At 71.4% G+C, this 54887-nt stretch carries 57 protein-coding genes, 2 tRNA genes, 2 pseudogenes and 1 riboswitch (1 of these 62 cut by a window edge); of the genes and pseudogenes, 17 read left to right on the forward strand and 44 right to left on the reverse strand.

Features of this window, described 5'->3' with window-relative positions; genetic code table 11:
* Both ACGFYQ_RS26090 and ACGFYQ_RS26095 read right to left on the reverse strand, forming a co-directional pair.
* Window positions 1-859, reverse strand: a pseudogene (locus tag ACGFYQ_RS26090) (hypothetical protein); the annotation flags it as partial.
* Between the two features lie 11 nt (window positions 860-870).
* Entirely contained in the window at window positions 871-2187 is a 1317-nt protein-coding gene (locus tag ACGFYQ_RS26095; RefSeq protein WP_393748096.1) for a peptidoglycan-binding protein, read from the reverse strand.
* Between the two features lie 216 nt (window positions 2188-2403).
* Between ACGFYQ_RS26095 and ACGFYQ_RS26100 the strand changes: the two genes are divergently transcribed.
* Window positions 2404-2477 (forward strand) — tRNA-Lys (locus ACGFYQ_RS26100).
* 110 nt (window positions 2478-2587) lie between these two features.
* Here the strand turns inward: ACGFYQ_RS26100 and ACGFYQ_RS26105 are convergent.
* The 3 genes and pseudogenes from ACGFYQ_RS26105 to ACGFYQ_RS26115 all read right to left on the reverse strand — a co-directional run.
* Complete coding sequence (locus ACGFYQ_RS26105) at window positions 2588-3247, reverse strand: class F sortase (protein WP_393747816.1); 660 nt, start codon at window positions 3245-3247, stop codon at window positions 2588-2590.
* Window positions 3248-3303: 56 nt separating this feature from the next.
* Window positions 3304-3912 (reverse strand): hypothetical protein, encoded by a 609-nt coding sequence (locus ACGFYQ_RS26110; RefSeq protein WP_393747818.1) that lies wholly within the window; start codon window positions 3910-3912, stop codon window positions 3304-3306.
* A gap of 115 nt (window positions 3913-4027) precedes the next feature.
* Window positions 4028-4117 (reverse strand): annotated as a pseudogene (locus tag ACGFYQ_RS26115) (HAD hydrolase-like protein); the annotation flags it as partial.
* A gap of 202 nt (window positions 4118-4319) precedes the next feature.
* Between ACGFYQ_RS26115 and ACGFYQ_RS26120 the strand changes: the two are divergent.
* On the forward strand, window positions 4320-5099 hold the full coding sequence (locus tag ACGFYQ_RS26120) for an HAD-IIA family hydrolase (protein ID WP_393747820.1): 780 nt from the start codon (window positions 4320-4322) through the stop codon (window positions 5097-5099).
* 551 nt (window positions 5100-5650) lie between these two features.
* Here the strand turns inward: ACGFYQ_RS26120 and ACGFYQ_RS26125 are convergent.
* From ACGFYQ_RS26125 to ACGFYQ_RS26170, 10 genes are all read right to left on the reverse strand, one after another.
* Entirely contained in the window at window positions 5651-7180 is a 1530-nt protein-coding gene (locus ACGFYQ_RS26125) for an alkaline phosphatase family protein (protein WP_393747822.1), read from the reverse strand.
* A gap of 163 nt (window positions 7181-7343) precedes the next feature.
* Window positions 7344-8420 carry a 2-aminoethylphosphonate ABC transporter substrate-binding protein gene (locus tag ACGFYQ_RS26130; protein ID WP_393747824.1) on the reverse strand — a complete coding sequence of 359 codons (1077 nt, stop codon included), beginning with the start codon at window positions 8418-8420 and terminating at the stop codon, window positions 7344-7346.
* Window positions 8421-8488: 68 nt separating this feature from the next.
* Window positions 8489-9286 (reverse strand): ABC transporter permease, encoded by a 798-nt coding sequence (locus ACGFYQ_RS26135; RefSeq protein WP_393747826.1) that lies wholly within the window; start codon window positions 9284-9286, stop codon window positions 8489-8491.
* On the reverse strand, window positions 9273-10052 hold the full coding sequence (locus ACGFYQ_RS26140) for a 2-aminoethylphosphonate ABC transporter permease subunit (RefSeq protein ID WP_393747828.1): 780 nt from the start codon (window positions 10050-10052) through the stop codon (window positions 9273-9275). The genes ACGFYQ_RS26135 and ACGFYQ_RS26140 overlap by 14 nt, the downstream gene beginning before the upstream one ends.
* Before the next feature lie 472 nt (window positions 10053-10524).
* Complete coding sequence (locus ACGFYQ_RS26145) at window positions 10525-11574, reverse strand: ABC transporter ATP-binding protein (RefSeq protein ID WP_393747830.1); 1050 nt, start codon at window positions 11572-11574, stop codon at window positions 10525-10527.
* A complete protein-coding gene (locus ACGFYQ_RS26150) occupies window positions 11571-12233 on the reverse strand; it encodes an HAD family hydrolase (protein ID WP_393748098.1) in 663 nt (220 codons plus the stop codon). Before ACGFYQ_RS26150 ends, ACGFYQ_RS26145 begins: the two co-directional genes overlap by 4 nt.
* Before the next feature lie 134 nt (window positions 12234-12367).
* The gene (locus ACGFYQ_RS26155) at window positions 12368-13489 is read right to left on the reverse strand and encodes a TIGR03364 family FAD-dependent oxidoreductase (protein WP_393747832.1); all 1122 of its coding nucleotides are present in this window, start codon (window positions 13487-13489) and stop codon (window positions 12368-12370) included.
* Window positions 13490-13637: 148 nt separating this feature from the next.
* Window positions 13638-14402 (reverse strand): GntR family transcriptional regulator, encoded by a 765-nt coding sequence (locus ACGFYQ_RS26160; RefSeq protein ID WP_393747834.1) that lies wholly within the window; start codon window positions 14400-14402, stop codon window positions 13638-13640.
* 33 nt (window positions 14403-14435) lie between these two features.
* Window positions 14436-15182, reverse strand: a complete 747-nt coding sequence (locus tag ACGFYQ_RS26165; RefSeq protein WP_393747836.1) for a hypothetical protein — start codon at window positions 15180-15182, stop codon at window positions 14436-14438.
* A 378-nt stretch (window positions 15183-15560) separates the two neighbouring features.
* Window positions 15561-16679: an ROK family protein gene (locus ACGFYQ_RS26170; protein WP_393747838.1), complete on the reverse strand. Its 1119-nt coding sequence runs from the start codon at window positions 16677-16679 to the stop codon at window positions 15561-15563.
* Window positions 16680-16735: 56 nt separating this feature from the next.
* Here ACGFYQ_RS26170 and ACGFYQ_RS26175 point away from each other — a divergent pair, with 56 nt between their 5' ends.
* Complete coding sequence (locus ACGFYQ_RS26175) at window positions 16736-17830, forward strand: Gfo/Idh/MocA family oxidoreductase (protein WP_393747840.1); 1095 nt, start codon at window positions 16736-16738, stop codon at window positions 17828-17830.
* 104 nt (window positions 17831-17934) lie between these two features.
* Complete coding sequence (locus tag ACGFYQ_RS26180; protein WP_393747842.1) at window positions 17935-19128, forward strand: ALF repeat-containing protein; 1194 nt, start codon at window positions 17935-17937, stop codon at window positions 19126-19128.
* 79 nt (window positions 19129-19207) lie between these two features.
* Here ACGFYQ_RS26180 and ACGFYQ_RS26185 read toward each other — a convergent pair whose 3' ends face one another.
* The 4 genes from ACGFYQ_RS26185 to ACGFYQ_RS26200 form a co-directional block, all read right to left on the reverse strand.
* A complete protein-coding gene (locus ACGFYQ_RS26185) occupies window positions 19208-20065 on the reverse strand; it encodes a fumarylacetoacetate hydrolase family protein (RefSeq protein WP_393747844.1) in 858 nt (285 codons plus the stop codon).
* A gap of 122 nt (window positions 20066-20187) precedes the next feature.
* On the reverse strand, window positions 20188-20868 hold the full coding sequence (locus tag ACGFYQ_RS26190; RefSeq protein ID WP_393747846.1) for a YidC/Oxa1 family membrane protein insertase: 681 nt from the start codon (window positions 20866-20868) through the stop codon (window positions 20188-20190).
* 114 nt (window positions 20869-20982) lie between these two features.
* A complete protein-coding gene (locus ACGFYQ_RS26195; protein ID WP_393747848.1) occupies window positions 20983-21408 on the reverse strand; it encodes a DUF6412 domain-containing protein in 426 nt (141 codons plus the stop codon).
* A 101-nt stretch (window positions 21409-21509) separates the two neighbouring features.
* Entirely contained in the window at window positions 21510-22301 is a 792-nt protein-coding gene (locus ACGFYQ_RS26200; RefSeq protein ID WP_393747850.1) for a class E sortase, read from the reverse strand.
* A 68-nt stretch (window positions 22302-22369) separates the two neighbouring features.
* On the opposite strand from ACGFYQ_RS26200, the gene ACGFYQ_RS26205 reads away from it, so the two are divergent.
* A complete protein-coding gene (locus ACGFYQ_RS26205; protein WP_393747852.1) occupies window positions 22370-23377 on the forward strand; it encodes an SEC-C metal-binding domain-containing protein in 1008 nt (335 codons plus the stop codon).
* 50 nt (window positions 23378-23427) lie between these two features.
* Here the strand turns inward: ACGFYQ_RS26205 and ACGFYQ_RS26210 are convergent, their stop codons facing one another.
* From ACGFYQ_RS26210 to ACGFYQ_RS26220, 3 genes are all read right to left on the reverse strand, one after another.
* Window positions 23428-24438: a YDG/SRA domain-containing protein gene (locus ACGFYQ_RS26210; RefSeq protein WP_393747854.1), complete on the reverse strand. Its 1011-nt coding sequence runs from the start codon at window positions 24436-24438 to the stop codon at window positions 23428-23430.
* 23 nt (window positions 24439-24461) lie between these two features.
* Complete coding sequence (locus tag ACGFYQ_RS26215; RefSeq protein WP_393747856.1) at window positions 24462-25478, reverse strand: hypothetical protein; 1017 nt, start codon at window positions 25476-25478, stop codon at window positions 24462-24464.
* A gap of 718 nt (window positions 25479-26196) precedes the next feature.
* Entirely contained in the window at window positions 26197-26733 is a 537-nt protein-coding gene (locus ACGFYQ_RS26220; protein WP_393747858.1) for a GNAT family N-acetyltransferase, read from the reverse strand.
* A 183-nt stretch (window positions 26734-26916) separates the two neighbouring features.
* On the opposite strand from ACGFYQ_RS26220, the gene ACGFYQ_RS26225 reads away from it, so the two are divergent.
* On the forward strand, window positions 26917-27096 hold the full coding sequence (locus ACGFYQ_RS26225; protein ID WP_393747860.1) for a hypothetical protein: 180 nt from the start codon (window positions 26917-26919) through the stop codon (window positions 27094-27096).
* A 49-nt stretch (window positions 27097-27145) separates the two neighbouring features.
* On the forward strand, window positions 27146-27445 hold the full coding sequence (locus ACGFYQ_RS26230) for a hypothetical protein (protein ID WP_393747862.1): 300 nt from the start codon (window positions 27146-27148) through the stop codon (window positions 27443-27445).
* Window positions 27446-27588: 143 nt separating this feature from the next.
* On the opposite strand, the gene ACGFYQ_RS26235 is transcribed toward ACGFYQ_RS26230, so the two are convergent.
* From ACGFYQ_RS26235 to ACGFYQ_RS26255, 5 genes are all read right to left on the reverse strand, one after another.
* Window positions 27589-28845 carry a DUF445 domain-containing protein gene (locus ACGFYQ_RS26235; protein ID WP_393747864.1) on the reverse strand — a complete coding sequence of 419 codons (1257 nt, stop codon included), beginning with the start codon at window positions 28843-28845 and terminating at the stop codon, window positions 27589-27591.
* Window positions 28846-29703: 858 nt separating this feature from the next.
* Entirely contained in the window at window positions 29704-30345 is a 642-nt protein-coding gene (locus ACGFYQ_RS26240; protein WP_393747866.1) for a DUF1707 domain-containing protein, read from the reverse strand.
* A 108-nt stretch (window positions 30346-30453) separates the two neighbouring features.
* Entirely contained in the window at window positions 30454-31428 is a 975-nt protein-coding gene (locus tag ACGFYQ_RS26245) for an ATP-binding cassette domain-containing protein (RefSeq protein WP_393747868.1), read from the reverse strand.
* A 2-nt stretch (window positions 31429-31430) separates the two neighbouring features.
* Window positions 31431-32201, reverse strand: coding sequence for an ABC transporter permease (locus tag ACGFYQ_RS26250; RefSeq protein WP_393748100.1), 771 nt, complete (start codon window positions 32199-32201; stop codon window positions 31431-31433).
* Window positions 32202-32292: 91 nt separating this feature from the next.
* Window positions 32293-33096 carry an ABC transporter permease gene (locus tag ACGFYQ_RS26255; protein ID WP_393747870.1) on the reverse strand — a complete coding sequence of 268 codons (804 nt, stop codon included), beginning with the start codon at window positions 33094-33096 and terminating at the stop codon, window positions 32293-32295.
* A gap of 258 nt (window positions 33097-33354) precedes the next feature.
* On the opposite strand from ACGFYQ_RS26255, the gene ACGFYQ_RS26260 reads away from it, so the two are divergent.
* Window positions 33355-35823 carry a transglycosylase domain-containing protein gene (locus ACGFYQ_RS26260; protein WP_393747872.1) on the forward strand — a complete coding sequence of 823 codons (2469 nt, stop codon included), beginning with the start codon at window positions 33355-33357 and terminating at the stop codon, window positions 35821-35823.
* 60 nt (window positions 35824-35883) lie between these two features.
* Here ACGFYQ_RS26260 and ACGFYQ_RS26265 read toward each other — a convergent pair whose 3' ends face one another.
* From ACGFYQ_RS26265 to ACGFYQ_RS26275, 3 genes are all read right to left on the reverse strand, one after another.
* Window positions 35884-36204: a DMT family transporter gene (locus tag ACGFYQ_RS26265; RefSeq protein WP_393747874.1), complete on the reverse strand. Its 321-nt coding sequence runs from the start codon at window positions 36202-36204 to the stop codon at window positions 35884-35886.
* Window positions 36205-36235: 31 nt separating this feature from the next.
* A riboswitch (guanidine-III (ykkC-III) riboswitch) is annotated at window positions 36236-36305 on the reverse strand.
* A gap of 62 nt (window positions 36306-36367) precedes the next feature.
* On the reverse strand, window positions 36368-36709 hold the full coding sequence (locus ACGFYQ_RS26270) for a co-chaperone GroES (protein ID WP_359942254.1): 342 nt from the start codon (window positions 36707-36709) through the stop codon (window positions 36368-36370).
* Window positions 36710-36755: 46 nt separating this feature from the next.
* Complete coding sequence (locus ACGFYQ_RS26275; protein ID WP_393747876.1) at window positions 36756-37073, reverse strand: DUF3618 domain-containing protein; 318 nt, start codon at window positions 37071-37073, stop codon at window positions 36756-36758.
* Between the two features lie 109 nt (window positions 37074-37182).
* On the opposite strand from ACGFYQ_RS26275, the gene bcp reads away from it, so the two are divergent.
* The 3 genes from bcp to ACGFYQ_RS26290 all read left to right on the forward strand — a co-directional run bounded on the left by bcp (window position 37183) and on the right by ACGFYQ_RS26290 (window position 38940).
* Window positions 37183-37650, forward strand: coding sequence for a thioredoxin-dependent thiol peroxidase (gene bcp, locus ACGFYQ_RS26280; RefSeq protein ID WP_393747878.1), 468 nt, complete (start codon window positions 37183-37185; stop codon window positions 37648-37650).
* A 146-nt stretch (window positions 37651-37796) separates the two neighbouring features.
* Window positions 37797-38816, forward strand: coding sequence for an HNH endonuclease signature motif containing protein (locus ACGFYQ_RS26285; RefSeq protein WP_393747880.1), 1020 nt, complete (start codon window positions 37797-37799; stop codon window positions 38814-38816).
* A gap of 40 nt (window positions 38817-38856) precedes the next feature.
* Window positions 38857-38940: transfer RNA gene (locus tag ACGFYQ_RS26290), tRNA-Leu, on the forward strand.
* 59 nt (window positions 38941-38999) lie between these two features.
* Here the strand turns inward: ACGFYQ_RS26290 and rdgB are convergent.
* From rdgB to ACGFYQ_RS26310, 4 genes are all read right to left on the reverse strand, one after another.
* On the reverse strand, window positions 39000-39614 hold the full coding sequence (gene rdgB / locus ACGFYQ_RS26295) for an RdgB/HAM1 family non-canonical purine NTP pyrophosphatase (protein ID WP_393747882.1): 615 nt from the start codon (window positions 39612-39614) through the stop codon (window positions 39000-39002).
* A gap of 31 nt (window positions 39615-39645) precedes the next feature.
* Complete coding sequence (locus tag ACGFYQ_RS26300) at window positions 39646-40041, reverse strand: hypothetical protein (RefSeq protein ID WP_393747884.1); 396 nt, start codon at window positions 40039-40041, stop codon at window positions 39646-39648.
* A gap of 101 nt (window positions 40042-40142) precedes the next feature.
* A complete protein-coding gene (gene rph / locus ACGFYQ_RS26305; protein ID WP_030717976.1) occupies window positions 40143-40868 on the reverse strand; it encodes a ribonuclease PH in 726 nt (241 codons plus the stop codon).
* Window positions 40869-41008: 140 nt separating this feature from the next.
* Complete coding sequence (locus ACGFYQ_RS26310; protein WP_362392053.1) at window positions 41009-41344, reverse strand: PTS glucose/sucrose transporter subunit IIB; 336 nt, start codon at window positions 41342-41344, stop codon at window positions 41009-41011.
* A gap of 127 nt (window positions 41345-41471) precedes the next feature.
* Here ACGFYQ_RS26310 and ACGFYQ_RS26315 point away from each other — a divergent pair, with 127 nt between their 5' ends.
* Both ACGFYQ_RS26315 and ACGFYQ_RS26320 read left to right on the forward strand, forming a co-directional pair.
* Window positions 41472-42782 (forward strand): PTS transporter subunit EIIC, encoded by a 1311-nt coding sequence (locus ACGFYQ_RS26315; RefSeq protein ID WP_393747887.1) that lies wholly within the window; start codon window positions 41472-41474, stop codon window positions 42780-42782.
* 322 nt (window positions 42783-43104) lie between these two features.
* On the forward strand, window positions 43105-44331 hold the full coding sequence (locus tag ACGFYQ_RS26320) for a PTS transporter subunit EIIC (protein ID WP_393748102.1): 1227 nt from the start codon (window positions 43105-43107) through the stop codon (window positions 44329-44331).
* Window positions 44332-44399: 68 nt separating this feature from the next.
* On the opposite strand, the gene ACGFYQ_RS26325 is transcribed toward ACGFYQ_RS26320, so the two are convergent.
* Complete coding sequence (locus ACGFYQ_RS26325) at window positions 44400-45152, reverse strand: MBL fold metallo-hydrolase (protein WP_393747889.1); 753 nt, start codon at window positions 45150-45152, stop codon at window positions 44400-44402.
* A gap of 205 nt (window positions 45153-45357) precedes the next feature.
* Here ACGFYQ_RS26325 and ACGFYQ_RS26330 point away from each other — a divergent pair, with 205 nt between their 5' ends.
* Together ACGFYQ_RS26330 and ACGFYQ_RS26335 are read left to right on the forward strand one after the other, a co-directional pair.
* Window positions 45358-45777: a hypothetical protein gene (locus tag ACGFYQ_RS26330; protein WP_393747891.1), complete on the forward strand. Its 420-nt coding sequence runs from the start codon at window positions 45358-45360 to the stop codon at window positions 45775-45777.
* The gene (locus tag ACGFYQ_RS26335) at window positions 45774-46121 is read left to right on the forward strand and encodes a DUF488 domain-containing protein (RefSeq protein WP_393747893.1); all 348 of its coding nucleotides are present in this window, start codon (window positions 45774-45776) and stop codon (window positions 46119-46121) included. The genes ACGFYQ_RS26330 and ACGFYQ_RS26335 overlap by 4 nt, the downstream gene beginning before the upstream one ends.
* 351 nt (window positions 46122-46472) lie before the next feature.
* Here the strand turns inward: ACGFYQ_RS26335 and ACGFYQ_RS26340 are convergent, their stop codons facing one another.
* The 7 genes from ACGFYQ_RS26340 to clpS form a co-directional block, all read right to left on the reverse strand.
* Window positions 46473-47423, reverse strand: a complete 951-nt coding sequence (locus tag ACGFYQ_RS26340; RefSeq protein WP_393747895.1) for a PLP-dependent cysteine synthase family protein — start codon at window positions 47421-47423, stop codon at window positions 46473-46475.
* A complete protein-coding gene (locus ACGFYQ_RS26345) occupies window positions 47423-47710 on the reverse strand; it encodes a MoaD/ThiS family protein (protein WP_376680119.1) in 288 nt (95 codons plus the stop codon). Before ACGFYQ_RS26345 ends, ACGFYQ_RS26340 begins: the two co-directional genes overlap by 1 nt.
* Window positions 47711-47801: 91 nt before the next feature.
* Window positions 47802-47909 (reverse strand): putative leader peptide, encoded by a 108-nt coding sequence (locus tag ACGFYQ_RS26350; RefSeq protein ID WP_312847437.1) that lies wholly within the window; start codon window positions 47907-47909, stop codon window positions 47802-47804.
* 77 nt (window positions 47910-47986) lie between these two features.
* Window positions 47987-48409: a Mov34/MPN/PAD-1 family protein gene (locus tag ACGFYQ_RS26355; protein ID WP_393747898.1), complete on the reverse strand. Its 423-nt coding sequence runs from the start codon at window positions 48407-48409 to the stop codon at window positions 47987-47989.
* An 89-nt stretch (window positions 48410-48498) separates the two neighbouring features.
* Complete coding sequence (locus ACGFYQ_RS26360; RefSeq protein WP_393747900.1) at window positions 48499-49941, reverse strand: amino acid permease; 1443 nt, start codon at window positions 49939-49941, stop codon at window positions 48499-48501.
* Window positions 49942-50260: 319 nt separating this feature from the next.
* Window positions 50261-50872: a DUF2017 domain-containing protein gene (locus tag ACGFYQ_RS26365; RefSeq protein ID WP_393747902.1), complete on the reverse strand. Its 612-nt coding sequence runs from the start codon at window positions 50870-50872 to the stop codon at window positions 50261-50263.
* Window positions 50872-51186 (reverse strand): ATP-dependent Clp protease adapter ClpS, encoded by a 315-nt coding sequence (gene clpS / locus ACGFYQ_RS26370; protein ID WP_362392073.1) that lies wholly within the window; start codon window positions 51184-51186, stop codon window positions 50872-50874. The genes ACGFYQ_RS26365 and clpS overlap by 1 nt, the downstream gene beginning before the upstream one ends.
* Before the next feature lie 80 nt (window positions 51187-51266).
* On the opposite strand from clpS, the gene ACGFYQ_RS26375 reads away from it, so the two are divergent.
* Together ACGFYQ_RS26375 and ACGFYQ_RS26380 are read left to right on the forward strand one after the other, a co-directional pair.
* Window positions 51267-52595, forward strand: coding sequence for a nicotinate phosphoribosyltransferase (locus ACGFYQ_RS26375; protein ID WP_393747905.1), 1329 nt, complete (start codon window positions 51267-51269; stop codon window positions 52593-52595).
* A gap of 263 nt (window positions 52596-52858) precedes the next feature.
* Entirely contained in the window at window positions 52859-53464 is a 606-nt protein-coding gene (locus tag ACGFYQ_RS26380; RefSeq protein ID WP_393747907.1) for an isochorismatase family protein, read from the forward strand.
* Here the strand turns inward: ACGFYQ_RS26380 and ACGFYQ_RS26385 are convergent.
* Together ACGFYQ_RS26385 and ACGFYQ_RS26390 are read right to left on the reverse strand one after the other, a co-directional pair.
* Window positions 53461-53763 (reverse strand): hypothetical protein, encoded by a 303-nt coding sequence (locus ACGFYQ_RS26385; RefSeq protein ID WP_030825287.1) that lies wholly within the window; start codon window positions 53761-53763, stop codon window positions 53461-53463. The genes ACGFYQ_RS26380 and ACGFYQ_RS26385 overlap by 4 nt on opposite strands.
* 112 nt (window positions 53764-53875) lie before the next feature.
* Window positions 53876-54887, reverse strand: partial view of an immune inhibitor A domain-containing protein gene (locus ACGFYQ_RS26390; RefSeq protein ID WP_393748105.1) — the 3' portion only. The gene runs 1343 nt beyond the window's last position; the window shows 1012 of its 2355 coding nt (coding positions 1344-2355); its start codon lies off the right edge, out of view; it ends in the stop codon at window positions 53876-53878.

A 54887-nucleotide genomic window follows, 5' to 3' on the forward strand; every position in this document is an offset into this window, starting at 1 on the left:
AGCGCGGGTCCGCGGAGGCCCGGGCAGCCTCCGCCCTCGGAGGCTCGGGCTCAGGCACGGCTACGCCGACGGCCTCCGGCTCGGCGAGCTGCGGCGCCCACTCCCGGCCGGGACCCTGCGGACGCGCCGCAGCGGCCTGGGCAGCCCTCGCCTCCGGCGCCCGCTCCGGGCCGGGACCCTGCGGACGCGCCGCAGCGGACTCGGCTTCGGCGAGCCGCAAGCGCGGGTCCGCGGAGGCCCGGGCAGCCTCCGCCCTCGGAGGCTCGGGCTCAGGCACGGCTACGCCGACGGCCTCCGGCTCGGCGAGCTGCGGCACCCACTCCCGGCCGGGACCCTGCGGACGCGCCGCAGCGGCCTGGGCAGCCCTCGCCTCCGGCGCCCGCTCCGGGCCGGGGCCCTGCGGACGCGCCGCGGCGGACTCGGCTTCGGCGATTCGCAGGCGCAGGGTCGCCACCCCGGCGTGGGCCGCCCCGTGCTGCGGGTGCGGGATGTCCAGGCCCGCGTGTGCCGGTTCGGGCTCGGCCTGGGCCCGGGCCGCCGGTACGTCGAGCGCCTGCGGCAGCGGCGGTACGGCCGCCTCCACCGTGCGGACCGCCGGCACGAAGGCCCAGCCCGTCGAGGTCTCGGCCGCGGCCACCGGTTCCGGCTGCGCCGCGACGCCGGCGCCCACCAGCACCGGCGGTGCACTCGGCTCGACCGCGTCACGGGGCGCGGCGACGCCCCACGCCGGGGCCGGGGCCCGCTGCTCGGGCTCGTACGCCGGTCCCGTCGGCGCCGCGGGGGCGGCCGGGGCGGCCTGGGCGGCCACCGATGGTACTCGGAGGGTGCCCGTGGTCGAAGTGGTGCGCGTGGGGTACATGCTTGCCTCCGTCATGCGAACAGCCGGCGCCAGGTTTCCGGGTCCGGGTAACCGTTGGCCGAGGCGCCGCGCCAGCCCTGCGCGCGCTGGAAGGCCTCGACGTTGCGGCGGTCCGCCTCGCCCCAGCGGGGCCCCGGACCGGATGGGTAGTACTTGCCGAAGCCCTTCTTGACCAGTTGGCGGCCAAGGGCCGCGATGGCCGCGTGCGACTTCCCCGGACGGAACACCGAGGCCCCCGGGTAGGCCCGTACGCCGCCCGGTCCGGGCGCGGCGTCCACCGTCGGCGGGATGTCCTTGCCCTGGCGCTCGACCAGCAGGCGCCAGGTGTCCGCACCCGGGACGCCGTCCGCGTCGGCACCCGTCCAGCCCTGGGCGCGCTGGAAGGCCTGCGTGGCCAGCCGGTCGGCGTCCGACCAGGTGCGGCCGGCCCCCTTCGGGTAGAAGCGGTACGCGCCGCGCTCGATCAGCATCCGGCCCAGCTGGGCCACGTGGTCGTTCGTCGCGCCCGGGCCGAACTTCGCCGCGCCCGGGAACACCGTCGAGTCCCCGGGCTTCGGGCCCGGCACCGGATCCTCCGGCAGGATCCCGCCCGTGACCCCGGTGAACCGGTAGGGCAGGTACTTCGTCGCGTTGGCCCAGTAGCCGTAGGGCGTGGCCAGCTTCCGCGTCGTGGGCCGCGTCTGCTCGTAGGCGATGTAGCTCGTGCGCGTGTCGTCGACCCAGCCGCCGAAGATGACCACGTGCGAGCCGTTGTTGGGGTCCGCCGGGTTGTGGAAGAGCAGCATGTCTCCCGGCAGGAGGTCGTCCTTGGCGATCTTGGTGGCGAACTTGTCGAGGCTGCCGGTCCACTCGTTCGTACCGAGGTTCCAGACCATGGAGACGAAGCCCGAGCAGTCCTGCCGGTAGCCGTCCGTCCAGTACTCGGACATGCTGTACGGAACCTTCGCGTCCAGCCACAGCTTCGCCCGGTTGATGATCGTCGTCCGGTCGATCCGCTTCACACCGGCGGGTGCCCCGGGCTTGCCGACCGGCCCGCCCTTCGGCCCGTGCAGTGGGGTCCGGCCGCCCTGCGGGGAGCCGGGGTCGTCCAGGGCCACGGGCCCGGGGGCCGGGGTGGCCACCGCGACCGCGGCTCCGCCGCCACCGCCCAGGACCACTCCGGCGGCGGTGGCGAGGACCAGCGCCCGGCGGGCCCCGCGGGCGGCGGGGTGGCCCCCGTCCCGCAGCGGTATGGCCCGCGCGCGGGCGAGGGTACGGCGGCGCTGGGCGCAGCCCCGGCACGCGCAGTCACCCGCGGGCTCGTACTCCTGGAAAACGGGCATCGGCATCGGCACATGCGTCGGAGGCTGCATCGTCATGCGGTTCCGTCCACTCCCCTGCTCGTCCACTGGTCAGCCGGAACCGCATCTGGCGGGGCATCAGATTCGGCACGGCGCAGACATATCGTGCACGATAAACCCGCCAAACATGGGTTAATCGGACAAGGTGGGCGTGGCTGGTCACGCGCACCCGCAGAGGTGGGGTAGAGTTTTCCCTGTCAGCAAGCGCCGCTAGCTCAGTTGGTTAGAGCAGCTGACTCTTAATCAGCGGGTCCGGGGTTCGAGTCCCTGGCGGCGCACAGACGGAAGAAGCCCCTCGCAGCGAAAGCTGCGAGGGGCTTCTTCGTTTCCCGCTTCGTTCCCGCTTCGCTCCGGCTGTGTTTTCGCCCGTACGGAGGCGCCCCGCCGGCTACGCCGCCGTGCCCGGCCGGACTCCCGCGCCCGTCAGGTAGGCGGAGACCACCACGTTCGCCGTGTACTCCTTGACCGCCTTGTCGTAGGAGCCCCCGCAGGTCACCAGCCGCAGCTCCGCCCGGCCCTTGACCCGCTGGCCGTACGCCTTGTGCGGGTCGAAGCCCGCGCGCTCGTAGACCCGTACGTCCTCGATGGTGAACTCGGCGACCGAACCGTCCGCCCGCACCACCCGCACCTTGTCACCCGGCTGCGCGGAGCTCAGGCCGTAGAACACCGCCGGCTTGGACTTCGTGTCCACGTGCCCGACCATCAGCGCGGCCCCGGCGGCGCCCGGCCGGACTCCGTTGCCCCACCAGCCCACCGTGCCCGGGCTGTCGTACGGGGGCGGCTCGATCGCCCCGTCCGCGTCCAGGCCCCTGGATATCACCGGGGCCTGGATGCCTATGGAGGGCACGTCGACGCGCTGGGGCAGGACGGCGGTCAGGGGTGCGTGCGCGGCGGGCAGCCCGGGGCCGACCGCCCCGCCGGCCTGGCCGGTGAGCGGGGCCGGGACCCCGGTGATCTGGCGGCCCCACAGCCACAGGCCCAACACCAGCACCGACCAGGCGGCGAAGGTCAGCAGCCGGCCGCCGCCGGAAGCCTTGCCCTCACTCATCCGGGGCTCGCCCGGTCGCCGCTCGCCGGGTCACCGCCCGCCCGGTCGCCACTCGCTCAGTCGCCACTGCGGCGGCGGCGCAGGGTCAGCGCCCGGCCCGCGACGGCCAGGGTGGCGGCGGCGGCCAGGATGGCGCCGATCAGCGTGTGCGGCAGGCTCGGCCCGTCGTCCCCGTGGTCCTTCTTCGCCGCCGCGGCCAGCCGGGACGACTCCGCGATTTCGGCGGACATGCCGCCGCCGCCCGCGTGGACCGGCCAGACCGGCGAGGCGTGGTGGGACGGCTGGTGGCGGTGCGAAATCTCGATGGAGCCGGTCACCTTGTCGTGGCCGTCGCAGGTCACGCGGACGGAGTGCGAGCCGGGCGAGGCGTGGGAGCTGATCATCGCCTCGCCGTAGAGCGGGCTGCGGCCGCCGTCGCGGCCGTACAGCTCGACGTCCGACGTGAAGACGGCCGACTTGGCCGAGCCCTTGGTGCCGTCACAGCCGTTGACGCGCAGCTTGACCTGCGCGCCCGGGGCGGCCGGGTTCGGATCGACCGAGACGCTGCCGCCGCGGTCGCCGCGGTCCTCCTCGCCCGCGAGGGCGGTGGGCGCGGCCACCGCGGAGAACGCCGTCAGGGCGACGGCCACCCCGGCGACACGGAGAGCGATCTGGACACTGCGCATGGTGAACCTCCTCAACAACGAGATTCACGCGCGGCCCGGCGCTCCGCATCCGGAGCGGCGCCGTACGTGTCAGTCGTACGCGTTGAGGACCTGTCCGGCCTGACCGGCCGGGCAGGTCGCCGATCATCGCGCTGCTCTCCGAGTGCGCGCCGATGGCATTGAGGCCGGTGCGCATCATCAGCGGGTTGGGCTTGCCGGCGAAGTAGCCGTGCTCAAGATGACGTGGGCGCTGGTTGCCCGAGCACGGAAGTGAGCCACACCGCTATGCCCTACCAACGAGTACCCCTGTCCACCTATCGGACGCGCCTATCAATCATCAAGAGGTGGATAGTCCCCAAGTCCGACTGCCTGTTCAGCGTGAAATGATCGACTCACGAGTTACCCCTTAACGGCAGGAGTCCGTACCCATGGCAGAGCGCAAGCCCATCGAATCGTGGCTCACCGACATGGACGGCGTGCTCATGCACGAGGGCGTGCCCATCCCCGGTGCCGACGCCTTCATCAAGCGGCTGCGCGAGTCGGGTAAGCCCTTCCTGGTGCTGACCAACAACTCGATCTACACCGCGCGGGACCTGCACGCCCGGCTGACGCGCATCGGCCTGGAAGTGCCGGAAGAGAACATCTGGACTTCGGCCCTGGCCACGGCTCAGTTCCTGCACGATCAGGCTCCGGGCGGCACCGCCTACGTCATCGGCGAGGCCGGTCTGACCACCGCGCTGCACGACATCGGCTACATCCTCACCGACCACGAGCCCGACTTCGTGATCTTGGGTGAAACGCGAACCTACTCCTTCGAGGCGATGACGAAGGCTGTCCGCCTGATCAACGCGGGCGCCCGTTTTATCGCCACGAACCCCGACGAGACCGGCCCGTCCGCCGAGGGGGCGCTTCCGGCCACCGGCGCGGTGGCCGCGCTCATTACGAAGGCGACGGGGAAGGACCCGTACTTCGTCGGCAAGCCCAACCCGCTGATGATGCGCACCGGCCTGAATGCCATCGGGGCACACTCGGAGACCTCGGCCATGATCGGCGACCGTATGGACACGGACGTTCTTGCCGGGCTGGAAGCCGGCATGGAGACCTTCCTCGTCCTCACGGGGCTGACAGGCCGGGGCGACATCGACCGCTACCCGTACCGGCCGACCACGGTCGTTGACTCGATCGCGGATCTCGTCGACCGCATCTGATCTTCCCTGTAGATAACAGAGAAGGCCCTCCCAGTACCGTGAGAGGGCCTTCCCTGTTGGTGACCGGCTGGTCTCCATCGCCTTACGAAGGGCGATAAATCGCAGGTCAGGGCAGTATCTCTTGGTCGTCCGGGTCCACCCACCCCCGGACCGGGGGCCTCACGCCGGCAACGGCGCGAGTAAACGCCTGCGGAGCGCACGTAAGACCCGGCAGCAGCCAGGCAGCGCGCACAACCCCGACATTCGTTGGGAGGAACCAGGAAACACCGTGGTCCACGGCCGCTCACGCGAGCCCGGGACGGACGGAGAATCCCCGCGCTTCAGCGCGGGGAGGCGAGGTCAATGGACTGTTCTCCGCTCTTGGCGGCCTGTGACCCCTGAGGCGCAAATAGATCGATTCCAAGGTCACCACGGGCGCCGACGCCTTAGATTTGCCCGTACCGCGGCGGGCGGCGAAGCGGCCCTGGGTCGCTGACCCGTGAACGCTGGTCCCTATCGGGGCCGGGCCGGGGACGCTCCGTGCGTCCACAGCCCGGACCCGGGGGCCTGGATCAGCCCAGGCGCACGTTGTCGACGGTCCAGTACCAGTTGTTGCTGCCGCTGTAGCGGAAGCGGATCTGGACGTCGGTCGCACCGGCCGGGACCTGGAGGTTCAGGGCCTCGGACCTGGCCACCGCGTCGGCGGTGTAGCTCTTGACGACGGTGGGCGCACCGCCGTTGTAGGAGACGAGGACCTGGGCGGTCTGCCCGGCCTCATGGCGGTAGTGGGTCTGGAAGGTCAGGGTCCGCGTGGTGCCTCCCACGACAGGCCACTTGGGGGTGATCAGGGTGGAGTCGAAGGTGCCGGTGTGGCTCTTGTCGTCCCACTCGTCGGAGTCGGCGACGGCGAAGACGTCACGGGAGCGGACGTTCAGCTCGCGCCACTGGTCGCGCTGGGCCTGGCTCCAGAACTCGTCGGTGGCGAAGGCCCAGCCGGCCCATTCGGTGACACCGCCCGTGCCCATCTTGGAGTTGTCGACGGACCAGCCGGCGGGCGGGGTGTGGGTGAAGCCCTTGACCCCGGCCGGGACGGCCGTCTCGTCCACGCGCGCCTGGAGGTTGGGGCGCAGGGTGTCGAACGGGTCGTCGTCGGGGGTGCTCAGCGGGACGCCGTCGATGCCGGGGGCGCTGACGCCGAGGTGCGCGAGCGCGGTCGCGGCCACGTCGACGAGCTTCACGTCGTCGCGTACCGAACCGGCCCCGATGCCCGCGCCCTTGGCGATGACGAAGGTGCCGCGCTCCTGGATGGTGGAGCCGCCGTGGCCGCCGGCGTCGGTGTGGCCGTGGTCGGTGGTGACCAGGATCTTCCAGCTCTCCTGGGCGTACGTCGGACGGTCCCGTACGGCGCCCAGCAGCTGGCCGATGAGCGTGTCGACGCGGGCGATGGTGTTCAGGTACTCCTGGCTCGCGGCGCCCGAGGTGTGGCCGGCGTGGTCGATCTCGCCGAGGTAGACGAAGGCGGCGTCCGGGTTCTGGCTCCGCAGTTCGGCGGCGGCCGCGGCGGCGATCTTCGGGTCCTCGCTGCCGTATCCGTCGCGGTCGCCCTTGAGGGAGAGCCGCTTGTCGACCTTGGCGGAGAAGATCGGGCCGTTCTGGTCGGTGGAGGTGATGGGCTCCCAGTCGGCGGCCGCGTAGGTGTTGAGCGTCGGCCGGGCGTTCTCGACGCGGGTCAGGAAGTCCGGGTGGGCCGCGTAGTTCTTGCCGGTGAAGGAGTTGTCCTTCACGCCGTGCTTGTCGGGCCAGACGCCGGTGGCGATGGTGGACCAGCCGGGGCCCGACGAGGTGGCGGCCATCGGGTTCGCGTACAGGGTGCTGCGGGCGGTCAGGCCGTCGGCCATCAGACCCTTCAGGTTCGGGGCGTTGGCGGCCTTGACGCGGTCGAGGACCGCGCCGTCGATGCCGATGACCAGGACCTTGTCGGTGTTGGCGGCGGCGGTGGCGGCGGCGCCGGCCGGGGTGGCGGCCAGGGCGGATGCGGAGATCAGGGCGGCGGCCGAGGCGGTCACGGCGATCACACGGCGTCCGGGCAGGACAGTGGACACGTACTCCTCCTGGGAGCAAGTGAGCGGCGGAAGGTGCGGGGGCATGAGCCGGGGGCACCCCCGGACGGAGTCTGGGGGAGGTCCGGACCGAAGGTGCGTCTTCGGTCCAGACCCGTTATGCACTCGTCACTGTCCCGGTCGTGGGTGACCGGGGGGTGACCGATCAGCTTCCGGTTGCCGACTTCCACGCGTCGACGTAGACGGAGAGGTTCTTGTCGATGTCGGCCCAGTCCGGCTCGAAGATCTCGACGCCCGTCAAGATCTTGGTGAGTTCGACGGCGTTGGCGTCGGTGGGCTTGACGTCGGTGCGCGCCGGGAAGCCGCCGCCGACCCCGCTGACCAGCTGCTGGGCCTCCTCGCTGAGGAGGTGGTCGAGGAGCTTCTTGCCGTTCTCGGTGTGCGGGGCCTTGTCGACGAGGCCGGCCGCGTACGGGAGGGCGAAGGTGGTGGGCTTGCCGCCGTCCTTGGCCGGGAACCAGATGCCCAGGTTCGGCATGGACTTGGACTGGGCGAAGTTCATCTGGACGTCGCCGTTGGCGACGAGCAGCTCGCCCTTGTCGGTCTTCGGCGCCAGCTTGCTGGTGGAGGAGGACGGGCCGACGTTGTTGGCCTGGAGCTTCTTCAGGTACTCCATCGCCGGCTCCTTGCCGCCGAAGTCGTGCATCGACTTGATGAGGACGGCGGTGCCGTCGCCCGCGACGCCGGGCGTCGAGTACTGCAGCTTGCCCTTGTACTTGGCGTCCAGCAGCTCCTCCCAGGTCTTGGGGGCCTCGGCGAGCTCCTTCTTGTTGTAGACGAAGCCGAAGTAGTTGTTGACGACCGAGGTCCACTTGCCGTCGGCCGCCTTGTTGGCGCCGTTGACCTTGTCGGAGCCCTGCGGCTTGTAGGCCTGGAGGAGACCCTTGCCGTCGGCCTGCTGGATGAAGGGCGGGAGGGTGATCAGTACGTCGGCCTGGGTGTTGGTCTTCTCGCGGACGGCGCGCTGCACCATCTCGCCCGATCCGCCCTCCACGTACTTGACCTCGATGCCGGTCTTCTTGGTGAAGTCGGCGAAGACCTTGTCGTACCAGCCGTCGCCCTTGTCGCTCTTGAGGCCGTCGGCGCTGTAGACGGTGACGACCTTCTCGCCGCCGTCCTTGGAGTCGGTGGCGGAGGAGCCGCCGCAGGCGGTGAGCGAGACGGCGAGGGCGAGGCTGCCGGTGACGGCGGCGGCGGTGCGGAGCGCGAGCTTGCCGGGCATGGAACTTCCTTACGGGGAAAGGGAGTCAGCAGGGGATCAGCGGGGGTTCAGCGATGTACCGGCGGGGTTCAGCGGTACGAGGCTTTGGTGCGGACGCGGGAGACGGCCAGCAGGACCAGCAGGGTGGTGGCCATCAGGACCACGGCGACGGCGGACCCGCTGAAGAGCGAACCGCGGTCGGTGGCGGTGAAGATCCGGACCGGGAGGGGCATCCAGTCCGGCGGGTAGAGCATCATCGTGGCGCTCAGCTCGCCCATGGACAGGGCGAAGCAGAGCCCGGCCGCCGCGGTGAGGGACGGCAGCAGGAGGGGGAGCTTGACCCGCCACAGCACGTACGCGGGGCGGGCGCCGAGGGAGGCCGCCGCCTGTTCGTACGCGGGGTCGAGACGAACGATGGCGGCCGCGACCGACTGGTAGGCGAACGCCGTGACAAGAATCGTGTGCGCCAGGATGACGATGGAGCTGGTGCCGTTGAGGAGCAGCGGCGGTCGGCTGAAGGCGACGAGCACGGCGAGGCCGACGACCACGGACGGCACGGCGACGGGCAGCATGAACAGCGCGTCCAGGGTCCGCTTTCCGCGCTTCCGCAAGCCGGCCGCGGCCAGCGCGGCCCAGGTGCCCACGGTGAGCGCGAGCAGGCTGGCGACCAGGGCGGTGACCAGGCTGGTGGTCAGGGCCTGGAGGGATTCGCCCCGCACGGCGGAGGCGTAGTTCCCGGTCGTCGGACCGGAGGGGAAGGCGCCGGACCAGTGGGTGGAGAAGGAGGCCGCGACCACCACGAGCAGGGGCAGCGCGAACAGGGGCAGGAAGAGGAGACCGAATAGGCTCCAGGCGGCCCAGCGGCCGGTCTTGCTATGCACCAGCACGCTTGCCCACCACCCGGTAGAGGCCGAACAGGCCGACGGAGATCGCGATGTTGACGACGGCGACCACGCAGGCGGCCGCGTAGTCGGCTTCGAGGATCGCCTTGCCGTAGATGAGCATCGGGAGCGTCGTGACGTCCTTGGCTCCGGTGAACAGGACGATCCCGAACTCGTTGAGGCACATGACGAGGACGAGGCTGCCGCCGGCGGCGAGGGCCGGCAGCGCCTCGGGGAGGATCACCTGCCGGACGATCCGGGCGGGCCGGGCGCCGAGGCCGGCGGCGACCTCCAGCTGGGCGGTGTCCAGCTGGGAGAAGGCGGCGAGCAGGGGGCGCATCACGAAGGGGGTGAAGTACGTGATCTCCGCGAGGAGGACGCCCCAGGGGGTCGTGAGGAAGTGGAAGGGCCCGTCGGCGGCGCCGGTCAGGCCGGTCCAGGCGCCGTTTGCCATGCCGACGGTGCCGTAGATGAAGAGCAGGGCGAGGGTGATGAGGAAGGAGGGGAAGGAGAGGAACACGTCGATGAACTTCGCGACGCCGCGGGACCCGGGGAAGGGCACGAAGGCGATGACCAGCGCGAGCACGAAGCCGAGGACCAGGCAGCCGACGGTGGCGCCGACGGCCAGCCAGACGGTGGTGCCGAGCGCTTCGCGGAAGGCGTGCGACGCGAAGACCCGCGCGTAGGCGTCGAAGGCCCCGCCGCCGTTCTCGGGGGTGAGGGACTGCTGGACGACCAGCGCGAGCGGATAGAGGAAGACGAGCCCGAGCACGAGCAGCGGCGGCAGGGCCCATACGCTGCGCGGCAGCCGGATCCCCTGCGGGGCGGCTCGGCGACGGGGGGTGCCGGTCCCCTGCGGGGCGGCTCGGCCGGTCCCCTGCGGGATGCCGCCTCCCTGGCGCCCCCCGGACCCCGCCTGGTGGGGCTCCGCCGCGGACCCCGGGTGCGGGGCGGCGGCGGGTGCACCATCCGGCCCCGCCGGCGATTGAGGCGCGGCGTCCGGGGCAGAGCCCCGAGCCTCCCCCGACGGGGCTGGCGCGGCAGCGGGAGCGCCTTCCAGCCCCGCCGGCGATTGAGGCGCGGCGTCCGGGGCGGAGCCCCGAGCCTCCCCCGACGGGGCTGGCGCGGCAGCGGGAGCGCCTTCCAGCCCCGCCGGCGTTTGAGGCGCGGGGTCCGGGGCGGAGCCCCGAGCCTCCCCGGAGGGGGTCCCCTGAGCAGGGACGGACATGGCTCGGCGCGTGGCGTCAGGCATCCGAGACCCCCGCGGCCAGCAGAACGGCGTCGCGCGGTTCGAAGTGGAGGGTCACACGGTCGCCGAGGGCCGGAGTCTCCCTCAGCTCCGGGAGGTCCGCCTTGACGCGGTGGCCGCCGATGTCCACGTACAGCCGGTGCGTGGAGCCCCGCCACTGGACCTCGGCGATCCGGCCGTTCAGCGCGTTGGGGCCGTCCCCGAGGCCGAGCAGGTGCGGCCGTACGCACAGCGTGGCGGTGGAGCCCGGCGCCGCGCGGCCGCGGTCGAGGGCCAGCGGTCGGCCCTCGAAGACCGCCCCGGCCTCGGCGACGGTCACCGGCAGCAGGTTCGCGTTGCCGACGAACGACGCGGTGAACTCGGTGCGCGGGGCCCGGTACAGCTCCTGCGGGGTGCCGCAGTCCTGGAGCCGGGCCTTGTCCATGACGGCGATCCGGTCGGCCAGGGTGAGCGCCTCGACCTGGTCGTGGGTGACGTACAGGATGGAGACGTCGGGCAGTTCGCGGTGCAGCCGGGCCAGTTCGGCGAGCATCCCGGAGCGCAGCTGCGCGTCGAGCGCCGACAGCGGCTCGTCCAGCAGCAGCACCCCGGGGCGGATGGCGAGGGCGCGGGCGATGGCCACGCGCTGCTGCTGGCCGCCCGACAGCTCGCGCGGGTAGCGCTTCGCGTAGGCCGCCATGCCGGTCAGCTCCAGGGCCTCGGCGACGCGGCCGGGGATCTCGGCCTTGGGCGCCTTCTGGGCCTTGAGGCCGAACGCGACATTGGCCTCGACCCGCATGTGCGGGAAGAGCGCGTACTGCTGGACGACCATGCCGATGCCGCGCTTGTGCGGCGGGAGCGCGGTGACGTCCCGGCCCCCGATCAGCACCCGGCCCGCGACGGGCCGTACGAAACCGGCGACCGCGCGCAGCGCCGTGGTCTTGCCCGAGCCGGAGGGGCCGAGCAGGGCCATCACCTCGCCGGGCTCGACGGTCAGGTCGAGGGAGTCCAGGACGGTGGTGCCGCCGTAGGCGACGGAGACCGAGTCGAAGCGGATGCCGCTCACGTGCCGGACTCCCGGGCCAGGAGCGCGGGGAGTTCGGCGACGGAGCCGAGGACGTGGGTCGCGCCGTGCTCCGCCAGCGCCGCGCGGTCGTGGGCGCCGGTGAGGACGCCCGCCACGATCCCGGCTCCGGCGCGGACGCCGCTGAGCATGTCGTACGCCGTGTCGCCCGCGACGACGATCCCGCGTACGTCGGCCACGGCGCCGGTGCGCAGGAACGCGGCCAGCACCATGTCCGGGTAGGGCCGGCCGCGGCCGCCCGCGTCGGCGGGGCAGAGGGTGAGGTCGGCGAGGTCCTGCCAGCCCAGGGCGTCGAGGATGGCGTCCTGGGTGACGCGGGCGAAGCCGGTGGTCAGGACGACGGTGTGGCCGTCGGCGCGGAGCTTCTCGATGGTGTCGCGGGCGGCGGGGACCGGGGCGATGAGGCCGCCGTCGACGAGGTCCCCGTACGCCTGCTCGAAGGCGGAGTTGGCACGCTGGGCGAGCTCCTCCGTGCCGAAGAGGTGGCGGAAGACGGAGATCTTCGACTCGCCCATGGTGTCGCGGACGTACTGGAGCTTGGCGGTCTGGTCGGCGCTGCCGGGCTCGACGCCGAGGTGCTCGGCGGCGCGCTCGAAGGCGCGCTCGACGAGGCCGCCGTCGGCGACTGTGGTGCCGGCCATGTCGAGGACGATCAGGTTCTTGCCGCTGCTCCCGGTCGCGCCGGTGTGGGTGTCGGTGTCGGTGTTGGTGGTGGCGTCGGTATCGGTGTTGGCGTCGATATCGGTGGTGGCGTCGGTGTCTCGGGTCATCTGACTTACCAGCCCAGTTCGTTCGCGGTGGTCTCGGCCACGGCGGGCGAGCAGGTCATGCCGCGGCCGCCGATTCCGGTCACCAGCCAGACGCCGTCGGCCACCTGCTGGCGGTGGACGACGCGGCTGGTGTCGGTGCACTGCGCGTACACGCCCGCCCAGCGGTGCCGGATCTTCGGCAGCGGGCGGCCCAGGAAGGACTCCACGACCCCGGTGAGGTGCTCGTAGGGCTCTTCGAGGGTGTCGAACGCGAAGGGGTGCTCGTACTCGTGGGTGTCGCCGATGGTCAGTCCGCCGTCCTGGCGCTGGACCATCAGCAGCTGCATCTTGTGGGCGGCGGCGACCGGTGACTGGGCCTGCCCGGCGTTGAGTTCGTCGAGGGCGGCGGACTTGTAGGCGGGGTAGTAGCGGAAGCTGTCGGTGTCCGCGACGGAGGTGGTCAGCGGCTCGCCGAGCGGTGCGGTCTGCATCATCTGCAGCCGGACGCGGCGCACGGGCAGTTCCGGGGCCAGCTCGCGGACCAGGCCGGACAGCCAGGCCCCGGTGGCCAGGACCACCGCGTCACCGAGGTGGACGTCGCCGTGGTCGTCGCGGACGGCGCCGGGGCCGACCACCTCGCGGACCTCGCGGCCGGGGAGGAAGGTGTAGCGGCCGGTCGCCCGGAGCGCCTCGCGCAGGTGGAGCTGGGCGGTGCGCGGTTCGACGGCCGCGTCCCGCTCGCACCACAGGGCCGCCTCGAAGGCACCGCGCAGGGCCGGGTTGATCTTCCGCGCCTGCTCGGCGGTGACCAGTTCGTAGCCACGCGCGGCGGCGTCGGGACGGGCCACGGCCGCCTCGGCGACCGCGTACTCAAGGGGGTTGCGGACGGGGGTGAGGGAGCCGATGGCGCGGAATCCCAGGCCGGGCACCTCCGCGCCGATGCGCTCCCAGAGCTCGCGGGCCCGCAGGGCGGTGTCGAGCTCCTCGCCCCCGGCCCGTCCGCTGACCCAGATCTGGCCGAAATTGCGCAGTGACGCGCCGCGGGCCTCCGCCTCTCGCTCGATCTGGACGACCTCGTGGCCGCGTTGGACTGCTTGCCAGGCGTGCATGGTGCCGACCACGCCGCCTCCGACGACTATGACTCTCACGCCGTCAACGGTGGGTGCGCCCCGTGACCCGGGAGGATCGGCCCGGCAACGCCCCGGTGAACAGCCCTCGACGCTTGGACTAGACCCGTTACCTTCCTGTGATGCGAATACGTCCCTTTATGCCGGGTACAGGTGGGTTGGCTCCGGGCTATTCGGGCCGCAGGCGGGTCGTGAAGCTGAACCGGTCGCCACGGTAGAGCGAACGCACCCGCTCCAGCGGCCGGCCGTCCTGGTCCCGCGAGAAGCGGTGGATGAGGAGCATGGGGAGGGCGGGCGGAGTGCCGATCAGCAGCGCTTCGCGGGGCGTCGCGAGGACCGTCTCCAGCTTCTCGTCGGCGTCGCCGAAGGAGATGCCGAGGCTGTCGCGGAGATACCCGTAGAAGGAGGAGTCGGGCTGGAAATCGCTGTCCAGGCGGGGGGCGCGGGCCACCCGGATGTAGGTGCTCTCCAGGCCGACGCGCTCGTCGTCGGCCAGCAGGACGCGCTCCAGGTGCCAGATGGGCTCGCCGGGTTCGGCGCCGATGCCGGGGGCGACGTCGGGCGGGCAGGGGAACTGCTCCAGTCCGATGAGGTTTCGGCCGGGCCTGCGCCCCTGGCGCCGTACGCCTTCCGTATAGCTGGCGAGGGACAGCGGCTGCTCCAGCTTCGGGCCGGCGACGACGGTCCCGCGGCCGGAGCGACGCAGCCGACCTTCCAGCAGCAGCTCGCGCAGGGCTTGGCGGACGGTCTCGCGGGACACCTCGTACCGCTCGGCGAGATCGCGCTCGGTGGGCAGCGATCCGCCCTCGCCGAGCTCGTCGAGGAGCTCGGCGATCCGGGCCTTGACGACGTAGTACTTGGGGATGCGGCCGTGCTCGGGAATGCCGGAGCGGACGGGCGAGCCGGGGCGGTGGGGCTGGGTCTGTTCTTCCACGCTGGGACTCTATGCGGGGCGGATGTACGGAGATCAGCGCGAGGGTGTCCGCAGCCGCCGGGCACCGATCAGGAGTCCGCCGCCGACGATGAGGGCGGCGCCGGCCCCGGCCCCGTACACCCAGTCGCGGGGGCCGGTGTGCGCGAGGGAGCCCGCTTCGACCGGGTCCTCCGGGCCCTCGACGGAGAACCGGTAGCCGCCGGCCTCGCCGATCCAGTCGCCATCGTCGCCCTTGCGCTGGACGAGCGCGGCGTCGGCGACGACCTCGCCGGTGGGGGCGTCGGGCGCGAAGGCGAGGGCGACCTTGACGGTCAGCGATCCGCCGGCGGCGACGGTGAAGCCGGGGAAGGCGTCGCCGCCGTCGAAGACGGCGATGATCTCGTCGCGGTCGGACCGCTCCAGACTGACGGGGAGGGTGCCGCCCGGGGCGTCGAACTCCATCCGCAGGTGGGCGGGGCGCAGGGCGCGGGCCTTGTCGGTGAAGACGACGACGGGGTGGATGGCCTTGCACTCGGAGTTCGTGGTGTTGGTCAGGTCCAGGTACCAGGTCTGCGGCCCGCCGCCGGTGCGGTACACGGCCGGGCCGCCGCGGATCCGGGCCCCGATCGGGAAGGCGGTGCTCTTCCCGTCTCCGCAGGTGGCCTTCGCACGGGAGGGCAGGGCGGGGGCGGGGCGCGCCCCGCCGCCGGTGCCGACGTCCGCTCCGGCGGTGGGTGCGGCGGTGGCGACCAGGGCGGCGGAGAGTACGGCGGTGAGGGCAAGGGCTTTGCGCAGTCGCATGGAAGACCTTCGCTGCTCGCCGGACGGGACGATGGTCGGACGAGGTGACAATCACCCCGGCCTGCCCGCACCGTCCCACGCACGCGCGACCCCTGGCCGCGCACCACGCCTGAGTCGCTCCGGTTTACGCCCGAACGGCGCACTAGGTCAAGCCGGGCCCTGACCGCCGGCCCCCTGCCGTGGCCAATACAGCCCCGCCGGGCACGAACCGGCCCCGCCGGCGTTTGAGGCGCGGGGTCTGGGGCGGAGCCCCAGGTCCCTCAGCCGCACCGACCCAACCAGCCCCGCCACACCCAGCCCCACCGGACACGAACCAGCCCCGCCGACGCTTGAGGCGCGGGGTCCGGGGCGGGGCTCCGGCAACGGCGCCGCCCCCGTTCACCCCGCCCACCCGAAGAACGGGGCAAGGACGAGCTCCGCCGCCCCCTCGGCCACACCCGCCTCGGCAAGGCCCACCACCGGCGGCTCCGAAGTCAACGCCCGAGCCACGAGCACCGCCCGGACCCCGTCCACGAAAACCTCCGGCGCGGCGGCCACCACCCGGCCACCCAGCAGCACCCGGTCCACATCCAGCAGCGCAACCAGATTCGCCGCCCCCTCGCCCAGAATCCGCGCCGCCCCGGCCAGATCCCCGCGATCCACCGCGCCCAGGCACAGCACCTCCGCACACCCCCGCGCCCCGCACCGGCACGCCGGCCCGTCCAGCTGAAGCACCTGATGCCCGAACTCCCCCGCCCCGGACCGCGCCCCCCGGTAGACCTCGCCCCCCAGCCGCAGCCCCGCACCGAGCCCGGTGCCGACGTGCAGGTACACCGAGGCCCGGGCGGCCTCGCCACCGACTCCCCCACCCGCACCCGCAGCCCCGGCGGCCCCGGCCGCCCCGGCATTCGTGTCCTTGTCCAGCACCACCGGCACCCCCAGCCGCCCCACCAGCACCTCCCGCAACGGGAAGCCCTCCCATTCCGGGAACCCCGTCACCCGCCCCATCACCCCGGCCCGGTGATCCAGCGGCCCCGGCGCGGCCACCCCGACGCCCAGGAGCGGCGGCCCGGCCGGGTCGCGGACCCGCGCGAGCGCCCGTACGACCGCCTCCACCACCACGTCCGGACCGGCCCCGAAGTCCAGCGGTCCACGGCTCTCGGCGACGACCGAGCCCGCCAGGTCCACCCGTACCGCCCGGAGCTCGTCGCGGTCCACGTGCACCCCGACGGCGTGCCGCGCCTGGGGCACCAGCCGGAGCAGGGTGCGCGGCTTGCCGCCGGTGGACGCGGCGCGCCCGGCCTCCGCGACCAGCCCCTCCCCGCCCAGCCGCGCCATGATCTTGCTGACGGCCTGCGGGGTGAGCCCCGTACGGGTGGCGAGTTCGGTGCGACCCAGGCCCGCCGGTCCGGCGCCGCGCAGCAGATCCAGCAGCAGCGCCTCGTTGTACCCGCGCAACGCCGGCAGGTTCACACCGCCGCGACCGCCGTCCCCATTGCCCCTGGTGCCCCTGTTCACCCGCCCATTGTCCACGTTCCTTGCACTTCGACAACACTGTTGCCAAAGTGGTGTCCATGAACGCCACCGCCCCCGCCACCCCGCTCCGCGTCGGCCTCGTCGGCTACGGACTCGCCGGTTCCGTCTTCCACGCCCCCCTCGTGGCGGCCACCGAGGGCCTCGTCCTCGACACGGTCGTCACCTCCGACCCGGGCCGGCAGGCCCAGGCCCGCGCCGAGTTCCCCGACGTCAGGATCGCCGCCTCCCCCGATGAGCTGTGGACGCGCGCGGGCGGCGCGGACGCCCTCGGCCTCGTGGTGATCGCCTCCCCCAACAAGACCCACGTCCCGCTCGCGACGGCCGCCCTCACCGCCGGGATCCCGGTCGTCGTGGACAAGCCGCTCGCCGCGACGGCCGCCGAGGCGCGCGAGCTCGCCGAACTCGCCGAGCGGACGGGGACGTTCCTGTCCGTCTTCCAGAACCGCCGCTGGGACAACGACTTCCTCACCCTGCGCCGCCTCCTCGCGGACGGCGAACTCGGCGAGATCCAGCGCTTCGAGTCCCGCTTCGAGCGCTGGCGCCCGCAGCTCAAGGGCGGCTGGCGCGAGTCGGGCGCCCCGGAGGAGATCGGCGGGCTGCTGTACGACCTGGGCAGCCACGTCGTCGACCAGGCGCTGGTGCTGTTCGGCCCGGCGGTACGGGTCTACGCCGAGGCGGATGTGCGCCGACCGGGTGCCGAGACCGACGACGACACCTTCATCGCGATCACGCACGCGAACGGGGTCCGCTCCCACCTCTACGTCAGCGCCACCACCGCCCAGCTCGGGCCGCGCTTCCGGGTCCTGGGTTCCCGGGCCGGGTACGTGAAGTACGGCCTCGACCCGCAGGAGGGCGCCCTGCGCGAGGGGCTGCGGCCGGGCGGGGACATGCCGTGGGGCGAGGAGCCCCCTCACCTGTGGGGGCGGCTCGGGGCCGGCGAGTCCCCGCTGACCGGCGGCGGGGTCCCGGCTCCGACGGCTCCGGGCGACTACCCGGCGTACTACGCGGCGGTGGCCGCCGCACTGCGCGAGGGCGGGCCCAACCCGGTCACGGCGTACGAGGCCGCGCGGTGCCTCGACGTACTGGAGGCGGCCCGCAGGTCGTCCCGGGACGGGGTGGTCGTCGAGCTGTGAGCCTGCGAGCCGCTTCATCCCGAAAATCGGCACTTCGGGCCCGCTAAACGATCTATCCTGCACAGGTTGTCGATCATCACACATGTGAAGAATGGACTCAGCCTGTGAAGCTGCCCCGGATCGCGTCGGTCGTGGCGGCCGCCGCGATAGCCCCGGCCGTCCTGCTCGCCTCCCCCGCCTTCGCGGCTGACGCCGCGTCGCCGTCCGGGCCGTCGGCGCCGAGTGCGCCGACCGCGCCCGACAAGGCCCCCGGGGACGAGAAGGGTCCCGCGGACGAGAAGCCTGCGGAGGACCCCCAGGCCGCGAAGGACCGGGCCGCGATCCAGGCGATCCTGGCCGACCCCGCGCGCGGACCGGGCGTGCGCGAGGCTGCCGAGAAGGCGCTCAAGGGAACGGCCGAGGCGATGCGGCACTTCCTGGAGGTCGTCCTGGCCGAGCAGCAGTTCGACGACGACTTGGTGAAGGTCAGCCGGATCCACGGCGCCGGCGGCGTCGCCGTGAAGCGGGAGGCCGAGAAGGCCCTGCGGGCCGGAACCCAGGCCGCGCTCACCGCGTTCCTCAAGGAGGGCCAGCACAAGGCCCGGTACGAGGACGACCAGGTGGAGCTCTTCCGCATGCTGAACGGCGCGGGCAAGGGCATCCACGACGCCGTCGTGAAGCTGCTGCGCGAGGGGACTCCGGAGCAGGTGCGCCAGTTCATCGAGACCGGCCAGCACCAGGTCCGGGCGAGCGACGACCGCGTCGAGATCGCGCGCATGCTGAACGGCGCCGGCCCGGGCCTGACGGCCGCCATCAACGCGCTCCTCAACGGCCACCCGTCCAACGCGGAACTGCGGGAGTTCGTGAAGACCACGCAGCACACGCTGCGCGACGAGGACAACAGCGTCCTGATCTGGTCGATGCTGAACAACGCCGGTCCGGAGCTGAAGAAGGCGGCGATCGCCGCGATCAAGGGCACTCCCGAGGACCGCGCCGCGTTCCTGAAGACCGGCCAGCACGAGGCGCGCGCCAAGGACAAGGCCGCCGAGGACGCGGCGCACAAGACGGGTAAGGACGGGTCCACCGGTACGGGTACGGGCACCGGGACGGGCACCGGGTCCGGGACGGGGACCACGCAGGCCGTGTCGCAGACCACCGGCAACACGAACGTGACCCCGGCGGGCGGATCCACCTCGCTCGCGAACACCGGCGCCGGTTCCGAGAACGCCTGGATCGCGGGCGGCAGCGCCGCCGCACTCGCCGCGGGCGCTGGCCTGGTGCTCACCAACCGCCGTCGCCGCACCTCGTCCGAGGGCTGACCAGGACCTGGACCGGGAGCGCGTACGCGAGGGGCGGGGCTGCCACCGGCGGCCCCGCCCCTCGCGCATGCTCCGGCTGCTAGGCGCTCTTGAACTCCTGGCGCTGGCGGCCCAGGCCCTCGATCTCCAGCTCCACGACGTCACCGGCCCGCAGGTACGGCTTCGGCTCCGGCTGGCCCATGGCCACGCCGGCCGGTGTACCGGTGACGATGACATCGCCCGGGTACAGGGTCATGAACTGGCTCAGGTACCGCACGACCTCGCCGACCGGGAAGATCTGGTCCGCGGTGTTGCCGTCCTGCTTGAGCTCGCCGTTGACCCACAGCTTCACGTCCAGGACCTGCGGGTCCGGGACCTCGTCGGCCGTGACCAGCCAGGGGCCGAGCGGGGTGAAGGTCTCACAGTTCTTGCCCTTGTCCCAGGTGCCGCCGCGCTCGATCTGGAACTCGCGCTCCGAGACGTCGTTGACCAGCAGGTACCCGCCGACGTGCGCGAGGCCCTCCTCGGCGGAGGCCAGGTAGCGGGCGGTGCTGCCGACGACGACGCCGAGCTCGGCCTCCCAGTCGGTCTTCACGCTGCCGCGCGGGATCAGCACGGTGTCGTCCGGGCCGACCACGGTGTCCGCGGCCTTCAGGAACAGGATCGGCTCGGCCGGGGGCTCGGCGCCGATCTCGGCCGCGTGCCCGAAGTAGTTCAGTCCGATGCCCACGATCTTGCCTATGCGGCCGACCGGCGCTCCGATCCGCTGCCCTTCGGCGTCCAGGACCGGAAGCTCGCCCGCTTCCACCGCTTCCCTTACCCGGGAGAGTACGGAGTCGTCGGCGAGGAAAGCCCCGTCCACATCCGTGATCAGGCCGGACAGGTCACGCAGGGTCCCGTCCTGGTCGAGCAGCGCGGGGCGCTCCGACCCGACGGGTCCGACACGCAGCAGCTTCATGGGCATTCTCCCGTGGTCGTGGGTGGTCGGCCCATGGGCGTGCCACGGGCCGGCCGATGGGTTGCGGCCATCGGAGGATTGGTCGATCCTCCAAGATGCCCGACCAATCCGCAAGACCCTGTTCACGGACTGGAACGCACCGCTCCGGCGGTCGCCGCCCGGTGCTGGAGCCAGGCGCGCTCCGCCACCGACCACGCGGTGGTCGTCAGCAGGTAGAGCCCGGCGGCCAGCGGCACCACGGCGGCGGTGATCAGCGTCCCGAAGGACAGCAGGGGCAGTACGCCGCCCAGCTTGCGCATGACCTCCTGCTGCTCGGCACTCACCTCCGCCGCGACCCCGGCGCCGGCCTTGGCCTTGGCCTTGCCCCGCCCGGCGGGCACCACCGGGGCCGAGGCAGCCGCCAGCGCAGCGGCCCGGCGCCCCCGTACCGCACTCCACGCGGCCACCACCCCGATCGCCGCGAACAACCCGAGGAACACCAGCCCCTGCGCTCCGAACAGGCCGCCCTGCCCCAGCGCCTCGACCCACCGGGCCCCGAGCGGCGCGGCGAACAGCCGGTGCGCCAGCAGCTCGTCCGCCGAGGAGAAGGCCTGGTACACCAGGAAGAACACCGGCAGTTGCAACAGCACCGGCAGGCACCCCGCCACCGGGGTCGCCCCACGGAAGGCGGCCCGGCTCAGCGGGTGCAGGGCGAGCCGTACGAGCACGGTGAACAGCACGATCGCGGCAGCGGTCGCGGACTCGGCCAGTACCGGCTCCAGCAGCCGGCCCAGCTCAACAACAAGATGGGTGAAAACGGACACGCGGGCCCTCCGAAGGGTCTCGTCGAACGTCGAAAGAGATGCGTTTCGGCGTGACGACCCGCGAGGGGCGACAACAGTGATCAGTCAGCAGAAGGCGTGAGGTACTGCGCGCCCCTACGCGGCCGTCGGGACGAGACGGCCGGGCGCCCTGGGCCGCGACCGGCCCGAAGCGTCGGGATCGCGCTGCGGCAGGAACGCCGTGCGCTGCTCGCGATCACGGATCGCGGTGCGTATTCGGTGCGGCGGCACGGGCCGCACCAGCCGCGCGACGGCGGCCAGGGCCTCGGCGCCCACGGCGACGGTGGCGGCAAGAGCGACAACGACCGCTCCCAGCCCACCCCCCTCGCCGGCGAACAGCCCGAGGACTCCCCCGAGCAGCACCAGCACGGGCAGCAGCAGGGCCGCCACCCACGAGGCCAGGGAGGCCGGGGAGGCCGGGGAGGCCTGGGAGGCCTGGGAGGCCTGGGAGGCCTGGGTGGTCCGGGAGGCCGGGGTAGCCCGGGTGGCCCGGGAGACGAACAGGAGGAAGCGCCGAGCCATACGGACCTCCCCCTTCCACTCCCGCGCACGAACCTCCGTACGAGATCCGCTACTTGCGATCGATCCTAACCGGGCCCACTGACAACGGAACGGGGGCGGGGTCAGGGCTTGAGAGTCCCCCACACCACCAGCCGGTACTTGGAGGTGTACTCGGGCGTGCAGGTGGTGAGCGTGATGTACGCGCCGGGCTCGCTGTACCCCTGGTCCGGCTTCACCACGCTGCGCGGCACGGGCGCGATCACCCCGGTGTCGCGCTCGGTCGTCTCGTTCAAGATCTTCCCGACCACGTACGTGTAGCGCCGCCCCTGCACATCGACGATCAGCTCGTCCCCGCCCCGCAGCCGGTTGATGTACCGGAAGGGCTCCCCATGCGTATTGCGGTGCCCCGCCAGCGCGAAGTTCCCCTGCGCCCCGGGCCCGGCGGTCCCGGGGTACTGCCCGGCGTACCCCTTGTCGAGCACGGCCCGCTTGTCGACCCCCTGCGCGACGGGGACGACGAGGCCGAGCCGGGGGATGCGCAGGACGGCGTACGCCTGATCCCGAGCCGGCCGGGACGGTGCCGACGCGGGGGCGGGGGCCGCGGGCGACCGCGAGGGTGACGGCGATGCGGCATGCTCCACGTCGCCAGAAGGAGCGGACGGGACGTCGGAAGGCAGGACGCCGGAGGTTCCCTCAACGGGCCCGGCAGGGGAGCCGACCCACTCCCTCTCCAAGGCCCTGACCTGCTCGCGCGCCGCGGCCGCGGCCTGCCGGTTGGTCCACCACACCTGGTGCACCACCAGGAGCGCCACCACCACGCCCACCGTCGTGATCACCTCGGCGCACACCCACAGCGCCCGCGCGAACACGTCCCGCCGCGCCGACCCGCCGCCGCCCTGAACCACCACAGCCATGTGATCCCGCACGGGCCGCACCCTAAGTCCTCCCCCCTCAACTGACCAGCGGCAGTACGCTGCAAACCATGCGCCCCGACACGCCTGCCGAGCACATCGCCGAAGCCGAGCGCCTCATCCGCACGGCGACCCGCTACCCCGAGGACCAGGAGCCGTTGCTCCTCCAGGCCGCGGCCCACCTCGAGTTGGCCGACGCACGCGATCGGGCGAGCGCCCTGTACGACCAACTCCTCTCCGCCTCCCCCGCCGACCCGCACCTGATCAAGGCCTTGCAGGCGGCGAACCTCTGGGAGTACGGCCACGAGGCCGAGGCCCGCGCCCTCATCAACGGCATCCGCGCCGCCGCGCCGAAGGACCCGGCGCCCTGGGAAGTCATCGCGGAAGCCCTGGAAACCCACGACGAGTTGGAAGCCTCGCACGACTGCTTCACCGAGGCGGCGAGCCTCCTCATCACGGAGGACGCTCCGCTGACCCCCGCCACGACCGCCCTCCTGACGGGCCGCCACCGGGTCCGCCGCCTCCTCGCCCTCCCCCACGACGACTGGGACATGGTCGCCGACACCCGCCACATCGGCCCGATCCCCCTCGACGAACTCCACGACCCCAAGCGCATCTGGGCCCTGGGCTCGGACGACCCGGCCGAACTCCGCGCCGAGATCGCCCGCCTGCGCGCCGAACTGGGCGACCGCCGCGCCGCCCTCTCCCGCCCCTTCCCGGTGGCGATCCTCCACTGGCCCCAGCGCGAACTCTCCGAGCTCCTGACCAGCTACCCGACCCTCGCCGCGGAGTACCCCTCACAGGAGGCCCACCTGACGCAGGTGGAATCCTCCCTCCGCGCCCTCGCCGCCTCGGGCACGACGAACCTCGGCATCGTCACGGGCAGCGTCCCGTCGTACGAGGCCTTCGCAGCCTCGGAGAAAACCTCCCCGGCCTCCCCGTCCCTCCTGGCCGAATACGCCACGACCCTCGCAGCCCGCGGCAAAGCCACCCCATGGCCCCCCACCCCCACGTCCCCCTGCTGGTGCACCTCGGGCAAGCCGTACGCGGAATGCCACGGCGAGGCGCGGACTAGGTAGCCGACGTGGGGACAGGGAGCCAGGGGCCACGGGGCCGGGGCGGAACCGGGCTATTTTGCTGCCCGGTCTCGCTCGAACGAGTCCCACCAGTCGCGCTGATAAGCGGCGTAGGCCTGGTGAAGGCCGTGCTCCTTCTTCATGAGGAGCCGCGGCAGGGTCGTGCGCGACTCAGAATGAGGAACACGCTCGATCACACTCCAGTCCTCGCCGATGGAGATGGCCCCGATGTCCAATCGCGCATGGCAGTTGGGGCAGAGGCACAGGATGTTGCGCTCAACATCCGGCCCCATGTGGGGTGCAGCCAGCGGCTTGAGGTGAGCCCCCTCGCAATACGGCCGGGAATTGGCGCCCACCAGCTGTATGCCACAGGCCTGGCACTGCCCGCCGTACAGGTCCTTGATTCGGCGGGCAGCAGCCGTATCGCGGATCATGCGCTGGACCTGCATGGTCCGCGTCTGCGGAAACTTCTCCGCCTCACTGAATCCGGGAAGTTCAGCAACGGTACGTTCCACCGTCGTGAGTTCCTGATCAGATTCCGGAAGTCGTTCGAGTATGAACTGGCAAATGGAGATCGGCTCGCCAGCCAGTCCCGGCGTGCCGGAAGTGCCCGTGCGCGCTTGAGCGATGCGGTACAGGCCGTCGTAGCGATAGCCGTCACTCGGCGAATAACGATCGTCACCCTTGTGCCCACGAAGGATCCGAATCGGATGCCCACGGTCGTAGCTGAGCTTCAACGCGGCGTTGTCTGCATAATCCCAGCTCTGGCTTACCTTCAGCCGCTTGGTCTGCGGATCGCGATCTGCATCGGGAGAGGCACCCGTGTAGAGAATCTCATGCCAGGAATCGTCATCGTCGAGATATCCGCCATTGAGGACGATCGCATCAGAAACGAAGGCGCCGTCCACATCCTTGAGCTTAGAGATCCCCCGCTGCAGATCGCCATGGAGGCGCGCATCGAAGACATCTCTGCGCCGTCGAAGCACAGAACCGATTTCGATTCCGTCGATATGACCTACAACTCGCTCAACCGTCATCGCAGCAGCATAGCCATCCTCGATCAAGGTCGGTCATTTTTTAGCATCAACTACAGCGGCAGTGGGAGCTGTTGGTGGCCGCGGGCCTGGGCTGTGGGTGGGGTGGGGCGGGGGGTGGTGAGGGTGAGGAGGGTGCGGAGGGCTGAGATGACCTCCGTGGGGGTGTCGCGGATCATCGACGGGGTGGCGCTGACCACCAGGATGCCGTGGGACTCCAGGCGGAGGCGGCGGCGGAGGGTGGCGTGCCAGGCGTCGCGGGTGTAGTGGTACTCCGCCGAGTCGATTTCCAGGGCGACGCCCTCGTCGGGCCAGTAGGCGTCCGGGCTGGCCAGGAAGGTGCCGTCCGGAGTGTAGAGGCGGGCGTTCCACAGCGGGGTCGGGAGGTCCGTCTCGTTGAGGGTGTCGCGGGCCTGCGCCTCGGCGATCGAGCGGACTCCGGCGAGGAGTTCGGCTGCGGCGGCGCGGATCGTGGGGCGGGTGAGGAGGCGGGCGGCGCGGAGTTCGGCGTGCAGGTCGTGCGGGTGGCACCAGCCGGCCTGGACTACGTGGGCGAGAGTCGAGCGGATGCGGTCGGGGTCCTGGGTGCGGGCCGCGAAGTCGGCCGCCGCGCGGACCGGGCGGGTGCTGGGGATGCCGGAGATCGTGATCGTGCGCGGCCAGCGCGAGGTGGGGAGCGGACGGACCTCCGGGGTGCCGGTGAGCCGACGCGGGGCGCGGATCAGTACGTCGACCGGGGTATCCGGGGTGTACGAGGCGTACGCGGTGTACGGGGCCTCGCGGATGCCGAGGAGGGCGAGGGCGGCGGCGCCGGTGAGGGCGGCCGTGTCGCCGGACAAGGGGTCGGCGGTGGGCTCGGCGGCGTACAGGACGGCGGCCAGGGCGCGTTGGCGGTGGTCCGGGGGGCCGGTCTGGAGGAGGTAGACCCGGGGCAGTAAGCGCTGCCAGGGGCCACCCGTACGGGTCCGGGAGGTGATCGTGCCGCCGGGGACGCCGGCGGCGGTGAGCTGGTGGCGCGTGGCCAGGTTGAGCTGGCGGCGGGGCGCGGGGGTCTGCTGGACTGTGATCATGCGGCCGGTATGCCCCGCCGTGATCCACCGGACACACCCTTCCTTCCGTCCGTCGGGCGGTCAGGCTGGCTGGCCGACTGGCCGACTGGACGGCCGGGCTAGCCGACCGGATGGCCGGGGTGGCCGACGGGTCGGGGTGGCCGACTGCCTGGAAACGAGGGGGCCGTCTGGCCGGACGGACTGCCGGGATCGCTGGGGTGTCCGGATGACCGGGATGTCCGGGATGGCCGACTGGCCGACTGGCCGAACGGCCAGGGTGGCTGGGGTGGCCGACCGCCCGGGCTAGCCGGGGTCGGGATGGTCGGTCAAGGCAGCTGGCTGAGTGAGGGTCTGCGGCCATGCCATGGGTCTCCTCACCCCGGCAGGGGCCGGGGGGAAGGTCGCGAGGCGGAGGTGGGGGCCCCGACGAAGGCAAGGGAAAGCCTCGATGGTCTCGACGAGGCCGGGGGTCGCGCCGTCGGGTGAGAGAGGCCTCCGTGGGCTCGGAGGTGAGGGGCGCTTGCGGTGCGCCGCCGAGGGGATCGGCCCGGCCCGGTGCCACTGGTGGTCCAGGCGGTGGGCGCACGTCGCAGTAGCAGCTGGGGACGGGGCGGCGGTGACCGACGGCGACATGGGGGGCACCGACGTGGGGGCGCCGACGCTCGGGTTCCCCGGACGAATTCTGGGGGCGGTAGTCGCGGCAGGGGGCGCGGGCCCGGCCTGGCCCGCCTTACCGGCCCTAGCGGTTCGGGTGGTCCGGGGACAGGAAGACGATCACCCCCGTCTCCGTGCCGGGGCGTGCCGCGACCTCGTGCCAGCCGAGGCGGCGGTACGTGGCCACGGTGTCGGTGGCCAGGCGGGAGGTCAGCAGCCAGGCGCGCCGGTCCGGGGCGTCGGCGGTGATCTCGGTGAGCAGGGCCCGGCCGGTGCCGCGGCCGCGCGCGTACGGGCGTACGGCGAGTTCGTCTATCTCCAGGGCCCCGGTGAGGAGTTCCTTCACGCGGTCCGGGCCCAGTTGCGCCGCGACCTGGGCGTACGCGCGGTTCTTGGGGAAGGCGGCCGGCGTGATCCAGCCCGTGGCGAAGCCGTCGATGCCGGTCGCGGACTGGGCGAGGGCCGTACGGAATCCACGGCGCCGGGCGTCGACCGGGAGGCGGGCGGCGAACTGGCGAATGGTTTCTTCGTCCTCGTTCCAGGGTGGGCCCGAGAAGACGTCGGCGTAGGCGTCGACCAGTTCGTCCGCGAGGTCGAGGACGGCCTGTCCGTAGCAGATCACGATGTCCTGGCTCCTGAAGTCGAGTGGGTGGGTAGGTAGGCGGGATTTTCCCCTTTGGGTGGGGAGAGTGAATTTATGCGATTCGGGTTCCTGGGGCGGACATCGCACGGATCCGGCGAGTGTGCGACAAATCCCCTCCCCGCCCTCCGTGTCGGGAAACCCGGCGGCCGCGTTGATCAGCCCGTGGACAGACTGCTTCGCGCGGCCGGCCGGTGCGCGCTCGCCTTTCTTCTCGTGCTGGGCGTCGTGGCGTTGCTGCCGCGCGGGCTGCGGGACGCGGTGCCGGATGCCGTGATCGGCGGAGCCGTGCTCGTGCTGGGCTGGGTGCTGGGCGCCCACCGGATGGCCGGGCGTCCGCGTTAGCCTCGTAGGGCATTCCCCATGACGAGAAGACAGACCCGAGGAGTTCGACATGGCGCGCGTACCGAGTTCCGTGGTGGCGGCCGCCGGGCTGGTCGGCGGATACGCCGTCGCCCGGTGGACCAAGAAGCGGCCCCTGGGCGGTGTCGTCCTCGGCGCCGCCGGGCTCGCGGCCGGACGGGAGTGGCACCGCCGGGGCGGCGCGCCCGCTGCGGCGGGGCTCGGAGCCCTGTACCTTGCCGGGTTCGCGGGCTCGCACCCGCTGGCCAAGAAGGTCGGCGCATGGCCGGCCGTCTTCGGGGCCGCGGGGGTCGTGGCCGCCGCGTCCTGGGCCGTCGCCGACCGCGGCTGAGGCACGGAGGTAGCGACGGCGCCGGGCGGCGCGGCTCGGTCCGTCGCCGACCACAGCTGATCGGCGGCACGGGCGGCGGACCGGGCGTTCGGAACGGGCTACGGCCCGACGCCCGCCCCGAGCGCCCGGCCGACGAGCCGGCCCTACGCCCCGAAGGCCCGGGACACCGTGTAGATCAGCAGGCCCGCCAGGGCGCCGACCACCGTGCCGTTGATGCGGATGAACTGCAGGTCCCGGCCGATGTGGGCCTCGATCTTGCGGGATGTGTGCTCGGCGTCCCAGCCCGCCACCGTGTCCGTGATCAGCGAGGTGATCTCGGTCCGGTAGTTGGTGACGACGTACACCACCGCGCCCTCGATCCAGCCCTCCACCTTGGCCTGGAGGCGGCCGTCCGAGGCCAGCCGCGCCCCCAGGGACATCAGCGAGGACCGGACCCGCAGGCGCAGCTCGCTGCGCTCGTCCTCCGCCGCCGAGATGATCATCGAGCGGATCGCGGTCCAGGCGGAGGCGATCACGTCCTGGACCTCGCCGCGCGCCAGCAGCTCGGACTTGAGCCGTTCGACCCGAGCCCGGGTCTCCGTGTCCGACTGGAGGTCGGCCGCGAAGTCCGTCAGGAAGCGGTCCACCGCGCCGCGCGCCGGGTGCTGCGGCATGTCCCGCATCTCCGTGACGAAGCGCAGCAGCTCCTTGTACACACGGTCGCCGACCTTGCGGTCCACGAACCGCGGGGTCCAGCCGGGCGCTCCGCCCTGGACCGCGTCCATCACCGACTCCCCGTGCGTGACGAGCCAGTCGTGGGCCTTGGCGCACACGAGGTCGACGGCACGGTGGTGGCCGCCTTCCGCGACGACCCGCTCCAGGGTCTTGCCGATGCCGGGCGCGATCTCGGCCGTCTCGGCGCGCCGGGTGATGGCCTCGCCCACGACGGCCTGCACATCGGAATCGCGCAGTACGGTCAGGGCTCCGCGCAGGGCGGTGGCCAGCTCCGCGGTGACCCGGTCGGCGTGCGCGGGCTCGGCCAGCCAGGCGCCGAGGCGGCCGCCGATGCCGAGGGCGTGGAGGCGGGCCTTGACCACGTCGGCGGAGAGGAAGTTCTCGCCGACGAACTCCCCGAGGGTGACGCCGAGCTGGTCCTTCTTGGTCGGGATGATCGCGGTGTGCGGGATGGGCAGGCCGAGCGGCCGCTTGAAGAGGGCGGTGACGGCGAACCAGTCCGCGAGCGCGCCGACCATTCCGGCTTCGGCGGCCGCCGCGACGTAGCCGGCCCAGCCGGCGGCGCCGGCGTGCTGCGCCCACTTGGCCAGTACGTAGATCAGCGCGACCAGGATCAGGAGGCCGGTGGCGGTGGTCTTCATCCGGCGGACGCCGCGGCGGCGCTCCTCGTCGGCGGCGCTGAACACGAACGCTCCGCGGGTGGGCGGGGTCGGGGTCGGTGCGGTTGCCGCTGCCGCGTGCGGTGGCCGTGGCGGTGGGGCGGCACCTCCGACTGTGGTGCGGTTGTCCACGAGCTCCTGCCTTCCCCCGGGGGCGCCGGTTTTGTCTGCATAGCATCCGACTACTGGGAGGCGCGAGGAGTTCCCGGCACGCCGTTTCGCCTCCCGCGAGGGGGTACGGCTCCCGCCGCCGCACCCTCGCCGACCTGGCGGCCGGCACCGCTCCCGCTCCCGCGCCGGAGCCCGGGCGGTCCCGGCCCGGTGGGCCATGGCCTGCGGCGCCCGGGCCGCGGGCCGGCATAGCCCGGCGGGACCGGAAACCCAGCCCCGCGACCCCGTAGCCAGGCAGCACGGCCGACAGGCCGACAGGCCGAGCCGCGCCCGCCACCGCGCGCCGGCCCCCGGGCCCAGGGACGGGGGCGGGGGCGGGGGTGGTACGGGGGACGGAGGCGGTACGGCCGCAGGCCGACAAGCCGAGCCGCGCCCGCCACCGCGCGCCGTCTCCCGGACCAGGGGACGGAGACGGTACGGGGGGACGTGGGCGGTACGGCCGCAGGCTGGATGAGGCCGAGCCGCCGCAGGGCCCCGGATCCCCCGGCCACAGGCCGAGTCGTACCCGGTCCCAGCCACCCGGGGTCGAGCCGCGCTCGGTCCAGGCCCCCAGCCACCCCAGGGTCGAGCCACGCTCGGTGCAGGCCCCGCAGGCCCCGCAGGCCCCCGGACCCCCGGACCCCCGGGCCCCCAGGCCCCCAGGCCCCCCAGCCGCCCCTCGACCGAGCCGCACTCCGCCCGCTCAACGGCAGGCGAGGCCCACCAGCCATCCCGCTACAGCTGCTTGCGCAGCTTCGGCGACTTCGGCGGTTTGACCTTGATCTCCACGCCGCCCCAGAAGGCGAAGCCCGTCACGGTCACGCGGGGGGCGCCCGGCTCCGTCGGGCCGCTGCCGAGGCGCTGGTCGAAGGCGCCCATGACGCCGATGCCCCGTACGTCGACCTCCACGCCCGGCGGCACGGTGATCTGGATGCCGCCCATGATCGCGACGCAGTTGATCACCACCTCGCGCTGCGCGAAGTTCGCCTCGCGCAGGTCCAGCTCCCCGCCGCCCCAGAACGCCACCGCGTCGAAGCGGGCGGGCACCGTCCACGAGCCCTTGCGCTGGAAACCCGACATGACCGCCACCGCCGTCGCTGACGTCGCCGACCCGCCGATCCGCCCCGGCCAGGACGAACCGGACGGCACGGGCGCCGGCAGCGGCGCCGCGCCCCCCGCCACGGGCAGGTCCCGCGTCAGCGGCTCCAGTTCCGCGTACGTCCGGGACTTGTACGCAGCCTCCAGCCGCTCCTCGAATTCCTCCATGTCGAGCCGGCCCTCGGCGACGGCGTCCCGCAGACGCTCCACCACCCGGTCCCGGTCGGCATCCGACGCCCTCAACTCCGGCAACGGCTTCTCCGGCCGCTCGTCACTCATGCGGACCAGACTATGCAGGGAACACGGGGAGTTGTACGGCTTGAACCCCTGTCCGACTCCGGGTTGCCCCTGATTTATCCCGCCCCCTGAACCGCCCCGAGCCCGCCCTCACCCCCGCCCCGCGTACATCCGCGCGATCACGTCCTCGATGTCCGGTTCCCGCACCGACAGGTCCACCAGCGGGTACCGCGCCGCCACCTCCGCCACCAGCGGCGCCGCCGAAGCCCCCGCCGGGAACGCCAGCCACTGCCGCGGCCCCTCCACCCTCACCACCCGCGCGCCCGCCAGCTCGATCGGCGCGAGCTCCCGCTCCAGGTCGACCACCAGGGTCCGCTCGCTCTCGCCCACCGACCCGGCCGCATGCAGACCGCCGAGCGACCCGTCGTACATCAGCCGCCCGTGGTCGATCACCATCACCCGCTCGCACAGCTGCTCGATGTCCTGGAGGTCGTGCGTGGTCAACAGCACCGTCGTGCCGAGCTCCGCGTTCAGCTGCCGCAGGAAGCCCCGTACCTTCGCCTTGCTCACCACGTCCAGCCCGATCGTCGGCTCGTCCAGGTACAGCACGTCCGGATCGTGCAGCAGCGCCGCCGCGATGTCCCCGCGCATCCGCTGCCCCAGCGACAGCTGCCGCACCGGTACGTCGAGCAGCTCGGCCAGGTCCAGCCGGTCCACGCAGCGCTCCATGTTCTCCTCGAACCGCGCCCGCGGGATCCGGTACATCCGCCGCATCAGCCCGTACGAGTCCTTCAGCGGCAGGTCCCACCACAGCGTGGTGCGCTGCCCGAACACCACCCCGATCCGGTGCGCGAGCCGCATCCGCTCCCGCGCCGGGTCGATGCCCGCGACCCGCAGCCGGCCGCCGCTCGGCGTCAGGATCCCGGTCAGCATCTTGATCGTGGTCGACTTCCCGGCGCCGTTGGGCCCGATGTAGCCGACCACCTCGCCCCGCGCCACCTCGAAGCTGATCCCGTCCACCGCCCTGACCTGGCGTTTCTCCCGGCGCATCAGCCCCACCCGGCGCCGTACGTCGAAGACCTTCTCGACCCCGTCCAGCGAGATCAGCGCATCCACCACGGCCACGGCTAGCTCCCCGTGCTTCGGTACGAACGGACTCCCGCGCGCCACGCCAGCGACGCGGGCAGGAACACGGCGAAGGCCACCAGCGGGCTCAGGTACGCCGCCCACCCCGGCAGCCCCAGCGGATCGGGCCGCCCCAACACGTGCAGCGCGGGCAGCCAGTTGACGAAGGCCAGCGGGACGACGAAGGTCACCCCGCGCAGCAGGTCCTTCGCGAAGACCGTCGGCGGGTACTGCAGCATCGTGCAGCCGCCGTACGTGAAGGAGTTCTGCACCTCCGCCGCGTCCCCGGCGATGAACTGGAACGCCGCCCCGGCCACCATCACCGCCCCGAAGATCGCCGCGCCGGCCAGCACCATCACGGGCACCAGCAGCACCTTGCCGGGAGTCCACTCCACCTGCGGACCCAACGCCCAGACCGCCCAGGCCAGCACCCCAGTCCCCTGCCCGACGCGCCCCAGCCGGCGCAGCGCGAACCGGTCCGCCGCGACCTGCGCCAGCACCGGAACGGGGCGCACCAGCATGGTGTCGAGCGAGCCGTCGCGGATCCGGACCCCGATCCGGTCGGTGTTGCCCAGCAGCAGGTCCGCCAGGCCCAGGGAGGCCGAGCAGGACCCGTAGAGCAGGGCGATCTCGGGCAGCGTGAAGCCGCCGAGGACATCCACGTGCGAGAACATGATGGAGATCGCGACGAAGTCGAGGAGAGTGATCGCCGCGTTGCCGACGAGCGACAGGACGAAGGACGTCCGGTACGTCATCGTCGCGCGGATCCACATCGCCACGATCAGCCCGTAGCCGCGCAGCCCCTCGCGCACCCGGCCGCGCCGGGCCACCACCACGGCCGCGAACTCCCGCTCCAGCACCGCCTCAGCCACCCTGGACCACCACCTTCCGCGTCGCGGCCGACTGCAACAGCCGCCCCGCGCCCAGCAGTACGCACGCCCACCCGGCCTGGAACCCCAACGCCCCCGCCGCGCTCCCGGACCCCGCGTGCCTGCCCAGCAGCACGTCCATCGGGACCTGGAGCATCGCCGCCCACGGCAGCGCCTGCACGAACTCGCCGAAACCGCCCGGGAAAACGGTCAGCGGCAGCAGCATCCCGGAGAAGAAGATCGTGACGACGGTCGCCATCATGTTGATCCCGGACCCGTCCATCAGCCAGAACGCCGCCAGCCCCAGCAGGTAGCGCACCGCGAAACTCACCGTCAGCGCGAGCAGGACGGAGACCAGGAACAGCAGCCAGCGCAGCGGATCTGCGGGCAGCGCCAGCCGGAACGCCAGCGCCCCGACCGCCAGCGGGACCACCCCCCGCCCCACCAACTGGAAGGCGGCCCGCCCCAGGTCGGCCGCGAGCCACCACATCTGCAGGTCCGCCGGCCGGTACAGGTCGACGGCGATGTCCCCCGTACGGACACGCTCCTGGAGCTCTTCCTGGAAACCGCCCCCGATCAGCGCCCCGGCGGCGAGCAGCGACTGGCTCACCCATACGAAAGTCAGGGCCTGCGCCTGGTCGTAGCCGCCGAGTCCGGGCCGCTCGTCCCACAGCGCGATGTACGTGTACGCGACGATGAAACCGAACACGGTGTTGGTGAACACACCGGCCGCCGTCGCCGTCCCGTAGGTGGCGTAGCGCCGGAACCCGCCTGCCGCGACAGCCAGATAGAGCCGCACTCTCCGACGCGCCGTCCCGAGCGCCGTCCCACGCGCTGCCCCGCGCGCTCTCTCACCCGCACTCTCACGCACTCTCTGACGCACCGTATCCCTCCGTTTCCCACGTCGTTCCTACGTCGGCCAAAGCGCGCGAGCTTAGTGCGGAGGGGCGAGCCACGCGACCGATTTACCCCCGTCCGGCGCGTAATCACCGGTCATCGGGTAGACACCATGAGGTACAGAAGTGGATATTTCGCACGGCGTCGAGGAGTCCTGGAGATGAGCGACCAGTCACGACCCCCGGGCTGGACCCCTCGCGACCCGGACACACCGCCCGAGGGACCCCCGACACAGCCGCAGAAGCCCGGCACGGCACCGCAGCCCGGCACGGCACCGCAGCCCGGCACGAAGGCCCGCCGGAAACGGACCGGCTGGCGCCGCGCCCTCCCCACCTGGCGCATGGTGCTGGGCGGCGTCCTGCTCCTCGCCCTGCTGCTCGGCGGTGCCCTCGTCGCCGGCTACCTGTTGGTGGACATCCCGCCGGCCAACTCCGCCGCGACCGCGCAGTCCAACGTCTACCTCTACTCCGACGGGTCCCAGCTCGCCCGCGACGGCGAGGTCAACCGCGTCAACGTCCCGCTCTCCCAGATCCCCCGGACCGTCCAGGAGGCCGTACTGGCCGCCGAGGACCGGGACTTCTACTCCGAACGGGCGGTGGACCCCAAGGCGATGGTCCGCGCCGCCTGGAACACCGCGACCGGCAAGGGCACCCAGTCCGGTTCGACCATCACGCAGCAGTACGTCAAGAACTACTACCTGGGCCAGGAACAGACGATCAACCGGAAGGTCAAGGAGTTCTTCATCGCGATCAAACTCGGTCGCGAGAAGTCGAAGAACTACATCCTGGAGGGGTATCTGAACACCAGTTACTTCGGCCGCAATGCCTACGGCATCCAGGCCGCCGCCCAGGCCTACTACGGCAAGGACGTCGCCAACCTCACCACCGCCGAGGGCGCGTACCTCGCCACCCTCCTCAACTCTCCCAGCGCCTTCGACGTCGTCTCGCACCCCCAGAGCCGCCCCCGCGCCCTCGCCCGCTGGAACTACGTACTCGACGGCATGGTCAAGAAGAACTGGCTGCCCGCCGCCGAACGCGCGACGACACAGTTCCCCGAGCCGGGCAAGGTCCGCGCCGCCGCCGGACTGTCCGGGCAGCGCGGGTACCTGGTGGAGGCCATCAAGGACTACATCGTCGACCGCAAGATCCTCGACGACAAAACCCTCGCCGAAGGCGGCTACCGCATCACCACCACCATCGACAGACGCCGCCAGAACGCCTTCGTCGAAGCCGTCGACGAGCAGATGGTCGCCAAACTCGACCCGGAGAAGCGCAAGGCGGACCGGGTGGTGCGGGCCGGCGGGGTCTCCATCGACCCGGCCACCGGCAAGGTCGTCGCCATGTACGGCGGCATCGACTACACCAAGCAGTACGTGAACAACGCGACCCGGCACGACTACCAGGTCGCCTCCACCTTCAAGCCGTTCGTCTTCGCGGCCGCCGTGGAGAACGACACCCGCACCCAGGACGGCCGCCGGATCACGCCGAACACCATCTACAACGGCGACAACAAGCGCCCGGTCGTCGGCGGCCGGATCCGCTTCGCCCCCGAGAACGAGGGCCAGGTCTCGTACGGGAACATCACCGTCAACACCGCCACCGACCTCTCCGTCAACGCCGTCTACGCGCAGATGGCGGTCGACGTCGGCACCGCGAAGGTCAAGGACACGGCCATCGCCCTCGGCATCCCCGAGGACACCCCGAACTTCCCGCCCGTCCCCGCCATGGCGCTCGGCACCCTGCAGGCCAGCGTCCTGGACATGACCCAGGCGTACGCGACCCTCGCGGACCACGGCCGCCGCACCCCGTACACCTTCCTGGAGAAGATCACCAAGGGCGACGACACGATCGGCCTGCCCGAGCGCACGCCCACCCAGGCCGTCAGCCGCGAGGCCGCCGACACCACCACGTCCATGCTGGTCAGCGTCGTCGACAACGGCACCGGCACGGCGGCGCTCGCCGCCGGCCACCCGGCCGCGGGCAAGACCGGGACCGGCGAACTGGACCGCTCGGCCTGGTTCGCCGCGTACACCCCGGACCTGGTCACGGTGGTCTCGATGATGGGTCAGGACCCGGACACCGGCGCCCTGGAGTCGCTGTACAACGCCCTCGGGGAGCCCCGTATCGGCGGTGGCGGCTACCCGGCCCGGATCTGGGCCGCGTACACGAAGACGGCACTGGAGGGCAGCGACCCCGTCGACTTCGACCTGGAACTCCAGCCGGGCGCGGGGGAGCCGCCGCCCCTGCCGCCCGCCCAGACGGATCGGCCCGAGGAGACGCCGGGCGACGGCACACCGCCCCCTTGGGTACGACCGACCCGGCCGGTCCGGCCCACTCCGCCGACGGGCGGGCAGGACAACGGGGGCCGGGACAACGGGGGCCGGGACAACGGCGGGCAGAACCAGGGAGGCCAGACCCAGGGAGGTCAGGACAACGGCGGGCAGGACAACGGCGGCCGGACGCAGGGCGGGCAGACCCAGGGCGGGCAGACCAACGGCGGCACCACCCAGGGCGAGCAGGGAGGCACCACCACGGGAACGACGGGCACGACGGGTGCGACGGGCGGGCGGGGCACGGACGGCGGCGGCGCGACCGAAGGCGCGCGCCCGCCATCGGCGTTCCTGGAATGACCCGGGCCGGGGACCCGGCGACCCGGGGACCCGGAGACCCGCGGACCCGGAGACCCGCGGTCAGTGACCGGAGGTCGCCTTCAGCCCCACCACGGCGACCAGCAGCAGGGAGATGAAGAAGATCCGGGCGGCGGTGACGGGCTCACCCAGCACCGCCATACCGAGCACGGCCGCCCCGGCGGCGCCGATGCCCACCCACACCCCGTACGCCGTACCGATGGGCAGGGACTTGGCGGCGTAGGAGAGCAGCACCATGCTGGCGACGATCCCGGCGCCCGTGAACACACTGGGCCACAGCCGGGTGAAGCCCTCGGTGAACTTCATGCCGATCGACCAGCCGACTTCGAGCAGACCGGCGACAAGCAGCAGAACCCAGGCCATGACGGCACCTCCGAGACATCGAGCGATACGGGGTGCGTCGTCTTGTCGTACCCGGTACGGCGCGTCTCGTCGGGTTCCCCTCAACCGTAGCAAAGGAAGGCGAAAGGGGCCGGTGACCTCGGCCACCAGCCCCTTTCACGTGCTACAGGTCAGTTTCGAAGGGTCAGAGGTACAGGCCGGTGGAGTCCTTCGCCCCCTCCAGCCGCTCGGCGGCCACGGCGTGCAGGTCCCGCTCGCGCATGAGCACGTACGTCGCACCCCGCACCTCCACCTCGGCCCGGTCCTCCGGGTCGTACAGCACCCGGTCGCCGGGCTCGACGCTCCGTACGTTCTGCCCGACCGCGACCACTTCCGCCCAGGCCAGCCGCTTGCCCACCGCGGCCGTCGCCGGGATGAGGATGCCGCCGCCGGAGCGGCGCTCGCCCTCCGGCAGGTCGGACTTCACGAGCACGCGGTCGTGAAGCATGCGGATGGGCAGCTTGTCGTGGGTGGTGTTCTCGCTCACCCTCCGAACCTACCCGCCCGCGTCCGCGCCGCGCTCCGCAGGGTCATCAGCGCTTGCGCCGCACCGAGAGCGCCAGTACCCCCACCACACCCGCCGCGACCAGCGCGACGGGCACGATCCGCTCGATGCGCGGGGCCCCGTCCTCGTGGCGCAGGGCGCCCTTCACGTCCGTCACGAGGCGGTTCACCGCGACGAACGCCCGCCCGAGGGTGTGGTCGACCGTCGAGGCGACCCTGGCCTTCGCGTCCCCGATGATCGTCTTCGGGTGCACGCGCACGGCGATCTCGTCGAGCGTCTCGGCGAGCTGCTCGCGGCGGCGGACGATGTCCGCCTCGATCTGTGCGGGGGTCCTGGCTTCCGGCACCGCGCTGCCTCCGTCGTCGTTTCGTCTGTGGGGGCGTAGTCCGCCATGAACAGTCTGTCAGCAGCTTAGTCTCGTGCCATACCGATCCCCTCTTGAGGAGACTGCCGACATGAGCGAGCGACTTCAGCCGGGCGACACCGCCCCCGCCTTCACCCTGCCCGACGCGGACGGCAACGAGGTCTCGCTGGCCGGCCACAAGGGCCGCAAGGTGATCGTCTACTTCTACCCGACCGCGATGACGCCGGGCTGCACCAAGCAGGCCTGCGATTTCACGGACAACCTGGACGTACTGGCGACGGCCGGCTACGACGTCATCGGCGTCTCCCCGGACAAGCCGGAGAAGCTCGCGAAGTTCCGCGACAAGGAGCACCTGAAGGTCACCCTGGTCAGCGACCCGGAGAAGGAGACCCTGACCGCGTACGGCGCGTACGGCGAGAAGAAGCTCTACGGCAAGACGGTGACGGGGGTCATCCGCTCGACGGTGGTCGTGGACGAGGAGGGCAAGGTCGAGCACGCCTTCTACAACGTCAAGGCCACGGGCCACGTAGCCAAGATCATCAAAGACCTGGGCATCTGACCCGACCCTTTCCGAACGGAGCGGCCCGCACCCAACCGGTGCGGGCCGCTCCGTTTATCGGACGAAATCGACCGTAACCGTCCGACTATCGGCCCGTTACTCCGTACGAGGCCCGCACGCGCGGCCGGGAAATGGAGAAACGGAGCATGGCCGATCCGTATGACCGCGGAACACTGACCACTGCGGTCGCCGAATCAAGGGGTTGGGCCGACCTGATGCGGCGACTCGGCCTCAGAGAGAGCGGTGGGCAACGCCGCGTACTGCAGGAGAAGGTTGCCCATCACGGAATCGACAGCAGTCACTTCGCGAAGCGCAGTCCGTGGCGCAAGTACCCGGACGAGGCCATAGCTGCCGCAGCGGCTTCATCAACCACATTGCGCGAGGTGGCCGTCAAGCTCGGCGCCCCTCCAGCCACCGGCACCCTGTCGCACATCGGCCGCCGGATAGCGGCGGCCGGCATCGACATCAGCCACTTCCCCGGCATGGAGCGGGGGCGCGTCGACCTACCGTTCACCACCGAGGAACTCGCCATTGCGGCGGCCTCCGCCACAAGCATCCGCAGCGCGGCTCGGGCTCTGGGCGTGCCGGACGACAGTCGGTCCCGCGCCGCGCTCGGGAGGATGTTGAAGGAGCACGGCATCGACACCACGCACTTCCGGAACTTCCGGTTGATCATCCCCGAGGAAGCCCTGCGCACGGCCGTCCCGGCGGCGTCGAGCTACGCAGACCTCATGCGCGCCCTCGACCTCGCCGTCAATGACGTGAATCACCGCCGCGTCCGGCGTCGGGTCGCTCAACTCGGACTCGATGTCAGCCATTTCCAGCGCCGCGCGTGGGCGACCACTCGGGCGGCGTCGACCAGGAGCGTCGCGGCGGACACGCTCGTCAGGCTTCCCGAGGGATCACCCCGTACCAACCGCTCCCGCCTTCACCGGGCACTACGGGAGATCGGCATCCCGTACATCTGCGGAGCCTGCGGGAATCCGGGAGAATGGCTGGGACAGCCGATCACGCTCCAGATCGACCACATCAGTGGCGACTGGCTCGACAATCGCCGCGAGAACCTCCGCTACCTGTGCCCCAACTGTCACTCCCTGACGGACACGTGGTGCCGCAATCGCCGCCCCAAACCTGCCGCCCTCCGTGACTCCCCCGTAGACTGGTAGCAGCCCAGTCAGGCTCAATGTCCGAATTGGGCTTTATGTCGCGGTTGTGGTGGAATAGGCAGTCACGCTTGGTTTAGATCCAAGTGGGGTAAAACCCGTGGGGGTTCGAGTCCCCCCAACCGCACGTCAACGCCGAGTGCCCCGTACGCAGCAATCGCGTACGGGGCACTCGGCGTACCAGCGTCAGCCCAGGAGTTCCCTGACCACCGGGACCAGGGCGCGGAAGGCCTGGCCTCGGTGGGAGATGGCGTTCTTTTCCGCCGGGGTGAGTTCCGCGCAGGTGCGGGACTCGCCCAGTGGCTGGAGGATCGGGTCGTAGCCGAAGCCGCCCGTGCCCGACGGGGTGTGGCGGAGGGTGCCCAGGAGGCGGCCCTCGACGACGCGTTCGGTGCCGTCCGGGAGGGCCAGGGCCGCCGCGCAGAAGAAGTGGGCGCCGCGGTGCTCGTCGTCGATGTCGCCGAGCTGCGCCAGCAGGAGGCGGAGGTTGGCCTCGTCGTCGCCGTGGGCGCCGGCCCAGCGGGCCGAGAAGATGCCGGGGGCGCCGTTCAGGACGTCCACGCACAGGCCGGAGTCGTCGGCGACCGCCGGGAGGCCGGTGGCCCGGGCCAGGGCGTGGGCCTTGAGGAGGGCGTTCTCGGCGAAGGTGACGCCGGTTTCCTTGACGTCCGGGATCTCGGGGTACGCGTCCGCGCCGACCAGCTCGTGCGGCAGGCCGGCGTCGGACAGGATGGCGTGGAGTTCGGCGATCTTGCCCGCGTTGCGGGTCGCGAGGATGAGGCGGCTGGGCGTGGAGGTCATGGCCCCCATTATTTCCCGGCCGCCGGCCGCGTCAGCCCGGGGTGCAGACCTTGGAGATCTCGCTCGCCGCGTCCGCGACCGGCTGGATGTCCGGGGTGGCGTCGCCGTTCTGGATGGCGGTGCGGACGTTCTTGACCGCCGTGTTCATCGAGTCGATGGCCTTGCCCAGGTCGGCGTTGTCCGTCTGGTCGCCGATCTTCTTGAGGTTCGTCTCGATCTGGTCGAGCGCGTTCTGGGCGTCCTGGGGGCTGTTGCCCGCCTGGGAGACCGCCTGCTGGAGGTCGTTCGCGCCGTCGGTGATGGCCACGGCCGTGTTCGCGCAGTCCATGGCGGTGGAGATCGCGTCGCAGGCCGTGAGGGCGGGGAGGGTCAGAGCGGCCGCCACGACTATGGCGGCGATGCGGTGCTTCGGCTTCGTCGTCTTCATCTTCGGGTCCCCCAGGGAATCGGATACGTGGACGGGCGCACGGCTTTGACACCGTGCGCCCGTACCAGGACGGACGCGAATCCGCGCGCCGCGGTTGCCGCTTACAGTTCCAGCGCGCCCAGCTGGATGGCTTCCAGGTCCGCGCAGCCGCCGGCGGCGAGGTCCAGGAGGGCGTTGAGTTCCTTGCGGTCGAAGGGCTCGCCCTCGGCGGTGCCCTGGACCTCGACGAAGCGGCCGTCGCCGGTGCAGACCACGTTCATGTCCGTCTCGGCGCGCACGTCCTCCTCGTAGCAGAGGTCGAGGAGCGGGACGCCGTCGACGATGCCGACGCTGACGGCGGCGACGGTGCCGGTGAGCGGCTTGCGGCCGGCCTTGATGAGCTTCTTCTGCTGGCCCCAGGCGACGGCGTCGGCGAGGGCGACGTAGGCGCCGGTGATCGCGGCGGTGCGGGTGCCGCCGTCGGCCTGGAGGACGTCGCAGTCCAGGACGATGGTGTTCTCGCCGAGGGCCTTGTAGTCGATGACGGCGCGCAGCGAGCGTCCGATGAGGCGGGAGATCTCGTGGGTGCGGCCGCCGATCTTGCCGCGTACGGACTCGCGGTCGCCGCGGGTGTTGGTGGAGCGGGGCAGCATCGAGTACTCGGAGGTGACCCAGCCTTCGCCGCTGCCCTTGCGCCAGCGCGGGACGCCTTCGGTGAAGGAGGCGGTGCAGAAGACCTTGGTGTCTCCGAAGGAGATGAGGACGGAGCCCTCGGCGTGCTTGCTCCATCCGCGTTCGATGGTGACCGGGCGGAGCTGTTCGGGCGTACGGCCGTCGATGCGAGACATGGCTCCGAGCCTAGTCCCTGCGGGGGAACGCGAAGACCCCGTCCAGGTGTATCCGGAACGGGGTCTTACGGGGTCTTGCGGAGTCTTGCGGGGTCTTACGGGGTCTTGGCGTACGACGGGCGAGCCTGGAGGGGCTCAGCTCACATCATGTCTTCGATCTCGCCGGCGATCGGGTCGGCGTCGGTGCCGATGACGACCTGGATCGCGGTGCCCATCTTGACGACGCCGTGGGCGCCGGCGGCCTTCAGGGCGGCCTCGTCGACGAGGTCCGGGTTGTGGACCTCGGTGCGCAGGCGGGTGATGCAGCCTTCGACCTCGTCGATGTTGTCGATACCGCCGAGCCCGGCGACGATCTTCTCAGCCTTGGTGGCCATGTGTTTCTCCCTGAGTGTTACGAAGAACGAGTCTCGGCGGCCAGGTATCCGGATACCCACCTGTGTGATCCGCTTTGTCACGGTAACCCACGGTTGGCCCATCTATGCGAGCACGTGACTGCCGTCTACCGAATGATGACGATCAGCAGCAGCCTGCCCACAACTGGTCTACACCAGTGTGCCGCACGCGCCGCAACTGCCAAAAACGGGCCGGTCAGGGAGGACGCCGATGAGCGCGAGCAGCGCGAGCAGCGCCGCAGCAGTGCCCCAGCAGAAGTGGTGGAACGGCATGTTCCAGGGGCTGCAGAAGATGGGGCGGAGCCTTCAGCTGCCGATCGCCGTACTGCCCGCGGCGGGCATCCTGAACCGCCTGGGCCAGCCCGACGTCTTCGGTGTGGACGGCCTCGGCTGGACGGACGTCGCCCGGGTCATGAACGCCGCGGGCGGCGCCCTGCTCAATGCCGACCTCGGCCTGCCGCTCCTCTTCTGCGTCGGTGTCGCGATCGGCATGGCCAAGAAGGCCGACGGTTCGACGGCACTGGCGGCGGTGGTCGGCTTCCTCGTCTACCGCAGCGTCCTGCGTGCGTTCCCCACGGCCTGCCCCGCGGGGACCAGGGACGTCGGGGGCGGCTGCCTGGGGGAGGACTTCACCCTCGCCGAGTACACCTTCCAGAACCCGGGGGTGTTCGGCGGCATCATCATGGGCCTGCTGGCCGCCTGGTTCTGGCAGCGCTTCCACCGGGTGAAGCTGGTCGACTGGCTCGGTTTCTTCAACGGCCGCCGGCTCGTCCCGATCATCATGACCTTCGTCGCGATCGGCTTCGCCGTCATCTGCCTGTGGATCTGGCCGCCGATCGGTGACGGGCTGGAGAGCTTCTCCGACTGGCTGGTGGGCCTGGGCTCCTGGGGCGCCGGGATCTTCGGCGTCGCGAACCGCGCGCTGCTGGTGATCGGCCTGCACCAGTTCCTGAACGTGCCGGTGTGGTTCCAGTTCGGCAGTTTCACCAAGCCGGACGGCCAGGTGGTCCACGGCGACATCACCATGTTCCTCAGCGGGGACCCGGAGGCCGGGCAGTTCCTCACCGGCTTCTTCCCGATCATGATGTTCGCTCTCCCGGCGGCGGGGCTGGCGATCACCCATTGCGCGAAGCCGCGGCGGCGCAAGGAGGTCGGCGGCCTGATGCTGTCGGTCGCCCTGACCTCGTTCGTCACCGGCATCACGGAGCCGCTGGAGTACTCGTTCCTCTTCGTGGCGCCCCTGCTGTACGTGATCCACGCGTTGCTGACGGGCGTCTCGATGGCAGTGACGTGGGCGCTGGGCGTCCACGACGGCTTCAGCTTCTCGGCCGGTCTGATCGACTACGTCATCAACTGGACCCTGGCGACCAAGCCGTGGCTGATCATTCCGATCGGCCTGTGTTTCGCGGTGGTCTATTACGCTGTCTTCCGCTTCGCGATCACCAAGTTCGACCTGGCCACCCCGGGCCGGGAGTCGGACGAGGAGATCGAGGAGATGCAGAAGGAGAACGTCAAGGCGTAGGCACCGTCCGGCGGCCCACCGGACCTTCGGCCCGCCTCGCATGGCCCTCGGATCCTCGGATCCGGGGGCTTCGGCCATGTCCGGACCTCCTGTGGTGTAGACCACAGGAAATCGAAGGTTCCTTATCTAACCCTCACCGTGTTACAACTGGTCTACACCATCAAATGGTGTAGACCACGTGGGCCTGTCTGCGCTCGCGTTCCCCCCTTTTACGAGACGTCGCCGTCCCCCGGCTCACCCCTTGGCGGCGCCTTGCCCACTGGAGGAAGTTGTGACCACGGCTGCCGCCCCCGCGGCGGAAAAGAAGAAGGGCGCCGGCGTGATGGCCGTCATGCAGCGCATCGGCCGGAGCCTCATGCTCCCCGTTGCGGTGCTGCCCGCCGGCGCGCTCCTGCTCCGCCTGGGCGCGGACGACATGCTCGGCGACAAGGACGTCTTCCCGACGTTCGTCCTCAAGATCGCCGGATACATGGCCGCCGGTGGTGGCGCGATCCTCGACAACATGGCGCTGCTGTTCGCCGTCGGTATCGCGATCGGCTTCGCCAAGAAGTCGGACGGCTCGACCGCCCTCGCGGCCGTCACCGGCTACCTGGTCTTCCAGAAGGTGCTCGCCACCTTCACCGACAGCAACCTGCCCAAGGTCGCCAAGGTGGTCGGCGGCAAGATCGTCAACGTCGACGCCCCGGTCAACGCCGGTGTGCTCGGCGGTGTCGTGATGGGCATCATCACGGCCCTGCTCTACCAGAAGTTCTACCGGACCAAGCTGCCGGACTGGGCGGGCTTCTTCGGCGGCCGCCGCCTCGTCCCGATCCTCTCCGCCCTGGCGGGCCTGGTCACCGGCATCGTCTTCGGTCTCATCTGGCCGGTCCTCGGTGCGGGTCTGCACAACCTCGGTGAGTGGCTGGTCGGCTCCGGCTCGGTCGGCGCGGGCATCTTCGGTGTCGCCAACCGCGCGCTCATCCCGATCGGCATGCACCACCTGCTGAACTCCTTCCCGTGGTTCCAGACCGGTTCCTTCGATGGCCCCAACGGCGCCGTCCACGGTGACATCGGCCGCTTCCTCGCCGGTGACCCGACCGCCGGACAGTTCATGACCGGCTTCTTCCCGATCATGATGTTCGCCCTCCCGGCGGCCTGCCTCGCGATCGTCCACTGCGCCCGCCCCGAGCGCCGCAAGGTCGTCGGCGGCATGATGTTCTCCCTCGCGCTCACCTCCTTCGTCACCGGTGTGACCGAGCCGATCGAGTTCACCTTCATGTTCATCGCCCCGGTGCTCTACGCGATCCACGCGGTCCTCACCGGTATCTCCATGGCGCTGACCTGGGCCCTGGGCATGCGCGACGGCTTCGGGTTCTCGGCCGGCCTGGTCGACTACCTGCTGAACCTGGGCATCGCCGACAACCCGCTGGGCCTGGCCGGCGTCGGCCTCTGCTTCGCGGTGGTCTACTACTTCGTCTTCCGCTTCGCGATCACCAAGTGGAACCTCCCCACCCCGGGCCGCGAGTCCGACGAGGAGCTCGCCGAGCTGGCGAAGGCCGAGGCCAAGTAGGCCTCGCCGCCTCCGGTACGACGAAGCCCCCGCTCTCCCGGAAGGGAGGGCGGGGGCTTCCTCGTACCTCAGACCTCGTAGACGGCGCCCGAGTAGGCCAGGTCGACCGGGCCGTCGTAGACCGCGCGGGCGTCGGCGAGGTTCTGCCGCGCGTCCGTCCACGGCGGGATGTGGGTGAGGACGAGGCGGCCGACCCCGCCGCCGCGCGCGTACTCCCCGGCCTCGCGCCCGTTGAGGTGCAGATCGGGGATGTCCTCCTTGCCGTGGGTGAAGGAGGCCTCGCAGAGGAACAGGTCGGTGCCCTCGGCGAGCATGGCCAGCTCGGGGCAGGTTCCGGTGTCCCCGGAGTACGTGAGCGAGCGGCCGCCGTGCTCGACGCGGATGCCGTACGCCTCGACGGGGTGGCTGACCCGCTCGGTGCGGACCTGGAAGGGGCCGATCTCGAAGCTGCCGGACTTCAGCGTGCGGAAGTCGAAGACCTCGCTCATGGAGCGCTCGTCGGGCACGTCGTCGTAGGCGGTGGTCAGGCGCTTCTCGGTGCCCTCGGGGCCGAAGACGGGGATCGTGCCGCAGCGGCCGCCCTCGTGCCGGTAGAAGCGGGCGACGAAGTACGCGCACATGTCGATGCAGTGGTCGGCGTGCAGATGGCTGAGGAAGATCGCGTCAAGGTCGTAGAGCCCGATGTGGCGCTGCAGCTCGCCGAGGGCGCCGTTGCCCATGTCGAGGAGCAGCCGGAAGCCGTCGGCCTCGACGAGGTAGCTCGAACAGGCCGATTCCGCGGACGGGAACGACCCCGAACAGCCGACGACGGTGAGCTTCATGGAGCGTGAACCTCCGTGGACGGTCCGTGGACGGAATGCGGGCCGTGCGTGCGTCGAGCGTAAGGCGCGAAACGGCCGGTCGCTCCTCCACCGCGGGCCGTTGTGGGGGGAATCACCTGCCCTGTCACCCGTGGGAGCGACGGCGGGCACGGGCGTTGCCACACGTTGCCATGCCGGGGCGTTCCCGTACGGCTACGGTCGAAACATGGACACGTCCTGGTGGCCCGCGGTGGCCGCGGTCGTGGCCGTGGCGCTGGTGGTGCTGGTCGCCGGGAAGCGGCTGGGACTTCCCCGCCGGGCCCCGGCCGCGCACGGCGCCGGTCCGCCGCCCCGGCCGCGGCCGGGTGAGCTGTGGTCGCTGGTGGACGGGCGCCTCTGCCTGGTCCTGGCGGTGGCGCAGATACGGGGCCACCGGGCGCGGGTCGCGTGGATCACCGGGAAGTACGACGACCGGCGCGCCGGGGTGATCCCGCTGCCGCCGGGAACGGTGGGGGCGCAGGGCCGGGCGAGTTTCCTGGAGGCGGACCGGCCGGCTGAGGTGTCGCTGTGGGAGTTGCGCGGCCGGGTGGGGGTGCTGGATCCGGCGGTGTGGGACGAGGTCAAGGGGCTCGGAGGTGGCCGGTGATCCGTTTGCGGCGTGTGTACGACCCGCCTGAGCCGGAAGCGGACGGGGTCCGCGTGCTCGTGGACCGGCTGTGGCCGCGGGGGCTTTCGAAGGAGGCGGCGGGGGTGGACGAGTGGCCGCGGGCCGTTGCCCCGTCGACGGAGCTGCGGAAGTGGTTCCACGGAGGTGGTTCCGCCGGGGAGTTCCGGCGGCGGTACGAGGCGGAGCTGGGCGCGCCGGAGGTGGTGGCGGAGCTGGACCGGCTGCGGGCGTTGGCCGTGGCGGGGCCGGTCACTCTGCTGACCGCGGTCAAGGATCCGGGGGCGAGCCACGCCGCGGTGCTCGCGGAGCTGCTGCGCGACTAGGCTGCGCCGCTGCGGGGGCCTCTTCCCTGAACCGGGCTCCGCCCGGACCCGCGCCTCAAGCGCCGGCGGGGCTCGAAGACCTGGGGCTCCGCCCCGGACCCTCCCCCAGACTCCGTCCGGGGGGACCCCCACGCCTCAAACGCCGGCGGGGCTGGGTTGTGGCCGGCGGGGGTCAAGATCGGGGCGCTGCCCCGCACCCCGCGCGTCAAACGCCGGCGGGGCTGGAATTGGGCCGGCGTTTGAGGCGCGGGGCGCAGGGCGCGGGGCGGGGCCCCGGTGTTCCAGCCCCGCCGGGCCGGCCCCGGCGGCGGCGCCGGAGCGTGCCCGCCGGGCAATCCCCGCAGGGGTCCGCTACGCCCAGAGCTGGCCCTGGAGGACCTCGATCGCCTCTTCCGTCGTCGCGGCGGTGTAGACGCCCGTCGACAGGTACTTCCAGCCGCCGTCGGCCACGACGAAGACGATGTCCGCCGATTCGCCCGCGGCCACCGCCTTGCGGCCGACGCCGATCGCCGCGTGCAGGGCGGCCCCGGTGGAGACGCCCGCGAAGATGCCCTCCTGCTGGAGGAGTTCCCGGGTCCGGGTGACCGCGTCCGCCGAGCCCACCGAGAAGCGGGTGGTGAGGACCGACGCGTCGTAGAGCTCCGGGACGAAGCCCTCGTCCAGGTTGCGCAGGCCGTACACCAGGTCGTCGTAGCGCGGCTCGGCCGCGACGATCTTGATTCCCTCGACGTTCTCGCGCAGGTAGCGGCCGACGCCCATCAGGGTGCCGGTCGTGCCCAGGCCCGCCACGAAGTGGGTGATCGAGGGCAGGTCCGCGAGGATCTCGGGGCCCGTCGTCGCGTAGTGCGCGCCCGCGTTGTCCGGGTTGCCGTACTGGTAGAGCATCACCCAGTCGGGGTGCTCCGCCGCCAGTTCCTTGGCCACCCGCACCGCGGTGTTCGAGCCGCCGGCGGCCGGCGACGAGATGATCTCGGCTCCCCACATGGCGAGAAGGTCCCGGCGCTCCTGCGAGGTGTTCTCCGGCATCACGCAGACGATGCGGTAGCCCTTGAGCTTGGCCGCCATCGCCAGGGAGATGCCGGTGTTGCCCGAGGTGGGCTCCAGGATGGTGCAGCCGGGGTACAGCCGGCCGGCCTTCTCCGCCTGCTCGACCATGTGGAGCGCGGGGCGGTCCTTGATCGAGCCGGTCGGGTTGCGGTCCTCCAGCTTCGCCCAGATGCGGACGTCGTCCGAGGGCGACAGCCGGGGCAGCCGGACGAGCGGCGTGTTGCCGACCGCGGCCAGCGGGGAGTCGTAGCGCATTACTTCGATCCGCCGGCGACGGCCGGGAGGATGGTGACGCTGTCGCCGTCCTTGAGTTCGGTGGTGATGCCGGCGAGGAAGCGGACGTCCTCGTCGTTGAGGTAGACGTTCACGAAGCGGCGCAGCTCGCCGCCCTTCGACTCGTCGACGATGCGCTCGCGGATGCCCTTGTGACGGGTCTCCAGGTCGGTGAACAGCTCGTCCAGGTTCGCGCCCTCACCGGACACGGCCTTCTCGCCGTCGGTGTAGGTGCGGAGGATGGTGGGGATGCGGACCTCGATGGCCATGGCTGGCTCCAGTCGTGAAGGATCGTGAGGGAGGGCGTGACAACGTGAAGCGCGCGGTTCGTCGGCCCCCCGCGCAAAAGGGCTCTGGTGCTCAGACGGCAGGACAGATGGCGCTGGCGAGGCGGCACAGGTCGACGTGCAGCCGCGCCACGAGCAGCAGCCTGCCGGGCGTCTCGATGCTCACGTCGTGGGAAACCATGCGGTCATGTTAACGATTCCCGCTCCCCGGTTTGGAGTGTGATCCCGCATCATGGACGCCGACTGCTCACATACTGGTCAGTAGGACTCGACGACCTGCACTTCCTCCTCCGTGATCACACCGTCGACGATCCGGTACGAGCGGAACTGGAACTCCCCGAGGCCGTCCTTGTCGGCCGTCGAGACCAGTACGTAGTGCGCGCCGGGCTCGTTCGCGTAGGTGATGTCCGTGCGCGAGGGGTAGGCCTCGGTCGCGGTGTGCGAGTGGTAGACGATCACCGGCTCCTCGTCGCGGTCGTCCAGCTCGCGGTAGAGCTTCAGCAGGTCCTTCGAGTCGAACTCGTAGAACGTGGGCGAGCGGGCCGCGTTGAGCATCGGGATGAAGCGCTCCGGGCGGTCGGTGCCCGCCGGGCCGGCCACGACACCGCACGCCTCGTCGGGGTGGTCCTGGCGGGCGTGCTCGACGATCCGGTCGTACAGGGCCTGGGTGAGGGTCAGCATGAGCGACAGGATAAGCAGACGGGCCCTCCCGTACCGAGGTGTGGTACGGGAGGGCCCGAATGGTGGACAGACCTGTGGTCGGACCTGGTTCAGGAGACCTTGTTGAAGGCCGCGCCGGCCGGGTTGCGGGCCTTGAGGACCAGGTAGGACACGCCGAGGATCAGACCCCACAGCGGGGCGCAGTACAGCGAGACGCGGGAGTCCTTGTCGATGCCCATCATCACGATGACCATGCCGATGAAGAGCAGCGCGAACCAGCTGGTCCACGGGGCGCCGGGGGCGCGGAAGGCGGACTGCGGGAGTTCGCCGCGGTCGGCCTTGGCGCGGTAGCGGATCTGGCAGACCAGGATCATGATCCAGGCCCACATGCCGGAGATGGTGGCGAAGGAGACGACGTAGTCGAAGGCCTTGCCCGGGGCGACGTAGTTGATCCAGACGCCCACCAGCATCAGTCCGGCGGAGAAGGTGGTGCCCACGAGCGGGGTGCCGCTCTTGGTGAGCTTGGTGAAGAACTTCGGGCCCTGGCCGTTGAGCGCGAGGTCGCGCAGCATGCGGCCGGTGGAGTACATGCCGGAGTTGCAGGAGGACAGGGCGGCGGTCAGGACGACGAAGTTGACGATCGCGGCGCCGACGCCGAGGCCCATCTTCTCGAAGGCCAGCACGAACGGGCTCTCGCCCGCCTTGAAGTTCGACCACGGGATGACCGACATGATCATGATGAGCGCGCCGACGTAGAAGACGGCGATGCGCCACGGCACGGTGTTGATGGCCTTGGGCAGGGTCTTCTCGGGGTCCTTGGACTCGCCGGCGGTGACGCCGACCAGCTCGACCGCGAGGAAGGCGAACATCACGATCTGCAGCGTCATCAGCGTCTCGCCGATGCCGTTGGGGAAGAAGCCGCGGTCGCTCCACAGGTTGGAGACGGAGGCGGTGGCGGCGGCGTCGGAGAAGCCGATGGTGAGGATGCCGGCGCAGATCAGGATCATGCCGACGATGGCGGTGACCTTGACCATGGAGAACCAGAACTCCAGCTCGCCGAAGAGCTTCACGGAGATCAGGTTGGCGCCGTAGAGGATGACGGTGAAGATCAGCGCGTACGCCCACTGCGGGAAGCTGTCGTGGGTCCAGTACGACATGTACTTGGCGGCCGCGGTGACCTCGGTGATGCCGGTGACCACCCAGAAGAGCCAGTACGTCCAGCCGGTCGCGTAACCCCAGAACGGGCCCAGGAACTCGCGGGCGTAGTCCGAGAAGGAGCCGGAGACGGGGCGGTACATGAGCAGCTCGCCCAGGGCCCGCATGATGAAGAAGATGACCAGGCCCGCGATCGCGTAGGCCAGGATCAGGCTCGGTCCGGCCTTGGAGATGGCCTTGCCCGCGCCGAGGAAGAGGCCGGTGCCGATGGCTCCGCCGATCGCGATCATCTGGATCTGGCGGGCGCCGAGCGCGCGGTGGTAACCCTCGCCGTCGCCGTCGCCCTGAGTGCCCTCGCCGGGCGTCTTGCCGTGCTGCTCGACCTGCACAGAGGTCATGTCTTGGTGCGCCTTTCTCCACGCCGACCCGCGCCTGCTGCAGGCTGCGGATCGGGTCCTCGATCCCCCCGGATACGGATGGAGTTGCACCCGGCGGTCAGCCGGTTCAAGCAAGCCGCGGGACATGGGTGGCGTCCCGTCGGCGGTCGTGAAGATCTATCACGTGCTTACGGGTGGCCGAGGACGCGAAATGTGACGCGGGGCACAGGCATTTCATGACAGAGGTCCCTAAATGGATCAGATCACCGCATCGCGGTGATCTGATCGTTATCCGGATTTGAGCGTCCGCTGAGCGAACGATCTCCGCCTTTGAGGAACCTCAGAGGGTCTCGGTGAGGGTCTCGATGAGGGTCTCCTGGAGACCGCCGAGCCAGAGGTACGCCATCACCATCGGCTTGCGCGGATCGTCGTCCGGCAGCCGGAAGAGTGTTTCGCTCTCGTCGTCCTCGGTGACGTCGAGCCGGGCCGCGAGGGTCAGCCGCAGGTCGTTGAGGGCGCCGAGCCAGCGCAGCGGCAGCTCCCCGGTCAGCTCCAGGACCGCCGCCCCGTCGCCGGCCGGGGTGAGCCCGTCCAGGCTGCGTACGACGGCCAGCGCGTCCTCCCGCTTGCGGGTGCGCAGGTCGTTCTCGGTGAAGCGGCGGAACTCCGCCGAGCGGGCGCGCAGCTCCTCGGGGTCCTCCGCGGGCTCCGCTCCCGGACCCCCGTACGCGTCGGGGAAGAGCCGGGCCAGGGCCGGGTCGGACGGGGGCTCGGTCGGGCCGTCGGCGGCGAACAGCGCGGCCAGCGGGTCGGCGTCCTCCGCGGGCTCCGGCTCGCCCGGTCCGATCAGCTCCAGCAGCTGGACGGCCAGGGACCGCAGGATGGAGATCTCGATCTCCTCGAGCGCGATGGCCGCGCCGCCGCCCTTGAGGGGCTGGAACGTGCCGCCCATCAGGTGCGGTCCTGGGAGAGGGTCGCCCACAGGCCGTAGCCGTGCATGGCCTGCACGTCGCGCTCCATTTCCTCGCGGCTGCCGCTGGACACGACCGCCCGCCCCTTGTGGTGGACATCGAGCATCAGCTTGTGCGCCACGTCCTTCGAGTAGCCGAAGTACGCCTGGAACACGTACGCCACGTAGCTCATGAGGTTGACCGGGTCGTTGTGCACCAGGGTCACCCAGGGGACGTCGGGTTCCGGGACCGCGAAGGTCTCTTCGGCCGACTCGGTGCGTTCGATCTCTACAGGAGCAACACTCACTTGTCCCATGCTGCCACCGTGACGGCCCGGTCGCACAAACGGGCCCTACATCTCGTCACTCTGACGAAATGTGCGCTAGCATCCGTGCCATGAACCCTGCGGACCTGGGCCTGCCGGTGGACGTGCCGTCGACAGCGCTCTTCACGGACCATTACGAGCTCACGATGCTGCAGGCCGCCCTGGCGAACGGCACCGCCGACCGCCGCTCGGTCTTCGAGGCGTTCACCCGCCGGCTGCCCGAGGGGCGCCGGTACGGCGTGGTGGGCGGCACCGGCCGGGTGCTGGACGCGGTGGAGAACTTCCGCTTCGACAGCGCGGTGCTGGAGTTCCTGCGCGAGCGGGCCGTCGTCGACATGCGGACGCTGGACTGGCTGTCCTCGTACCGCTTCTCGGGCGACATCTGGGGCTATCCGGAGGGGGAGGTCTACTTCCCCGGCTCGCCGATCCTGCGGGTCGAGGGCAGCTTCGCCGAGTGCGTGCTGCTGGAGACCGTGGTCCTGTCGATCCTGAACCACGACTCGGCGATCGCGGCGGCCGCCTCCCGGATGGACTCCGCGGCCGGCGGGCGCCCGCTGATCGAGATGGGCGCGCGGCGCACGCACGAACTGGCCGCGGTGGCCTCGGCGCGGGCCGCGTACGTGGGCGGCTTCACCTCCACCTCGGACCTGGCGGCCGGATTCCGGTACGGGATCCCGACGGTCGGCACGAGCGCCCACGCCTTCACCCTGGTGCACGACAGCGAGCGCGACGCGTTCACCGCGCAGGTGGCCTCGCTGGGCGGCGGGACCACCCTGCTGGTGGACACGTACGACGTGGCCGAGGCGGTACGGACGGCCGTGGAGGTCGCGGGCACCGATCTGGGCGCGGTCCGCATCGACTCGGGCGACCTGCTGCTGGTGGCCCACCGGGTGCGGCAGCAGCTGGACGAGCTGGGCGCGACCGGGACGAAGATCGTGGTCACCTCGGACCTGGACGAGTACGCCATCGCCTCGCTGGCCGCGGCGCCGGTGGACGCGTACGGGGTGGGCACGCAGCTGGTGACGGGCAGCGGGCACCCGACGTGCTCGATGGTCTACAAGCTGGTGGCGCGGGCGACGTCGGCGGACCCGAAGGCGCCGCTGCTGCCGGTCGCGAAGAAGTCCACCGGCGGGAAGACCTCGATCGGCGGGCGCAAGTGGGCGGCCCGCCGGCTCGACGCGGAGGGCGTCGCCGAGGCGGAGGTCGTCGGGACGGGGCCGGTGCCGTCGGCGCTGGCCGACTCGCAGCTGCTGGTCGAGCTGGTGAAGGGCGGCGAGGTGGTCGCCCGCGAGCCGCTGGAGGCCGCGCGTGACCGCCACCGCGCCGCCCGCGCGGGGCTCCCGCTCTCCGCGACGCAGCTCTCGCGCGGCGAGGCCGTGATCCCGACGGAGTACGCGTAGCGGCCGCGCCGCCGCTGCCGGGGCTCCGCCCTGGACCCTCCCCCAGACTCCGTCCGGGGGGACCCCACGCCTCAAACTCCCCCAGCTACCGCTGGGAGGGGCCCCCAGGCGGGGCTGAAATTGCCCTGCGGGCAATCCAGCCCCAGCCGAATCCGAGCCGTACGGGTCTGGGGCAGCGCCCCAGTTTCGGGAAGGGGCGGGGTGGGGGAATAGCCCCCGCAGGGCCCCGCCGCCGCACACCACCACGACCCGAAGGACACGTCATGCACCGCGCACTGATCGTCGTCGACGTACAGAACGACTTCTGCGAAGGCGGCAGCCTCGCGGTCGCCGGCGGGGCCGACGTCGCCGCCGCCATCACCGAGCTCATCGGGCAGTCCACCCCCGGTTACCGGCACGTCGTCGCCACCCGCGACCACCACATCGACCCCGGCGGCCACTTCGCGCACCCCCCGGCCGAGCCGGACTACGAGACCTCCTGGCCCGTGCACTGCGTCGCCGGGACGGAGGGCGTGGGGTTCCACCCGAACTTCGCCCCCGCCGTGGCCTCGGGCTCCGTCGCCGCCGTCTTCGACAAGGGCGCGTACGAGGCCGCGTACAGCGGGTTCGAGGGGGCCGACGAGAGCGGCGTCGGGCTCACCGACTGGCTGCGGGAGCGGCACGTCACCGAGGTGGACGTGGTCGGGATCGCCACCGACCACTGCGTCAGGGCCACCGCCCTGGACGCGGCCCGCGCCGGCTTCACCACCCGCGTGCTGCTGGACCTGACGGCCGCCGTGGCCCCGCACACCACCGCACGGGCCCTGGACGAGCTCCGTGCGGCCGGTGTGACCCTGGTCGGCGGCCAGGCGGGTCAGACGCCCTCCTAGGTGCCCAGGAGGGCCCGGATGGGGTGCCAGAGCTCCTGTGCGCGGTCGGGTGCGCCGCGCCACAGCAGGCCGTCCGGGTGGTGCAGGACGGCCGTGACCTCGTCCGGGGTCGGCGGCTGTGCGTTGCCCCGCAGGTACACCGCCCTCATGCCGAGGTTCCGCAGCCTGGTCAGGGCACGGGCACGGTTCGCGGCGTGCACCAGCACGCGGACATTTCCTCCCTCTCCGGACGGCCTGGGCAGCGTGAGCGCGACCACCACGCTGCCGCCTGGCAATCTGACGAAACCTCCACCGGGCACGGCGGTCATCTCCCCCGTCAATAAGAAACTCGTACCGCGCATCTAAACGCGATCGGCCGCCGCCCGCTAGAGGGCGACGGCCGATCATGCTTTGACGTGCGGTTTTACCGAATTACTTCGAGGAGGGGCCGACCTCGACCGTCATGACGAGACCGTCGTAGGTCTCCTTGGCGATCTTGATCTTGGTGTTGGTGTCAGTGACCTTCACCGAGCCGGTCGGGTTCTCGTCGTAGTAGTACTTGCCCTTGTGGTCGTCGAAGACCAGGTTGGCGGGCTTCGGCTTCAGGAACAGCGCCTCGCCGTTCTTGTGCAGCGTGAACGCGTCCGTCGAGTAGGCGCTGAACGCCGCGTCGTACGGCTGGATCTTGTTCCGCAGCAGGGTGCCGTCCGCCCACTTCATGGGCTTGGCGTTGGCGTCGATCGGCAGGATCAGACCCTGGCCCGGGTGCTGGCTGGTGTTGTTGTCCTTCTGGGAGGTGTCCCACTGCCAGATGAGCAGACCGTCCTGGTACGGGTAGTGCTCGACCCAGTCCGGCTTGGTGTTGCCGAAGCCGAAGTTGTACGGGCCGACCTTGAGGGTCTGGTCGTACGAGACGTAGCGGCGGTTCTCGGCCAGGTAGTACTGCGCGTACTCCTTGGTGAAGCCGGCGCCGATGCGCGAGAAGCCCTTGCCGGTCCAGCCGTTGTCGCCGTTCTCGGCGCCGTCGGTGAACAGCGCGGAGCCGTCCGCGGTCAGGGTGACGGCGTCGGCCGTGAAGCCCTTGCCGCCCGCGCCGCCGTCCGTCTGGTAGCGGAAGCGGAGGTCGATCTTCTTGCCCGCGTAGGCGTCGAGCGGGAAGTTCAGCGACTGCCAGGCACCCGAGACACCGGTCAGCGACGGGCTGCCGGAGGCGTCGGCCGGGATGGCCGTGCCGTTGGCGGTACCGGCGAGGGCGGTCCAGTTGGCGCCGCCGTCGGTGGACACCTCGGTGTAGAGGAAGTCGTAGTCGGCCTCGATGTCCCACCAGCCCTTGAGGGACAGCGCGGCGGACGTCTTGCCCGTCAGGTCGACCGACCGGGTGAGGGTGTTCTTGAGGTCGTCACCCATGTTGCTCCACCACTGCGAGGAGCCCTCGGCGGGAGCG

The organism is Streptomyces sp. NPDC048258 (assembly GCF_043201995.1).
In the GTDB taxonomy this organism is placed as follows: Bacteria; Actinomycetota; Actinomycetes; order Streptomycetales; family Streptomycetaceae; genus Streptomyces.

Coding starts and splice junctions, on each gene's coding strand:
- ACGFYQ_RS26175 (WP_393747840.1), top strand. CDS start 16,736: ATGAACGCCACCGCCCCCGCCACCCCGCTCCGCGTCGGCCTCGTCGGC.
- ACGFYQ_RS26310 (WP_362392053.1), bottom strand. CDS start 41,344: ATGGGCCAACCGTGGGTTACCGTGACAAAGCGGATCACACAGGTGGGT.
- ACGFYQ_RS26345 (WP_376680119.1), bottom strand. CDS start 47,710: ATGGCCATCGAGGTCCGCATCCCCACCATCCTCCGCACCTACACCGAC.
- ACGFYQ_RS26285 (WP_393747880.1), top strand. CDS start 37,797: ATGGCCGATCCGTATGACCGCGGAACACTGACCACTGCGGTCGCCGAA.
- rdgB (WP_393747882.1), bottom strand. CDS start 39,614: ATGACCTCCACGCCCAGCCGCCTCATCCTCGCGACCCGCAACGCGGGC.
- rph (WP_030717976.1), bottom strand. CDS start 40,868: ATGTCTCGCATCGACGGCCGTACGCCCGAACAGCTCCGCCCGGTCACC.
- clpS (WP_362392073.1), bottom strand. CDS start 51,186: ATGGGACAAGTGAGTGTTGCTCCTGTAGAGATCGAACGCACCGAGTCG.
- ACGFYQ_RS26260 (WP_393747872.1), top strand. CDS start 33,355: ATGAGCGACCAGTCACGACCCCCGGGCTGGACCCCTCGCGACCCGGAC.
- ACGFYQ_RS26320 (WP_393748102.1), top strand. CDS start 43,105: ATGGCCGTCATGCAGCGCATCGGCCGGAGCCTCATGCTCCCCGTTGCG.
- ACGFYQ_RS26110 (WP_393747818.1), bottom strand. CDS start 3,912: ATGCGCAGTGTCCAGATCGCTCTCCGTGTCGCCGGGGTGGCCGTCGCC.
- ACGFYQ_RS26265 (WP_393747874.1), bottom strand. CDS start 36,204: ATGGCCTGGGTTCTGCTGCTTGTCGCCGGTCTGCTCGAAGTCGGCTGG.
- ACGFYQ_RS26250 (WP_393748100.1), bottom strand. CDS start 32,201: ATGTGGATCCGCGCGACGATGACGTACCGGACGTCCTTCGTCCTGTCG.
- ACGFYQ_RS26165 (WP_393747836.1), bottom strand. CDS start 15,182: ATGCGACTGCGCAAAGCCCTTGCCCTCACCGCCGTACTCTCCGCCGCC.
- ACGFYQ_RS26375 (WP_393747905.1), top strand. CDS start 51,267: ATGAACCCTGCGGACCTGGGCCTGCCGGTGGACGTGCCGTCGACAGCG.
- ACGFYQ_RS26315 (WP_393747887.1), top strand. CDS start 41,472: ATGAGCGCGAGCAGCGCGAGCAGCGCCGCAGCAGTGCCCCAGCAGAAG.
- ACGFYQ_RS26240 (WP_393747866.1), bottom strand. CDS start 30,345: ATGAGTGACGAGCGGCCGGAGAAGCCGTTGCCGGAGTTGAGGGCGTCG.
- ACGFYQ_RS26120 (WP_393747820.1), top strand. CDS start 4,320: ATGGCAGAGCGCAAGCCCATCGAATCGTGGCTCACCGACATGGACGGC.
- ACGFYQ_RS26130 (WP_393747824.1), bottom strand. CDS start 8,420: ATGCCCGGCAAGCTCGCGCTCCGCACCGCCGCCGCCGTCACCGGCAGC.
- ACGFYQ_RS26360 (WP_393747900.1), bottom strand. CDS start 49,941: ATGACCTCTGTGCAGGTCGAGCAGCACGGCAAGACGCCCGGCGAGGGC.
- ACGFYQ_RS26380 (WP_393747907.1), top strand. CDS start 52,859: ATGCACCGCGCACTGATCGTCGTCGACGTACAGAACGACTTCTGCGAA.
- ACGFYQ_RS26230 (WP_393747862.1), top strand. CDS start 27,146: ATGGCGCGCGTACCGAGTTCCGTGGTGGCGGCCGCCGGGCTGGTCGGC.
- ACGFYQ_RS26325 (WP_393747889.1), bottom strand. CDS start 45,152: ATGAAGCTCACCGTCGTCGGCTGTTCGGGGTCGTTCCCGTCCGCGGAA.
- ACGFYQ_RS26300 (WP_393747884.1), bottom strand. CDS start 40,041: ATGAAGACGACGAAGCCGAAGCACCGCATCGCCGCCATAGTCGTGGCG.
- ACGFYQ_RS26185 (WP_393747844.1), bottom strand. CDS start 20,065: ATGAAGCTGCTGCGTGTCGGACCCGTCGGGTCGGAGCGCCCCGCGCTG.
- ACGFYQ_RS26330 (WP_393747891.1), top strand. CDS start 45,358: ATGGACACGTCCTGGTGGCCCGCGGTGGCCGCGGTCGTGGCCGTGGCG.
- ACGFYQ_RS26215 (WP_393747856.1), bottom strand. CDS start 25,478: ATGATCACAGTCCAGCAGACCCCCGCGCCCCGCCGCCAGCTCAACCTG.
- ACGFYQ_RS26340 (WP_393747895.1), bottom strand. CDS start 47,423: ATGCGCTACGACTCCCCGCTGGCCGCGGTCGGCAACACGCCGCTCGTC.
- ACGFYQ_RS26205 (WP_393747852.1), top strand. CDS start 22,370: ATGCGCCCCGACACGCCTGCCGAGCACATCGCCGAAGCCGAGCGCCTC.
- ACGFYQ_RS26200 (WP_393747850.1), bottom strand. CDS start 22,301: ATGGCTGTGGTGGTTCAGGGCGGCGGCGGGTCGGCGCGGCGGGACGTG.
- ACGFYQ_RS26365 (WP_393747902.1), bottom strand. CDS start 50,872: ATGGGCGGCACGTTCCAGCCCCTCAAGGGCGGCGGCGCGGCCATCGCG.
- ACGFYQ_RS26355 (WP_393747898.1), bottom strand. CDS start 48,409: ATGCTGACCCTCACCCAGGCCCTGTACGACCGGATCGTCGAGCACGCC.
- ACGFYQ_RS26105 (WP_393747816.1), bottom strand. CDS start 3,247: ATGAGTGAGGGCAAGGCTTCCGGCGGCGGCCGGCTGCTGACCTTCGCC.
- bcp (WP_393747878.1), top strand. CDS start 37,183: ATGAGCGAGCGACTTCAGCCGGGCGACACCGCCCCCGCCTTCACCCTG.
- ACGFYQ_RS26350 (WP_312847437.1), bottom strand. CDS start 47,909: ATGGTTTCCCACGACGTGAGCATCGAGACGCCCGGCAGGCTGCTGCTC.
- ACGFYQ_RS26095 (WP_393748096.1), bottom strand. CDS start 2,187: ATGCCGATGCCCGTTTTCCAGGAGTACGAGCCCGCGGGTGACTGCGCG.
- ACGFYQ_RS26195 (WP_393747848.1), bottom strand. CDS start 21,408: ATGGCTCGGCGCTTCCTCCTGTTCGTCTCCCGGGCCACCCGGGCTACC.
- ACGFYQ_RS26150 (WP_393748098.1), bottom strand. CDS start 12,233: ATGGCCGGCACCACAGTCGCCGACGGCGGCCTCGTCGAGCGCGCCTTC.